We start from the raw sequence: 57671 nt of genomic DNA on the forward strand, positions 1-57671 counted from the left end.
TGCTCAGTAAGCGCGTTCAATCCCGCAACCAGATCAGCCCGGTTTCCGACCACCACCGCACGATGCTCAAACACCGAACGGGTCACAGCCAGCGAAAAGCCCACATCCACCGGACGACCCTCAACCGCCAACAGACGGGCAGCCTGCGCCTCCAACGCCTCCGCCGACTTGCCCGACACCACCCACGGCACCACACCCGACGGCTCATCATCCGGCGTGGTCGCGTCCGCGACCGGCTCGGGCTGCTCGATGATCACATGAGCGTTGGTGCCACTGATCCCGAACGACGACACACCGGCGCGACGCGGACGGCCCACCTCGGGCCAGTCAGCGGACTCCGTCAGCAGCCGGACATCACCGCTCTCCCAATCGACATGGGACGACGGCTCATCCACATGCAGCGTCTGCGGCAGCACACCGTTACGGAGCGCCATCACCATCTTGATCACACCGGCCACACCCGCAGCGGCCTGCGTATGACCGATGTTCGACTTGATCGACCCGAGCAGCAACGGCCGCTCCTCCGGCCGCTCCTGCCCATAGGTCGCCAGCAGCGCCTGCGCCTCGATCGGGTCACCCAACGTCGTACCCGTGCCATGCGCCTCCACCGCATCCACCTCAGCCGGAGCCAGACCGGCCGACGCCAACGCCTGCCGGATCACCCGCTGCTGCGACGGACCATTCGGCGCCGTCAGACCATTCGACGCACCATCCTGATTCACCGCCGTACCCCGCACCACCGCCAACACCTCATGACCCAACCGACGAGCCTCCGACAAACGCTCCACCACCAGCATCCCCACACCCTCGGACCAGCCCGTACCGTCCGCCGCCTCCGCGAACGACTTACACCGGCCATCCGCCGACAACCCACGCTGACGACTGAAATCCACAAACGTCGCCGGCGTCGACATCACCGTCACCCCACCCACCAACGCCACATCACACTCACCCGACCGCAACGCCTGCACCGCAAGATGCAAAGCCACCAACGACGACGAACACGCCGTATCCACCGTCACCGCCGGCCCCTCCAGCCCAAACGTATACGCCAGCCGACCCGACACCACACTCCCCGCATTACCCGTCCCCAGATAACCCTCCACATCCCCCGGAAAACGCACCAACGGCGACGACGCATAATCGTGATACATCACCCCCACAAAAACCCCACCCGCACGGCCCCTCACCGACACAGGATCAATCCCCGCCCCCTCAAACGCCTCCCACGACGCCTCCAACAACAAACGCTGCTGCGGATCCATCGCCAAAGCCTCACGCGGCGAAATACCAAAAAACCCCGGATCGAACTCCGCCGCCTCATGCAGGAACCCACCCTCCCGCGTATACGACGTCCCCGAATGATCCGGATCCGGGTCGTACAGGTTCTCCAGATCCCAGCCACGATCCACCGGAAAACCAGAAATACCATCCCCACCACCCGCCACCAAATCCCACAAATCATCCGGCGACGCCACACCCCCCGGATAACGACACGCCATCCCCACAATCACCACCGGATCATCCGACACCGAACCCGGCACCACCGAACGCACCGGCACCACACCACCCACACCCCCCACCAACTCCGACAACACAAACCCCGCCAACAACAACGGCGTCGGATAATCAAAAATCAACGTCGCCGGCAACCGCAGACCCGTCTCCGCACTCAACCGATTCCGCAACTCCACCGCCGTCAACGAATCAAAACCCACATCCCCAAAAGCCCGATCCACCTCCACACCCGACACATCAGCAAACCCCAACACCCCCGCCACCTGACCACGCACCAACTCCAACACCACCGACTCCCGCTCACCCTCCCCCAACCCCGCCAACCGGTCGGCCAGGACCACGGTCGTCCCGCTCACGGCGGTACGTCTGGCCGGCCCGCGCACCAGGCCGCGCAGCATCGGTGCGATCGCGTCACCGGCGCCGCGTATCCGCTCCGTCTCCAGCCGCACCGGCACCACGACGGCGTCGCGGAGCCCGGTGGCGGGCTCGTCGGAGGACGCGTCCAGCATCGCGCCGAAGAGCGTGAGGCCCTGTTCGGCGGAGAAGGGCGGCATCCCGACCCGTGTCATCCGCTCCACGTCGGACGCCTCAAGGTCCGCCGTCATACCGCGCCGGGCCGTGTCCTCCAGTACCCAGGGACCCCATGCCAGCGCGAGTCCCGGCAGCCCGAGTCCCCTCCGGTGCCCGGCCAGCGCGTCCAGGGCGCCGTTCGCGGCGGCGTAGTTGCCCTGCCCCGGGGTGCCGAGGATGCCGGCCACCGACGAGAACATCACAAAGGCCGTCAGGTCCAGGTCCCGCGTCAGCTCGTGCAGGTGCCACGCCGCGTCCGCCTTGGGCCGCAGCACGGTGTCCAGCCGCTCCGGCGTCAACGCGTCGATCACACCGTCGTCGACCACACCGGCGGCGTGGATCACCGCCCGAAGCGGGCGCTCCGTGGAGATCGACGCCAGCACCTCGGCCAGCGCGTCGCGGTCGGCCACGTCACACGCGGCCACCTGTACGTCGGCGCCGGACGCCGTCAGTTCGCCGACCAGTTCGGCCGCGCCCTCGGCGTCGGCTCCCCTCCGGCTCACCAGCAGCAGGTCACGCACTCCGCGCTCGGTGACGAGGTGGCGCGCCAGCAGTGCGCCGAGGCCACCCGTGCCACCGGTGATCAGGACCGTTCCGTCCGCTTCCCACGGCTTTCCGGCCTGCGGGACGGCAAGCCGCGCCAGCCGCGCGATGCGGACCTCACCAGCGCGTACCGACATCTGTGGCTCGCCGGAGCCGGTGACGTCGGCCAGCGCCGCCATGGACCGGGGATCGTCGTCCACATCGGCCAGGACGAACCGGCCCGGGTGTTCCGACTGGGCGGAGCGCACCAGACCCCATACGGCGCCCTGTGCCATGTCGGTCGCGGCGTCGCGGGTGACGACGACAAGACGTGAGTCCTCGAAGCGCGCGTCCGCGAGCCAGTCCCTGAGCACCGCCAGGATCCCGGCGGTCACCTCGCGTACGGAACCGGTCGTCGGCGTCCGCACCAGCACGGCCGGGGGAACGGAGTCCAGTTCCGTGAGTCCGCCGGCGCCGAGCGTCACCGGTTCGCTCGGGGCGCGGGTGCCGGAGAAGGGCACCCAGTCGACCCGGAACAGCGCGTCGCGCCGGGCCGTGGCGGCCGGGTCGAGGGCCAGTGCGGACACGGGGCGCAGCACCAGGGAGTCCGCCGTCGCCACGGCGCCGCCCCCGGCGTCGAAGAGTGTCACGGAGACGGCGTCCGTACCGGTGTTCACCAGCCGTACGCGTACGGCGGAGGCGCCTGAGGCGTGCAGGGACACACCGCGCCACGCGAACGGCACCCGGCCGGGCGTGGCGGTGCCCAGGAATGTGGTCGCGTGCAGCGCCGCGTCGAGCACCGCCGGGTGGAGGCCGTACGCCGTGGCGTCGTTCCCCTCGTCCAGCGTCACTTCGGCGAAGACCTCGTCGTCGCGCCGCCAGACGGCTCGCAGCGCGCGGAAGACCGGGCCGTAGGCGAACCCGGCCTCGGCCAGGCCCTCGTAGAGTCCGTCGAGAGCGACGGCCTCCGCTCCGGCCGGTGGCCACTGCGTAAGGCCGGTCTGCGCGGCCGGTGCCGCCGCGCTCAGTACTCCGCTCGCGTGCCGGGTCCAGGGGCCCTCCGACGTTCCTTCGAGGTGTGAGTACACCGAGACCGTACGGTGCCCCGTGCCGTCCGCCGCGCCGACCACCACCTGAAGCCTGACGGCGCCCCGGTCGGGGAGGACGAGCGGTGCCTCCAGGGTGAGTTCCTCGACCCGGCCGCAGCCCACCTCGTCCCCGGCGCGTACGGCGAGTTCGAGGAAGGCCGTGCCCGGCAGGAGGACCTCGCCCGCGATGGTGTGGTCGGCGAGCCAGGGGTGTGAGCCGCCCGACAGCCGGCTGGTGAACAAGTGACCGCCCGATTCGGGCAGTTCCACTCCGGCGCCGAGCAGCGGGTGCCCGGCGAGGCTCAGTCCGAGCGTCGCGGCGTCGCCCGCGCCCCAGGTGGTCCTGGGCCAGTAGTGCTCCCGCTGGAAGGCATAGGTCGGCAGCTCGACGCGGCGCCCGCCGCGCCCGTCGAAGACCTGGTCCCAGCCGACCGTCACGCCGTGCACATGGAGGCGGGCGAGCGCGGTCATCACCGAGGTGTCGTCGTCGCGGTCCGGTCGCAGGGCCGGGACGGTGAGTGTGGCGGCGTCCGGAGCGAGGCTGTCCTGCGCCATCGCCGACAGCACACCGTCGGGGCCGAGTTCGAGGTAGGCGGTGACGCCCGCGGCGCGCAGGGTGCCCACGGCGTCGGCGAACCGTACGGCCTCGCGGACCTGGCGTACCCAGTAGCCGGCGGAGGAGAGCCGGCCGGCGGTCACCGCCTCGCCGGTGAGGGTCGAGACCACGGGAATGGCGGCGGGCGCGAAGGACACCTCGGCGAGGACGCGTTCGAATTCGCCGAGCATGGGGTCCATCAGCGGCGAGTGGAAGGCATGGCTCACCCGCAGGCGCTGGGTCTTCGTCCCGGCGGCGGTGAGCCGCTCCTCGACGGCTCGTACGGCGTCCACGGCGCCGGAGACGACGACCGAGGCGGGGCCGTTGACGGCGGCGACGGAGACCTCGCCGGTGAGGTGCGGGGTGACCTCGGCCTCGGTGGCCCGCACGGCCAGCATGGCGCCTTCGGCGGTGAGGGTACGCATCAGCCGGCCGCGGGCGAGGACGACCCGGCACGCGTCGGCGAGGGAGAGGACTCCGGCGACATGGGCGGCCGCGAGCTCGCCGATCGAGTGTCCGGCGAGGTAGTCGGGCCGTACGCCCCAGGACTCGACGAGCCGGTACAGCGCGACTTCGAGCGCGAACAGCGCGGGCTGGGTGTAGTCGGTACGGTCGAGCAACGCCGCTTCCGGCGAGCCCGGTTCGGCGAACATGAGGTCGCGCAAGGAGTGGTCGAGGCCCAGTTCGAAATGGGCGAGCGTCGCGTCCAGCGCGTCGGCGAAAACGGGGTAACGGGCGTAGAGGTCCTGGCCGGCGCCGGGGCGCTGGGCGCCCTGGCCGGAGAAGAGGAAGGCCGTCACCGGCTCGGTGCGGACGACGCCCTCCACCGGGCTCTCGCCGCGCGCGACGGCGCGCAGGCCGTCGACGAGCTGGTCGCGTCCGGCGCCGAGCACCACGGCTCGGTGGTCCAGGGCCGCGCGGCTCAGCGCCAGGGAGCGGCCGATGTCGGCGGTGCCGGGCGCGGGGTGCTCCTGGACGTACGAGAGCAGCCGCTCCGCCTGCGCGCGCAGGGCCGCGCGGGTCTTGCCGGAGAGGAGCCACGGCAGGACGCCCGGCTCGTCCGTGCCGGTGGCGGGAGCGGGGTCCTGGGCCACCGGCGGGGCCTGCTCGATCAGGACGTGCGCGTTGGTGCCGCTGATGCCGAACGAGGAGACACCGGCCCGGCGCGGGCGGTCGCCGCGCGGCCAGGCGACGGATTCCGTCAGCAGCGAGACCGCGCCCCGCGACCAGTCGACCTGCGGTGAGGGCCGGTCGACATGCAGGGTCCTCGGCAGTTCCTCGTGCTCCAGGGCCTTGACCATCTTGATCACACCGGCGACTCCGGCGGCCGCCTGGGTGTGCCCGATGTTCGACTTGACGGAACCGAGCCAGAGCGGTTGCTCCCGGTCCTGGCCGTAGGTCGCGAGAAGCGCCTGCGCCTCGATCGGGTCACCGAGTGTGGTGCCGGTGCCGTGCGCCTCCACCACGTCGACATCGGCGGTGGTGAGTCCGGCCGCGAGCAGCGCCTGCCGGATCACCCGCTGCTGCGAGGGGCCATTGGGAGTGGTGAGGCTGCTGGAGGCACCGTCCTGATTGACGGCGGAGCCGCGTACGACGGCCAGCACCCGGTGGCCCAGCCGCTGTGCGTCGGACAGCCGCTCGACGACGAGCATGCCGACGCCCTCGGACCAGCCCGTGCCGTCGGCGGCCTCGGCGAACGACTTGCACCGGCCGTCGGCGGAGAGACCGCGCTGCCTGCTGAACTCCAGGAAGGTCACCGGGGTCGCCATGACCGAGACACCGCCGGCGAGGGCCAGGGAGCACTCCCCCAGGCGCAGCGCGTGCATCGCGAGGTGCAGCGCCACCAGCGACGAGGAGCACGCCGTGTCGATGGTGACCGCAGGGCCTTCGAGACCGTATGTGTAGGCGAGCCGGCCCGACATGACACTGGCGGAGTTGCCCGTCATGAGATGGCCCTGAAGGTCCTCGACGGCCCGGCCCATGCTCTCGGCGTAGCCCTGGTGGCCCGCGCCGACGAAGACACCACTGCGCGTGCCGGCCAGGGACAGCGGGTCCATGCCCGCGTGTTCCAGGGCCTCCCAGGAGGTCTCCAGCAGCAGCCGCTGCTGCGGGTCCATGGCGAGCGCCTCGCGCGGCGAGATCCCGAAGAGCCCCGGGTCGAACTCCGCCGCGTCGTGCAGGAATCCGCCCTGCCGGGTGTAGGTCGTATTGGCGTGCTCGGGGTCGGGGTCGTAGAGGGATTCGACGTCCCAGCCCCGGTCCTTCGGAAAGTCCGAGATGCCGTCCCCGCCCGAGGAGACCAGGTCCCACAGCTCGTCGGGGGACGAAACCCCGCCCGGGAAGCGGCAGGCCATGCCGACGATCGCGATCGGCTCCTGCCGGCCCTCTTCGAATTCCCGTAGTCGGCCGCGTGCCTGAAGAAGATCGTTCGTCGCCTTCTTCAGATAGCCGCGCAGCTTCGCTTCGTCCGCCATGAGTTCTCTGCCTTGCCGTTGGTTTCGAGAGGGGGTCAGGGGTGCGGGTGTGCCGCTGCCGGGGGGCTCACTCGTCGAGGATCGCGAAGAGTTCGTCGTCGGTGGCGTCCTCCAGCGGATCGTCGACGCTCTCGCCGGCCGTCGCGGTGGCCGTGCCGTCGACGTCGCCGAGGAGTTTGCGCAGCCGTACCGCGAGAGCCTGCCGCGCCTCGTCGTCGGGCGCGGCGGCCCGGAAGGCGTCTTCGAGGCGGGCCAGTTCGGCGAGTACGGGCACCGGGGCGGATTCTCCCGGGGTGTCCGGGAGCAGGCTCTCCAGAAGGTGCGCGGCGAGGCTCGCGGGGGTCGGGTAGTCGAAGATGGAGACCGCGGGAAGCCGGATCCCGGATTCCGCCGCCAGCCGGTTCCGCAGTTCCACGGCGGTCAGGGAATCGAAGCCCAGCTCACCGAAGGAACGCCTGGCGCCGATCTCGTCCACTCCGTCGTGCCCGAGTACGGCGGCCACTTCCGCGCGTACCAGATCGGTGATCACACGGCGGCGTTCGGACTCGGCCGAGTTCGCCAGCCGCTCCCGCAGAGCGGCCCCGGCCTCCTGGCCGACAGGGCGGTTGTCCTGTTCCGCCAGCGCCTGCCGTACCTCGTCGAGGTCGCCGAGGAGAGCGCTGGGCCGTCCCGAGGTGAAGAGCGGCGCGAACCGTGCCCAGTCGACATCGGCGACCGTGACAAGACCTTCGCCGTGATCGATGCTGCGCTTCAGGGCGCGTATCGCCAACTCCGGCGGCAGCGCGCCGAGTCCGCGGCGGGACAGTTGTTCGGCGGTGCCGTCCTTGACCGCCATTCCGGCGCCGGCCCAGGGACCCCACGCGACCGAGGTGCCCGGCAGGCCGCGTTCGCGGCGGCGCTGGACGATGGCGTCGACGATCGCGTTCGCCGCGGAGTAGCCCACCTGCCCGCCGCTGCCCCAGATTCCGGCGATGGAGGTGAATGTCACGAACATCCCGACCGGTGGCCGTTCCTCCAGCAGCGCTTCGAGGTTCAGCGCGCCGGTCACCTTGGCGGCCAGCAGATCCGCCAGCTCGGCCGGACCGGTCTGGTCCAGCGTGGCCGAACCGGTGACACCGGCGGCGTGTACGACACCGGTCAGGGGCAGGCCGTCGGGCAGCGTGTCGAGTACGGCGGCGAGGGCGGCGCGGTCGGCGACGTCGCAGGCGGCGATCGTGACCCGGGCGCCGCGTGCGACGAGTTCGTCGCGCAGTGCTCGCGCGCCGGGCGATCCGAGCCCACCGCGGCTGGTCAGCAGCAGGTGCGGCACCCCGGCGCCGGCGAGCCAGCGCGCCACCTCCGCGCCCAGTCCGCCGGTACCGCCGGTCACCAGGACGGTGCCGTCATCGGGCAGCGCGGACGTGGCGTCCGGCCCGGCGACGGCCGTGCTCGTCCTGCTCAGCCTGCGGCCGAACACCCCGGAGGCGCGCACGGCGACCTGGTCCTCGCCGCCGCCGCTCGCCAGGACCCCGGCGATCCGGGACACCGCGCGGGCGTCGACCGTCTCGGGCAGATCGATCAGACCTCCCCAGCGGCCGGGACGTTCCAGCGCGGCGGAGCGGCCGAAACCCCAGACACCCGCCTGCGCCGGGCTCGCGATCCGGTCCGCGCGGCCCACCGAGACGGCGCCCCGCGTGGCGCACCACAGCGGCGCCGGTATGTCGGCGTCGCCGAGGGCCTGCACCAGCGCGGTGGTCAGGGCCAGACCCATGGTGAGGTGCGGGTGTTCGGGGTGAGGCCCTTCGGCCAGGGCCGTGAAGGAGAGGATGCCGGCGACGCCGTCCGCGACGAGATCGCGGACCCGCGCGGCGAGCGTCTTCCGGTCGGCGTCGGTCACGCCGACGCTCAGCCGTACGGTCCCGGCTCCGAGCCCGTCGGTCCAGGGCTGCTCGTGTCCTTCCGGCACCACGATCAGCCAGCGGCCGGAGGGCACACCGGCGACGGAGTCGGTCAGCGGCTTCCAGGTGACCTGGTGCCGCCAGCCGTCCAGCACGGACTCGGTGCGGCTCTGCTTCCGCCAGGCGGACAGCAGGGGCACCACGGCGCCGAGCGAGGCGGTGTCGTCGCCGTCCCCGGATCCGAGGAGGGAGGTAAGCGATGTGGTGTCGCCTCGGTCCACCGCGGCCCAGAACTCCGCGTCGGCCGAACCCATGGGCTCGGCCGCGTCCTCGTGGTCGAGCCAGAAACGCCGGCGCTGGAAGGCGTAGGTGGGCAGCTCGGCCCGCTCCCCGTGGAACAGCGCGGTCCAGCCGGATGCCGCCCCTGAGATCCATGTGCGGGCCAGGGCGGTGCGGGCGGTGTCCTCCTCGTCCCGGTCCTTGCGGAGCAGGGGAATCGTGGTGGCGCCGTCGACGATGTCCTGGGTCATGGCGGACAGGGTGCCGTCCGGACCGATCTCCACAAAGGTGGTGACGTCCGCGTCGGCGAGCGCGCGGACAGCGTCGGCGAACCGTACGGTCTCCCGTGCGTGCCGCACCCAGTACTCCGGGTCGCTCCACTCGTCGGTCACGGGCGCCCCGGTCACGGTCGAGACCGCCGCGATCGACGGACGGCCGTAGGACAACCCCGCGACGACCTGCCGGAACTCGTCCAGCATCGGATCCATCAGTGACGAATGGAAGGCATGGCCGACGCGCAGCTTCCGCGTCTGCCAGGCGCTTCCCACCTGAGCGACCGCCTCCTCGGTCCCGGCGACCACCACCGACGCCGGACCGTTCACCGCCGCCAGCGAGACACCGTCCGGCAGCGGCAGCACATCCGCCTCCGCCGCCCGTATGGCCACCATCACGCCACCGGGCGGCAGCGCCTGCATCAGCCGTCCGCGCGCCGACACCAGGGCGCACGCGTCCTCAAGCGACAGCACACCCGCCACATGTGCGGCGGCGATCTCACCGATCGAATGACCCGCCACGAAGTCCGGCGCGGCTCCCCATGATTCGAGGAGCCGGAACAGCGCCACTTCCAGTGTGAACAGCGCCGGCTGGGTGTACTCGGTACGGTCCAGCGGACCGGACTCCGCGAACAGCACCTCGCGCAGCGGCCGCTCAAGGTCGAACCGCGCGCACACGGCGTCGACGGCGTCCGCGAAGACCGGGAAGCGGGCATACAGCCCAGCTCCCATGCCGGCCCGTTGACTGCCCTGCCCGGAGAACAGGTAGGCCGTGCCGCCCGCCGCCCGGCCCTGGACCAGGCCCGGTGCCTGCTCACCCGCGGCCAGGGCCGCGAGTCCGCTCAGCATTCCTTCGCGGTCGGCGGCCGGCACCACCGCGCGGTGCTCCATCGTCGCCCGGCCGGTGGCCAGCGCGTACGCGGGGTCGGCCGCCGGGTCCCGCTGGACGTGGGACCACAGGCGCGCGGCCTGGGCGCGCAGCGCCTCCGCCGTGCGGGCCGACAGCACCCAGGGCATTCCCTGCTCGAACACGCCCTGCGCGGGGGGCGCTTCGGAGATAGCGGCCGGCTGGTTCTCGGCCTGTTCGAGGATCGTGTGCGCGTTGGTACCACTCACACCGAACGCGGACACCGCCGCGCGCCGCGGCCTGCCGGCCTCGGGCCAGGGGGTCTGCTCGGCGAGCAGGCTGACGTTCCCGTTCGACCAGTCCACGTGCGGTGACGGTTCGTCGATGTGCAGCGTCCGGGGCAGCACACCGTTGCGGAGTGCCATCACCATCTTGATCACACCGGCCACCCCGGCGGCGGCCTGCGTGTGCCCGATGTTCGACTTCACCGAACCGAGCCACAACGGCTCCTCCCGGTCCTGACCGTAGGTCGCCAGCAGCGCCTGCGCCTCGATCGGGTCACCCAGTGTCGTCCCCGTACCGTGCGCCTCGACCGCGTCGACATCGGCGGCCGACAGACCGGCGCTCGCCAGCGCCTGCCGGATCACCCTCTGCTGCGACGGACCATTCGGCGCCGTCAGACCGTTCGACGCACCGTCGGAGTTCACCGCGCTGCCGCGCACCAGGGCGAGTACCGGATGACCGTTGCGGCGGGCGTCGGACAACCGCTCCACCAGCAGCATGCCCGCTCCCTCGGACCAGCCGGTGCCGTCGGCACCCGCGGCGAAGGACTTGCACCGGCCGTCCGGGGAGAGTCCGCGCTGCCTGCTGAACTCGACGAACGCCGCCGGACTGCCGATGACCGTGACTCCGCCGACCAGGGCGAGGGAGCACTCTCCCTGGCGCAGCGCCTGTGTCGCCAGATGCAGTGCCACCAGCGAGGACGAGCACGCCGTGTCGACCGTCATCGCCGGGCCTTCGAGTCCGAACCAGTAGGCCAGCCGTCCGGAGATCACACTGCCCGAGGCGCCGGTCAGCAGCAGGCCCTCCAGCTCCGCCGGGACGCTTCGCAGCCCCGCTCCGTAGCCGGATGATCCCGCGCCCACGAAGACACCGGCCCGGCTGCCCCGCACGGAGGCGGGATCGATACCGGCCCGCTCGAAGACCTCCCACGCCGTCTCCAGCAGCAGCCGCTGCTGGGGATCCATGGCGAGGGCCTCACGCGGGCTGATGTCGAAGAAGGAGGCGTCGAACTGGTCCGCGTCGTCCAGGAATCCGCCCTCGCGGGCGTAGCTCTTCCCGGCCCGGTCCGGATCCGGGTCGTACAGACCTTCGATGTCCCAGCCACGGTCGGTGGGAAACGGCGAGATCGCGTCGTCGCCGTCCATGACCAGCCGCCACAGGTCCTCGGGGGACCGTACGCCGCCCGGCAGGCGGCAGCCCATGGCGACGATCGCGATCGGGTCGTCGTCGGCGGGCGTCCGGCTCGCCCCGGGCGCTTCCGTTCCGTCCTCGGTCCTGTCCCCCAGGATCTCCGTGCGGAGGTGGGTGGCGAGTATCCGCGAGGTCGGGTGGTCGAAGACGGCCGTGACGGGCAGCCGGACACCCGTTTCGGCCATCAGGCCATTGCGGAACTCCACGGCGGTCAGCGAGTCGAAACCCAGCTCCCTGAAGGCGCGTTCCGGCTCGATGCCGTGCGCCGAGCCATGGCCCAGCGCCCTGGCAGCCTGGCCGCGTACGAGGTCCAGCAGCAGGCGGTCCTGTTCGGCCGCCGAGAGGCCGGCGAGCCGGCGCTCGAACGCGCCGTCGTCGGCAGCGCCGGTATCGGCCCGCGCCGGGCGCGCCTCGGCGATCTCGCTCAGCAGGGGACTGGGCCTGCCGAGCGTGAAGATCTCGGCGAATCGGTCCCAGGCCACATCGGCGACCGTCAGCAGCGTCTCGTCGGCGGCCAGTGCCTGGCGCAGCGCGGTGATGGCCGTGTCCGGCGGGAGCGCGGTGAGGCCCCGGCGGCGGAGCTGGTCCTGCGCGTCGTCGACGGTGGCCATACCGGAACCGGCCCAGGGCCCCCAGGAGACGGATGTGCCGGTCAGGCCGCGGGCGCGGCGCCGCTGGACGAGGGCGTCCAGATGCGCGTTGCCGGCCGCGTAGGCGGCCTGGCCGCCGCTGCCCCAGACGCCCGCGATCGAGGCGAACACGACGAACGCGTCGAGCGGATGGTCGGCGAGCAGGTCGTCCAGGTGCCCGGCGCCGTCCGCCTTGGCCGCGAGAACATGGGCCAGCTCGCCGGCGGTGGTGTCGGCGAGCGGGCCCGCGTCGGCCACTCCCGCCGCGTGGACCACGGCGGTCAGCGGCTGGATCTCGGCCAGCAGCGCGGCGAGCGCCTGACGGTCCGTCACATCGCAGGCGGCGACGGTGACCCGGACGCCGGAGGCGGCCAGTTCGTCCCGCAACTCGGCCGCGCCGGGCGCGTCGAGCCCTCGCCTGCTGGTCAGCACCAGATGTGCGGCGCCTTCCCGCGCCAGCCAGCGGGCGACCTCCGCGCCCAGGGCACCGGTGCCTCCGGTGATCAGGACCGTGCCCCGCGGTGTCCATGGTTCGGCCGGTGCGGCGCTCTCCGCCCGCACCAGGCGGCGGACGAAGACGCCGGAGGCGCGTACCGCCGCCTGGTCCTCACCGTCCTGGCCGGTGAGCAGCGCGGCGAGCCGTGCGACACCGCGATGGTCCAGCGTCTCGGGCAGGTCGACCAGACCTCCCCAGCTCCCGGGGAACTCCAGAGCGGCGACCCGGCCGAGACCCCATATCTGGGCCTGGTGTCCGCTGGGCGCCGGGTCGGCGCGGCCCACGGAGACGGCGCCCCGGGTCGCGACCCACAGGCGCGCGGTGAGCTTCAGCGTGTCCAGCGCCTGCAGCAGAGCGAGTGTGTCCGCGGTGGAGCCCGGAAGGGCCGGATGCGCGGGGTGCGGCGTCTCGTCCAGGGCCAGCAGGGAGAGGACGCCGGTGAGTTCGGTGTCGAGGCCCCCTATCAGTTCGGCGAGGGCGGCACGGTCGGTGCCGGGGGCGACGCGCAGTACGACGGTCCTCGCATCGAGCGAGGTGAGGCCGGTGAGGAGATCGTCGGTGAGGCCGGCGGTCTCCGCGTGGGCGGGGATCAGCACGAGCCAGGTCCCGGGCAGCGCGGCGCCGGAGGTGGCGCCGGTCATCGGCCGCCAGGTGATCCGGTACCGCAGGCCGTCCACGGCGGACAGCGCTCGGCTCTGACGGCGCCAGGAGGACAGCGCCGGAAGCACCTCGCCCAGCGAGGAGCGCGCGCTGTCGTCGACGACCAGGGTCCGCGCCAGGGATTCGAGGTCCTCGCGTTCCACGGCCGCCCAGAAGCGGGTGTCGACAACGCCGGCCGCGCTGTTGGCGCTGTTCGCGTCGGTCGTGGTGTTGGTGAAGACGGGCGTCGCCGGCCAGTACCGCTGGTGCTGGAAGGCATACAGCGGCAGCTCCACCCGGCGGGCACCGCTGCCGGCGAAGACCTCGGCCCAGTCGACCGGTACGCCGTGCACATGGAGCAGCGCGGCGGCCGTACCGGCGGCCTCCGCCTCGCCGCGGTCCCTGCGCAGCGCGGGTACGGCGTCGAGGCGCTCCTGGGCGAGTGTGGCGAGGACGGCGTCCGGGCCGCATTCCAGCGCGACGGTCACGCCCAGTCCGGCGAGTGTGTCCACGCCGTCACCGAAGCGGACGGCCTCGCGCACCTGGCGTACCCAGTAGTCCGGGGAGCACAGCTCCGCCGCGCTCGCCTGCCGGCCGGTGACCCCCGAGACGACGGGGATGGTGGGCTCCGTGTAGGAGAGCGAGGCCGCGACCTTCGCGAACTCCGCCAGCATCGGCTCCATCAGCGGCGAGTGGAAGGCATGGCTGACCCGGAGACGTCGGACGTCCCGGCCGGCCGCCTCGAAGTGCCGCGCGACGGCGAAGACGGCGTCGGCGTCGCCCGAGACGACCACGGAGGAGGGCCCGTTGACCGCGGCGACGGACACCCGCTCGTCCAGCAGCGCGGCGACCTCTTCCTCGGTGGCGGCCAGCGACACCATGGCGCCGCCGGGCGGCAACGCCTGCATGAGCCGGCCCCGGGCGGTCACCAGCGCGCAGGCGTCCCGGAGCGAGAGCACTCCGGCCACATGGGCCGCCGCCAGTTCGCCGACCGAGTGTCCGAGGAGGTGATCCGGTCGGATTCCCCAGGAGGTGAACAGCCGGAACAGGGCGACCTCGACGGCGAACAGCGCGGGCTGCGCGTAGCCCGTCGCGTTCAGCAGTGCGGCGTCGGCACTCGAATCGGCGGCGAACACCAGGTCGCGGAGTGGCCGGTCGAACGCGCCGTCCAGCGCGGCGAACACCTCGTCCAGGGCGTCGGCGAACACCGGGAACCTGTCGTACAGTTCGCGGCCCATTCCGGCGCGCTGGCTGCCCTGTCCGGAGAACAGGAACGCCACCGCGGGATCGGTGCGCGCGGTGCTCGTACCGCCCTGTCCCGCGGCCAGGGCGCGCAGTCCGGCCGTACGGGCCGCCAGGCCGGGTCCGGTCACGGCGGCGCGGTGCGGAAGAGCCGCGCGCGAGGTCGCCAGTGAGTAGCCGAGGTCCGCCGTGAGGTCCCGCGCCTGGTCCTGGTCGGGGGCGTCGAGGTGCGGCTGTATGTGGGAGAGAAGGCGCGCCGCCTGGTCACGCAGCGCCTGCGGGGTCTTGCCCGACAGCAGCCAGGGCGCCCAGGGTGCGCCGCCGGGCCGTGCCTTTTCCGTGTCGTTCCCGGTCGTCGCGGGCGCCTGTTCAAGGATGGTGTGCGCGTTGGTCCCGCTGATGCCGAACGAGGACACCCCGGCGCGGCGGGGCCGGTCGGTCTCCGGCCAGTCGGTGGCCTCCGTCAGCAGCGAAACCGCACCGCTGTCCCAGTCGACCCGTGAGGACGGGCCGTCCACATGCAGGGTCCTGGGCACGATTCCGTGGCGCATCGCCAGCACCATTTTGATGATGCCGGCGACCCCGGCGGCGGCCTGGGTGTGGCCGATGTTCGACTTCACCGAGCCGAGCAGCAGCGGCCGTTCGGCCGGGCGGTCCTGGCCGTAGGTCGCCAGCAGCGCCTGGGCCTCGATCGGGTCACCCAGTGTCGTCCCCGTACCGTGCGCCTCCACCGCGTCGACATCGGCGGCCGACAGACCGGCGCTCGCCAGCGCCTGCCGGATCACCCGCTGCTGCGACGGACCGTTCGGCGCCGTCAGACCGTTCGACGCACCGTCCTGATTGACCGCGCTGCCACGGACCACGGCGAGCACCTCATGGCCAAGACGGCGCGCCTCCGACAAGCGCTCCACCACCAGCATGCCGACACCCTCCGACCAGCCGGTGCCGTCGGCGCCGTCGGCGAAGGCCCTGCACCGGCCGTCGGCCGACAGCCCGCGCTGCCGGCTGAACTCCACGAAGATGCCCGGGGACGACAGCACCGTCACACCGCCGACCAGTGCGATGTCGCACTCGCCGGACTCCAGCGCCTGAGCGGCCAGATGCAGCGCCACCAGCGACGACGAACACGCCGTGTCGATGGTGATGGCGGGGCCTTCCAGACCGAAGGCGTAGGAGAGCCTGCCGGACATCACACTCGATGTGTTGCCGGTGCCGGCGTGCCCCTCCACATCCTCGCCCGACCGGACCAGCAGGTCGAGGTAGCCCTGGGAGATACCGCCGACGAACACACCACCGCGGCCGCCGCGAAGCGACCCGGGGTCGATGCCCGCCGACTCGCACGCCTCCCACGTGGTCTCCAGCAGCAGCCGCTGCTGGGGATCCATCGCCAGCGCCTCCCGGGGTGAGATCCCGAAGAAGTCGGAGTCGAACGCGGTGGCGCCGTCGAGGAATCCGCCGTAGCGGGTGTAGCTCTTGCCGGCACGGTCCGGGTCGGGGTCGTAGAAGGTGTCCACGGCCCAGCCGCGGTCCTCGGGGAATTCGGAGATGCCGTCGCGGCCCGCGACCAGCATCTCCCACAGCTCCGCCGGGGACGAGACACCACCGGGGAAGCGGCACGCCATCCCGACGATGACCACGGGATCGTCGCCGCTCCGGGCCGTCGCGCGCGTCAGTGCGGGCGTGGCGTGTCCGAGCGCCTCTTCTGCGCCGAACAGCTCGGCCAGCAGATGGCGGGCGAGGACGGCCGGGGTCGGATGGTCGAAGACCACGGTGGCGGGCAGGGTCAAGGCCGCGGCCTGCCCCAGCCGGTTACGGAACTCCACCGAGGTCAGCGAGTCGAAGCCGAAGTCCTGGAAGGGCCGGTCGGGTTCGATCAGCCCGGGATCCCCGTGTCCGAGAACGGCGGCGACCTGGGTACGGACAAGGTCGATCAGCGCACGCTCACGCTCGACATCGGTCAGCGGGGCGAGACGGTCCCGCAGCAGACCGGCGATCTGGGGCGCTGCGGCGTCCACCGCCCCGTGTCGCGCCTCGGGAAGCTCGCTGAGCAGCGCGTGCGGCCGGGCGCCGGAGAGCCCGGCGGCGAACTTCGCCCAGTCCACGTCCGCCACGGTCACCGCGCGGTCCCGCAGCTCCAGCACCCGTCGCAGGGTCCGCAGCGCCGGGCCGGGCGCCATCGGCGTCACACCGCCTCGTCGTACCCGCTCGGCGATCCGCTCGTCGGCGGCCATACCGGCATCGGCCCACGGTCCCCAGGCGACCGAGACACCGGGCAGCCCGCGCTCGCGGCGTCGCTGTGCCAAGGCGTCCAGCACCGCGTTGGCGGCGGCGTAGTTCGCCTGGCCGGGGCCGCTGACCGTACCGGCGAAGGAGGAGAACAGCACAAACGCCGCGAGGTCATGGTCCGTCGTCAGTTCGTCGAGCAGCAGCGCCGAGGTCGCCTTGGCCCGGAAGACACCGGCGAACCGGTCCGGGGTCAGCCCGTCGATCACCCCGTCGTCCAGGACGCCGGCGACATGGATGACGGCGGTCAGCGGGTGCGCCTCCGGAATGCCGGCCAGCAGTTCGGTGACCGCGTGGCGGTCGGCCATGTCGCAGGCCCTGATCGACACGTCGGCGCCGAGCGCCCGCAGCTCCGCCCCCAGTTCGTCCGCGCCGGGCGCCGCGGGGCCGCGCCTGCTCGTCAGGAGCAGGTGCTCGGCACCGTCGGCGGCCAGCCAGCGCGCCACCTCGGCGCCCAGGCCGCCGGTCCCCCCGGTGACCAGGACGGTGCCGCGCGGCTCCCAGGTGTCGGCCGTGGACAGGGAGGGGACGGGACGGACCAGCCGACGCCCGAAGGTGCCCGACGCGCGGATGGCCGTCTCGTCCTCATCGATCCCGGCCAGCACCCCCCGGAGCCGCGCCAGCACCCGGCTGTCGACGGTCGCGGGCAGATCGACCAGCCCGCCCCACCGGGTGGGCAGCTCCAGCGCCGCGACCCGGCCCAGGCCCCAGATGGCGGCCTGCGAGGGACTGCCGATCCTGTCCCAGGATCCGGCGGACACGGCGCCGCGCGTGACACACCACAGAGGCGCTTCGACACCGGCGTCCCCGAGCGCCTGTACCAGGGTGGTGGTCAGCGCCAGCCCCGTGGTCACCTCGGGGAACGCGGCGAGCGGTGTTTCGTCGAGACCCGTCAGAGACAGCACACCGGCCCAGGGCTCGGCGGCGTACTCGGCGAGCCGGGCCGCCAGCACCGCCCGGTCCGTGTCGGCCGCACCCACCTCCAGGCGCACGGCACGGTCCGTCAGCGGGTCGAGCCAGTCCTCTTGCGGCGCGCCCTCGGGAACGACCACCAGCCAGGTGCCGTCAAGCCGTTCGGCGCCCGCGCCACGGAGAGAGCGCCACTCGATCTCGTACCGCCAGCCGTCCATGACCGACTCGTCATGGCGGCGGCGCCGCCAGGACGACATGGCGGAAACAACGGCGCCCAGCCGCTCCTCGGTACCGATGCGCAGGGTCGCCGCCAGGGAGTCGACGTCTTCGTCCTCCACGGCGGCCCAGAAATCGGCGTCGGCGCCGGAGGCCCGGTGTTCCTGGATCTGCGCGGGTGTCGGCCAGTAGTGCTCGCGCTGGAAGGCGTACGTCGGCAGCTCCACGCGGCGCCCGCCCCCGAACACCGCCCGCCAGTCCGGAGCCACGCCATGGACGAACAGCTCTCCGAGCGCCGAGAAGACCGTCTGCTCCTCGGGGCGGTCCTTGCGCAGGACGGGCACGGCCACCGTGTCGACCGACTCCCGCGCCATGGCGGACAGGGTGCCGTCCGGACCCAGCTCAACAAACGCGGTCACACCGGAGTCCACCAGCACGCGCACACCATCAGCGAACCGCACGGTCTCCCGCACATGCCGCACCCAATACTCCGGATCACTCCACTCATCCGTCACAGCCGCGCCCGTCACCGTCGACACCGCGGCGATTGACGGACGACCGAACTGCAAACCGGCGACCACCTGCCGGAACTCCTCCAGCATCGGATCCATCAACGACGAATGGAACGCATGGCTCACCCGCAGCCTCCGCGACTTCCACTCCCCCCGCACCTGAGCGACCGCCTCCTCGCTCCCGGCGATCACCACCGACGCCGGACCATTCACCGCCGCCAACGACACACCCTCCGGCAACGGCACCACATCCGACTCACCCGCCCCAACCGCCACCATCACCCCACCCGACGGCAACCCCTGCATCAACCGACCACGCGCCGACACCAACACACACGCATCATCAAGCGACAACACACCCGCCACATGCGCAGCCGCGATCTCACCAACCGAATGACCCGCCACAAAATCAGGAACAACACCCCACGACTCCAACAACCGGAACAACGCCACCTCCAGCGCGAACAACGCCGGCTGCGTGAACTCCGTACGCCCCAACGCCTCCTCGTCATCGAGATCCGGCAGCGTCAACCGCGCACTCAGGGCGTCAAAAGCCTCCGCGAACACCGGAAAACGGGCATACAACTCCCGCCCCATACCCGCCCGCTGACTCCCCTGACCCGCGAACAGGAACGCCGTCCGGACCGCACCCCGGGCCACCCCCTGGATCACACCCCCGGGAGCCTCGCCCTCCGCCAACGCACGCAGGCCGTCCCGGACCTCGTCCTGGTCCCGGCCGACCACGACCGCCCGATGCTCGAAGGCCGAACGGGCGGTCGCCGCCGAGAACCCCAGATCGGCGAGTCCCGGCCTGTCAGCGGGACTTCCGGCGGCCAGTTGGTCGACGGCCGACAGCAGTCGTGCCGCCTGGGCGCGCAGCGCCCTGTCGCTGCGCGCGGAGACCAGCACCGGTACGGTCGTCACCGGAGACGCGGAGGTCTCGCTGCTGCGCTCAGGCGCCTGCTCGACGATGACATGGGCGTTGGTGCCGCTCACGCCGAAGGCCGAGACCCCCGCCCGGCGCGGCTTCCCGGTCTCCGGCCAGTCGACCTGATCGGTCAGGAGAGCCACCGCTCCCGAGGACCAGTTGACCCGTGATGACGGCTCGTCCACATGCAGGGTCCGGGGCACCACGCCATGGCGCATCGCCATGATCATCTTGATCACCCCGGCGACGCCCGCGGCGGCCTGCGAGTGACCGATGTTCGACTTGATCGAGCCGAGGAGCAAGGGCCGTCCCCCGGCCCGGTCCTGGCCGTAGGTGGCCAGCAGCGCTTCGGCCTCGATCGGGTCACCCAGTGTGGTGCCCGTGCCGTGCGCCTCGACCACATCGACATCGGACGTGGTCAGCCCCGCGTTGGTGAGCGCCTGGCGGATGACCCGCTGCTGGGCCCGCCCGTTGGGCGCGGTGAGACCGTTGCTCGCGCCGTCCTGGTTGACCGCCGTGCCCCGCAGGATCGCCAGCACGTCGTGGCCGTTGCGCCGCGCGTCCGAGAGACGTTCCAGTACGAGCACGCCGACGCCCTCGGACCAGCCCGTACCGTCGGCGGATTCGGCGAACGAGCGGCAGCGGCCGTCCGCGGCGAGGCCGCCCTGCCTGCTGAACTCCACGAAGACGCCCGGCGTGGCCATGACGGTGGCACCGCCCGCCAGCGCCAGTGCGGATTCGCCGGAGCGGAGCGACTGCACGGCGAGGTGCATCGCGACCAGGGAGGCCGAGCACGCCGTGTCCACGGTCATGGCCGGGCCCTGCAGACCGTAGGTGTAGGAGAGCCGTCCCGAGATGACAGCGGCCGCGGCGCCCAGGCCGACCCCCGAGTCGGCTTCGGTGCTGCGTACGAACAGGTCGCGGTAGTCCTGGCCGCTCGTGCCGACGAACACACCGACGGGCTCGCCCTTCAGGCTGCCGGGCTGTATCCCGGCCCGCTCCAGAGCCTCCCAGGAGGTCTCCAGCAGGAGCCGCTGCTGCGGGTCCATGGTCAGCGCCTCGCGCGGCGAGATCCCGAAGAACTCCGGGTCGAACTCCGCCGCGGTGTCGAGGAATCCCCCCTCGCGGGTGCGGCTCATCGCCAGGAGATCTTCCCCGTCGAAGAAACCGGGTGTGCCCCAGCCGCGGTCGGCGGGGAATTCCGAGACCGCGTCGGTGCCTTCGGCCACCAGCCGCCACAGGTCCTCGGGCGAGTTCACACCGCCGGGGTAGCGGCAGCTCATCGCCACGACGGCGATCGGCTCCTGTTCGGCGGACTCCAGCACACTCAGACGCTGGCGGGCCTTGTGCAGATCGGCCGCCGTGCGCTTCAGGTACTCAAGGAGTTCTTGTTCGGTCGCCATCAGGACCCCATCACGTTCTGCGGTTCAAAGGGAGGCATATGCGTCATCGAGATCAGCTCAGTTCCCTGTCGATGAAGCTGAGGACGTCGTCGGCGCTCGCGTCGTCGAGCATCTCAGTGACGGTTTCGTCCTCGGCGCCGAGGGTCTGGCGGACGGTCGACACCAGGGCCTGCAAGCGGGCCTGGAGCCGGGTCCGTTCGATCTCGGAGGCGGCCATGCCCGAAACGGCCGCTTCGAGCCGGTCGAGTTCGGCCAGTACGGAGTCGTCGGCCGGCCGGTCCGGCCGGTCCAGGCGGTCGTCGAGGTATTCGGCGAGCTGCCCCGGGGTCACATAGTCGAACAGCAGCGTGGCCGGCAGTTCGAGTCCGAGAACCGCGCTCAGCCGGTTGCGGAATTCGACCACGATGAGCGAGTCGAAGCCGAGGTCGGTGAAGGCGCGACCGGTGTCCACGGCGGAGGCGTCGTCATGGCCGAGGACGGCGGCCACCTGGCCGGCCACCAGGGTGACCAGAGCGCGCCGCCGGTCGGAGGCGCTGAGTCCGGCCAGTTCCGCCGTGAACGGCTCGCCGTCGGAGCCGGCCGCGCCGGGCGTGGTCCTGACGCTCGCCAGCTCCGGGATCTCGCCGAGCAGCGTGGCACGTCGGCCCGACGCGGCCAGGGCCGGCGCGAGCCGTTCCCAGGCCACATCGGCGACGACGACATACGTCTCGTCGCGGTCCATGGAAAGCCGCAGCGCCTCGGTGGCCGGCTCCGGGTCCATCGGGACGATGCCCCGGCCTCCTTCCGATGTCGTCGGCGTCCCGCCCGCCATGCCACCGCCGGCCCAGGCGCCCCAGGCGATCGCCGTCGCCCGCAGTCCCAGGGCCCGGCGATGGTGGGCGAGCCCGTCGAGGAAGGCGTTGGCGGCGGCGTAGTTGCCCTGGCCCGCGCCACCGAGCACCCCGGCGAGCGAGGAGAAGAGCACAAAGGCCGAGAGATCCAGCTCGCGGGTCAGCTCGTGCAGGTTCCAGGCCGCTTCCGCCTTCGGGCGCAGTACGGAGGCGAGCCGCTCGGGAGTCAAAGCGTCGAGTACGCCGTCGTCGAGCACCCCGGCCGCGTGGATCACCGCGGACAGCGGGGCGTCGTCGCCGATGGAGGCCAGGAGCCGCGCGAGCGCGTCCCGGTCGGTCAGATCGCAGGCGGCGAGCGTCACCCGGCTGCCGGCGGCGGTCAGTTCCGCGGCCAGCTCCTCCGCGCCGGGAGCGGCGGCGCCGCGGCGGCCGACCAGCAGCAGGTGTTCGGCGCCCCGGGCCGCGAGCAGCCGGGCGACACGCGCTCCGAGCGCTCCGGTCCCACCTGTCACCAGCACGGTGCCGGCCCGCGCCGCTGTCCCGGCCGGGGGCGACGAGGGTGACACGGTGGCCGGAGCGGGCGCGTGCACCAGACGCCTCGCCAGAATTCCGGCGGGGCGCAGCGCGACCTGGTCCTCCCCGGAGACCCCTGACAGGACGCCGAGCAGCCGGGCCAGAGCACGTTCGCCCGGCTCGACGGCCAGGTCGATCAAACCGCCCCAGCGGCGCGGGTGCTCCAGGCCGACGGCGGAGCCGAGGCCCCACACCTGAGCCTGGACGGGGTGGGATACCTCTCCGGTGGCGCCGCGTGTCACGCACCAGAGAGGCGCGTCGAGACCGATGTCCCCGAGCGCCTGGACGAGTGCGAGTGTCCCGGCGAGCCCTGCGGGCACTCCGTCCGCCACGGTCTCATCGAACGCGAGGAAGGACAGCACTCCGGCGACAGTCTCGTCGGCGGTCGCGGCGCGCAGCCGGTCCGCCAGCGCCTGGCGGGCCGCCGTCGGGCCGGCCGTGACGAGCCGGGCGTCGAGCGCGGTGGCCGCCGCCGTCACCCAGGCGTCCTCCTGGTACGAGTCGGGCACAACCAGCAGCCAGGTACCGGGGGCGGTGCCCGGGGCGTCCGCGACGGGCACCCACTTCACCTGGTAGCGCCAGCCGTCCACGGTGGTCCTGCGCCGGTGGCTGCGGTGCCAGGAGGACAGCATCGGCAGCGCGGCGTTGAGGGAGTCACGGCCGTTCTCGTCGCCGGCCGCGAACTCCTCGGCCAGTGCGGACAGATCGCCCCGCTCGACGGCCTCCCAGAACGCGGCCTCCGACGTACCGGCGCCGACGGCGGCGGCCGGTGGTACGTCGAGCCAGTACCGCTGCCGTTCGAAGGCGTAGGTCGGCAGGTCCACTCGGGGGCCGCGGTGACCTGCGAAGAGCACCGGCCAATTGACCGTGGCGCCGCCCGCGTACATCTGGGCGAGGCCGGCGAGGAAGGTCCGGCGCTCGTCGCGGTCGCGGCGGAGCAGTTGGGTCACCACCCGCTCACCGGCGTCCGCTTCGGCGCCGAGGCATTCCTGGACCATGGCGCTCAGCACTCCGTCCGGGCCCAGTTCGACGAACCGGGACACCCTCCGGCCGCGCAGCACGTCCACGCCGTCGGCGAACCGGACCGCTTCGCGTACCTGGCGCACCCAGTAGTCGGGTGAGCGCAGCTCCTCTTCACCGGCGAGTTCGCCGGTGACATTGGAGATCACGGGGATACGCGGGGCCGAGAAGGTCAGGCTCTCGGCGACCTGCCGGAAGGCGGCGAGCATCGGCTCCATACGTGCGGAATGGAAGGCGTGCGAGACCCGCAGGCGCCGTGTGCCGCGTCCTCGCGCGGCGAACAGCCCGGCCAGTTCGAGGACGGCCTTCTCGTCTCCGGAGACGACCAGTGACGTGGGGCTGTTGACCGCGGCGAGACTCACTCCCTCGGTCAGCTCCGGGGTGATCTCCTCCTCGGTCGCCTGGATGGCGGCCATGGCGCCGCCCTCGGGGAGTGCCTGCATCAGCCGGCCGCGCGCGGCGACCAGGGCGCAGGCGTCGTCGAGCGAGAGCACACCGGCGACATGCGCGGCGCTGATCTCTCCGATCGAGTGGCCGAGGAGGAAATCGGGCCGCAGGCCGAACGACTCGACCAGCCGGAACAGAGCTACTTCGAGCGCGAACAGCGCGGGCTGGGTGAGTTCCGTACGGTCCAGGGCGCCGGATCCGTCCGGGGCCACCGTGTCCTCGGTCAGGATCAGCTCGGTCAGCGACCGGTCGAACCGGCCGCTGAAGCCGTCCGACACGGCGTCCAGGGCCTGCGCGAAGACAGGGAAGGCGTCGTACAGCTCCCGGCCGGTGCCGGCGCGCTGCGAGCCCTGGCCGGAGAACAGGAACGCCGTCCGGCCGCCTGTCCTGGCGATGCCTCTGGCGATGCCTGCCGCCGGGCCGTGGTCCGGTTCACCGGCCGCGAGCGACCTCAGTCCGCGCAGGAGTTCGTCCCGGTCACCGCCGAGCAGTACGGCGCGGTGCGGCAATGCCGCGCGCGTGGCGACCAGCGCCGTACCGACACCGGCGAGGGGCAGGGCCGGTTCGGCCTCGATCCGAGTCAGCAGCCGGGCCGCCTGGGCGCGCAGCGCCGTTTCGGTCTGCGCCGACACCACCCATGGCACGAGCGTGTCCCCGCTGCCGGCCGGTTCCGCCGACGCGTCCCGTACCGGCTCGGCCTGCTCGATGATCACATGCGCGTTGGTGCCGCTGATCCCGAAGGACGACACCCCGGCCCGGCGCGGACGGCCCGCGTCCGGCCACGCCGCCTCTTCCGTGAGGAGCCGTACGGCGCCGCTCTCCCAGTCGACGTGCGACGACGGCTCGTCGACATGCAGCGTCCTGGGAGCCACACCCCGCTGCACGGCCATGACCATCTTGATGACACCGGCGATGCCCGCCGCGGCCTGGGCGTGGCCGATGTTGGACTTGATCGAGCCCAGCAGCAGCGGCCGGTCCTCGGGCCGGTCCTGCCCGTAGGTCGCCAGGAGCGCCTGGGCCTCGATCGGGTCGCCCAGCGAGGTGCCGGTGCCATGGGCCTCGACCACGTCGACGTCCGAGGTGGACAGGCCGGAGACGGCGAGGGCCTGGCGGATCACCCGTTGCTGGGACGGGCCGTTCGGGGCGGTCAGGCCGTTGCTGGCGCCGTCCTGGTTGACCGCGGTGCCCCGGACGACGGCGAGCACGTCATGACCGAGCCTGCGGGCCTCGGACAGCCGCTCGACCACGACCATGCCGACGCCCTCGGACCAGCCGGTGCCGTCGGCGGAGTCGGAGAACGCCTTGCAGCGGCCGTCGGCGGCGAGACCCCGCTGGCGGCTGAATTCGACGAAGACACCGGGCGTGGCCATCACCGTCACACCGCCGACCAGCGCGAACGAGCATTCGCCCGCGCGCAGCGCCTGACCGGCGAGGTGCAGCGCCACCAGCGACGACGAGCAGGCCGTGTCGACGGTGACCGCTGGGCCTTCAAGGCCGAAGGTGTAGGAGAGACGGCCCGACATGACACTCGATGTGTTGCCGGTGCCGATGTGGCCCTCCAGGTCCTCGGCGGCGCTTCCGGCACGCTCGGCGTAGCCCTGGTAGTAGGCGCCGACGAACACACCGCCGTTGCTGCCCTTGACCGAGGCCGGGTTGATACCGGCCCGTTCGAACGCCTCCCACGAGGTCTGAAGCAGGAGCCGCTGCTGCGGGTCCATCGCCAGTGCCTCGCGGGGTGAGATCCCGAAGAAGCCGGCATCGAACTCGGCCGCGTCATGGAGGAAGCCGCCCTGGCGGACATAGCTGGTGCCCGCGCGCTCCGGGTCGGGGTCGTAGAGGCCGTCGAGGTCCCAGCCTCGGTCGGCGGGGAACTCCGTGACGCCGTCGGCCCCCGTCGCGACGAGGCGCCAGAGGTCCTCGGGCGACGCGACGTCCCCGGGGAAGCGGCAGGCCATGCCGACGATCACGATCGGGTCGTCGATGGCCGGCGGCGGTGTGGTGAGCGCGGATGTCCGCGCGGGGACGGTGAGTTCGGCGCTGTGGCCGCCGGCGGTTTCGTCTCCGAGCTCGCCGAGTTCGGAGAGGAGATGGCCGGCGAGCGCGGGCGGGGTCGGGTAGTCGAAGACCAGCGTGGCGGGCAGCCTCAGCCCGGTCTCGGTGGTGAGCCGGTTGCGCAGTTCGACGGCGGTCAGCGAGTCGAAGCCCAAGTCGCTGAAGGCGCGTTCGATGTCGACCGATCCCGCGCCGCTGTGGCCGAGGACAACCGCGACCTGTTCCCGTACGAGGTCGATCATCGCCGTGCCCCGGTCGGACGGGTCCAGCGCGGCCAGCCGGTCGCGCAGTGTGATGGATCCGGCCGTCCGCGCGGTGGCGACCGCGCGCCGGGCCGGTGCCCGTACCAGGCCACGCAGGACCGGCGGGATCTCGGCCTGGTCCTGCATGACCCGTATGTCCAGCGGCGTGGCGACCACAAGCGGGTCGGCCAGCCTGGTGGCCGCGTCGAACAGGGCGAGCCCCTGTCCCTTTGTGAGGGGCGGCATTCCGGAGCGGGCCATCCGGCCCACCTCGATCTCGCCCAGGTGGGCGGTCATGCCGCTGCGCTCCTCCCAGAAACCCCAGGCCAGCGAGGTGGCGGGCAGCCCGAGTGCCTGCCGGTGTCCGGCCAGGGCGTCCAGGAAGGTGTTCGCCGCCGCGTAGTTGCCCTGTCCGACACTGCCGAACACACCGGCGACGGACGAGAACAGGATGAACGCGGAGAGGTCCAGGTGGCGGGTGAGTTCGTGCAGATGCCAGGCGGCATCGGCCTTGGACCGGAGGACGGTGTCCAGCCGCTCCGGGGTGAGCGCGCCCACCACACCGTCGTCGAGTACCCCCGCGGTGTGCACGACCGCTGTCAGTGGGTGGTCGGCCGGGATGGACGCCAGGACGCCGGCGAGTGCCTCGCGGTCACTCACATCGCACGCGGCGACCCGCACATCGGCACCGTACCCCGACAGCTCCGCGACCAGCTCCACCACACCCTCGGCGGCACCACCACGACGGCTCAGAAGCACCAGATTCCTGACCCCGTGCTCAGCCACCAGATGCCTGGCGAGCAACCTGCCCAGACCACCCGTACCACCCGTGACCAGCACCGTCCCACCGGAATCCAACGACCTCGGCACCGTCAGCACAATCTTGCCGACATGCCGCGCCTGACTCATAAAACGGAACGCGTCCACCGCCCGCCGGACATCCCAACTCCGTACCGGCAACGCACACACCGCACCCGAACCAAAGAGCTCCAGCAACGCGGCGAGCATCTCCCGAATCCGGTCGGGACCGGCGTCGAACAGGTCGAAGGGCTGGTAACTGACCGACTCCCACTCACGGATGTCGGTCTTGCCCATCTCCATAAAACGGCCGCCAGGCGCCATCAGCCGCAACGACGCGTCGATGAACTCACCGGCCAGGGAGTTCAGTACGACATCGACCCCACGGCCACCCGTGACCTGCCGGAACTGCTCCTCGAAGTCCAGCGTACGCGACGACGCGATGTGATCGTCCGGAACGCCCAACGCACGCAGGGCGTCCCACTTGCCCGGGCTGGCGGTAGCGAACACCTCGACACCCCAGTGCCGGGCCAACTGAATCGCCGCCATACCGACACCGCCGGCACCGGAGTGGATCAGGATCGACTCGCCGGACCGCAGCCCGGCCAGATCCCGCAGACCGTAGTAAGCGGTCAGAAACACCACGGGCACCGACGCCGCGTCCTCGAACGACCAGTCCTCCGGCATGTTGGCGAGGACGCGCTCGTCGGAGACCGCCACTGAGCCGACACCACCGACCAGCATGCCGAACACCCGGTCCCCGGGGCTCAGTCCGGTGACATCCGGACCCGTCTCCAGCACCACACCGGCGCCTTCGATACCCACGGTCCTGTTGTCACCCGGATACATCCCGAGCACGGTCAGCACATCACGGAAGTTCATGGCGGCGGCCCGCACACCGACGCGGACCTCTCCGGACTCCAGCGGTCCGGCCAGCTCGGGCGCCGGCAGCAGCGTCAGATTCTCCAGCGTCCCCTTGGCGCCGATGTCCAGCCGCCAGGGAGCGTCCCCGGCCGGAGGCACCAGCGCACTACCCGCGGACATCCGGGACAGCCTTCCGGCCCGGATCTCACCGTCGCGGACGATCACCTGCGGTTCACCGGACGCCAGAGCGGCCGGTATCGCGTCGAGCGAGTCGTCGTCGGTGTCGACCAGCAGGAACCGGCCCGGGTTCTCCGACTGCGCGGAGCGCACCAGCCCCCACACCGACGCGGAGACCACATCGACGGCGACGCCCTCGCCGATGGCACCCCGCGTCAGGAAGACCAGACGGGAGTCGGCGAACCTGGCATCCGCCAGCCACGCCCGCACCAGAGCGAGTACGCGGCCGGTCATCTCACGCACACCGCCCGGCACATCCATACCGGGGGCGGGTTCGATCCGCACCAGCACCGTCTCCGGTACGGCGTCCAGCTCCGCCAGAGCGGCCACGGCGTCGGCGCCGGGCAGGGCGGGATCGCCCAGTACGGCGAACGAACCGCCGGCCCGGCCCTCCTCGGCCCGCGACGGCACCCAGTCCAGCCGGAACAGCGCGTCCCGGTTCGCGGCCGACAGCGACTCCGGCTCGACCGGCCGCAGCGTCAGTGAGTCCACCGACAGCACCGGCGCTCCCGCCTGGTCGGACACTTCGAGCGACACCGCGTCCACGCCCACCGTGGTGAGGCGTACCCGGACGGCGGAGGCACCGGTGGCGTGCAGCGACACACCACGCCACGAGAAGGGCAGCCGTCCGCCTTCGGTCCCCGCCAGGCCGGCGAAGACCGCCGACTGGACGACCGCGTCCAGCAGCGCCGGATGCAGACCGAACTCGCGGGCCTTGGCCTCGTCGTCCAGCGCGACCTCAGCGAAGATCTCTTCACCGCGCTGCCAGACCGTGCCCAGTCCCTGGAAGAGCGGTCCGTAGACAAAGCCCGCCTCGGCGAACCGCTCGTAGAAGCCGTCGAGATCGACCGGCCGCGCCTCCGCCGGCGGCCACGGGGCCGTGTCGGCCGTGGTCACCGGGGCACCGACGTCTCCCGGCGTCACCGTACCCACCGCATGGGAGGTCCAGAGGATGTCCTCGCCCCGCGAGTAGACACCCACGGTGCGGCTGCCCGTCGCGTCCCGGCCGCCGAAGACGACCTGGAGCTGGACACCGCCGCGCTCGGGGAGCACGAGTGGCGCTTCGAGGGTCAGCTCCTCGATCCGGCCGCAGCCGACCTCGTCGCCGGCCCGGACGACCAGTTCCAGGAAAGCCGTGGCGGGCAGCAGCACCACACCGCCGATCGCGTGACCGGCCAGCCACGGGTGCGACAGCAGGGACAGCCTGCTGGTGAAGACATAACCGTCCGACTCCGGCAGTTCAATGCCCGCGCCGAGCAGCGGATGGTCCATCGCGCCGAGGCCGAGCGCGGCCGCGTTCCCCTCGCCCGCCCCCGCTGTCGGCCAGTAGTGCTCGCGCTGGAAGGCATACGTCGGCAGCTCGACGCGGCGGCCCGCACCGATCACCGCCTTCCAGTCCGGCGACAAACCGCGGGCGAACAGCTCAGCGGACGCGCTGATGATCGCGGTGTCCTCGGGACGGTCCTTGCGCAGCACGGGGACGGCCACCACCTCGGCGGTCTCCTGTGCCATCGCGGACAGTGTGCCGTCAGGACCGAGTTCGACCAGGGTGGTGACGCCGGAGTCCACCAGCGCGCGCACACCATCCGCGAACCGTACGGTCTCCCGCACATGCCGCACCCAGTACTCCGGATCACTCCACTCGTCGACGACCGCGGCCCCGGTCACCGTCGACACGGCCGCGATCAGCGGCCGGTCGTACGACAACCCGGCGACGACCTGCCGGAACTCCTCCAGCATCGGATCCATCAGGGACGAATGGAACGCATGGCTGACCCGCAGCTTCCGCGACTTCCACTCCCCCCGCACCTGAGCAACGGCCTCTTCGGTGCCCGCGATCACCACCGACGCCGGACCATTCACCGCCGCCAACGACACACCCTCCGGCAACGGCAGCACCTCCGACTCACCCGCCTGAACCGCCACCATCACCCCACCCGACGGCAGCGCCTGCATCAAACGGCCACGCGCCGACACCAGCACACAGGCGTCCTCAAGCGACAGCACACCCGCCACATGCGCGGCGGCGATCTCACCGATCGAGTGTCCCGCCACCACATCCGGAGCAATGCCCCAGGACTCCAGCAGCCGGAACAACGCCACCTCCAGCGCGAACAACGCCGGCTGCGTGAACTCCGTACGTCCCAACGCCTCCTCGTCGTCGAGATCCGGCAGCGTCAACCGCGCACTCAGGGCGTCAAAAGCCTCCGCGAACACCGGGAAGCGGGCATACAGCTCCTGGCCCATACCCGCTCGCTGACTGCCCTGACCGGCGAACAGGAACGCCAGCCGGCCGGTGTCCCGGGCCACTCCCTGGATCGCGGCGGTGGAGCGGCCGTCCCGGGCCAGCTCCGACAGCGCGCCGAAGAGGTCGTCCCGGCTGTCTCCGACCACGACCGCACGATGCTCGAATGTCGCACGTCCCGCGGCCAGGGACATCGCGATATCGGCGGGCTGCGCGGCCGGCATCGCCTGGAGGTGTGTCATCAGGCGTTCCGCCTGCTCCCGCACCGCCTCGGCGGTCTTCCCCGACACCACCCAGGGCAGCACACCCGGCCGGGGTGCGGCCTCCTCCACGACCTCTGCCGGCGGGGCCTGCTCAAGAATGGTGTGCGCGTTGGTACCGCTGATCCCGAAGGAGGAGACGCCGCCTCGGCGGGGCCGACCGGTCTGCGGCCAGGCCGCGGGCTCGGTCATCAGCCGGACATTGCCGCTCTCCCAGTCCACATAGGACGAGGGCTTGTCGACGTGCAGCGTTTGGGGCAGCACACCATTGCGGAGCGCCATCACCATCTTGATCACACCGGCCACCCCGGCGGCGGCCTGCGTGTGACCGATGTTCGACTTCACCGAACCGAGCCACAACGGCTCCTCCCGGTCCTGACCGTAGGTGGCCAACAACGCCTGGGCCTCGATCGGGTCACCCAGCGTCGTCCCCGTACCGTGCGCCTCCACCGCGTCCACCTCGGCGGCCGACAGACCGGCGCTCGCCAGCGCCTGCCGGATCACCCGCTGCTGCGACGGACCGTTCGGCGCCGTCAGACCATTCGACGCACCGTCCTGATTGACCGCGCTGCCACGGACCACGGCGAGCACCTCATGGCCAAGACGGCGCGCCTCCGACAAGCGCTCCACCACCAGCATGCCGACACCCTCGGACCAGCCCATGCCGTCCGCGGCGTCCGCGAACGGCTTGCTCCGGCCGTCCGGCGCGAGCCCGCGCTGCCGGCTGAATTCGACGAAGACAGCCGGCGTCGCCATCACGGTCACACCGCCGACAAGGGCCAGATCGCATTCGCCGGCGCGCAGCGCCTGCACCGCGAGGTGCAGGGCCACCAGCGACGACGAACAGGCCGTGTCCACCGTTACGGCCGGGCCCTCAAGCCCGAATGTGTAGGCGAGCCGGCCCGACATGACACTCGCCGTGTTCCCGGTGCCGATGTGTCCTTCGAGTTCGGTGGCCGCCCGTACGTGCCTCAGGGTCTCGGCGTAGCCGGTGTGGGAGGCGCCGATGAACACTCCACCGGAGCTGCCCTTGACCGACGCCACATCGATACCGGCACGTTCGAACGCCTGCCACGCCGTCTCCAGCAGCAACCGCTGCTGCGGGTCCATCGCCATCGCCTCGCGTGGCGAGATACCGAAGAATCCGGCGTCGAACTCACCGGCGTCGTAAAGGAATCCGCCCTGCCGTGCATAGCTCGTGCCCACATGATCCGGGTCCGGGTGGTAGAGGCCGTCGATGTCCCAGCCCCGGTCCAGCGGGAAGTCCCCCAGACCCTCGTCCCCGGTGAGAAGCATCCGCCACAGGTCCTCGGGCGAGGACACCCCGCCGGGGAACCGGCAGGCCATCCCGACGATCGCGATCGGATCGTCGGAAACCGGTGTCGTCGTCCGGGCCGGCGCGGCCGGTCCGGAGTCGGTGTCGGTGTCACCCAGGAGTTCGGCGAGCAGGAAATCGGCCAGCAGCAGTGGAGTGGGATAGTCGAAGATCAGTGTGGCGGGAAGAGTCAGGCCCGTCTCCGCGTTGAGCCGGTTCCGTAGCTCCACCGCCGTCAGTGAGTCGAAGCCCAGGTCCTTGAAGGCCCGTTCGGCTTCGACCGTGGTCCGGGCCTGGTAGCCCAGCACCGTGGCCACCTGGCCACGCACCACATCGGCCAGAGCGAGCCGGCGGTCGCCCGGGCTGAGCCTGGCGAGCCGGTCCCGCAGGGTCGCCGACCGTACAGAACCAGCCGCCACCGAGCGGCGCATCGGCGCCCGCACCAGGGTACGGAGGACCTGGGGAATCAGTGGCCTGGCCCGTACCACCCCCCGGTCCAGGCGCATCGCCACGACGAGGCCGTCCGTGCTGTCCACGGCCCGGTCGAACATCGCCACACCCTGGTCGTTGGAGAGCGGCGGGAAACCGGAGCGTTCCATGCGCCGGATATCGGCGTCGCTCAGTCTCGCCGTCATGCCGGCGGACTGCTCCCAGGCTCCCCAGGCCAGCGAGAGACCCGGCAGGCCGAGGCTCTGCCGGTGCAGCACCAGGGCGTCCAGGAAGGCATTCGCGGCGGCGTAGTTGCCCTGCCCCGGCGTTCCCAGGATCCCCGCCACCGAGGAGAAGGTCACAAAGGCCGACAGACCGAGATCACGGGTCAGCTCGTGCAGATGCCAGGCCGCGTCGGCCTTCGGCCGCAGCACGGTGTCCAGCCGCTCCGGCGTCAACGCGTCGATCACACCGTCGTCCAGCACACCCGCCGCATGGATCACCGCCGTCAGCGGATGCTCGGCCGGAACGGAGGCGAGCACCTCGGCCAGCGCCTCCCGGTCGGCCACATCACACGCGGCCACCTGTACGTCCGCGCCGTGCCCGGTCAGCTCTGCGACCAGGTCGGCGGCGCCTTCGGCCGCCGCACCCCGGCGGCTGACCAACAGCAGACGCCGTACGCCACGCCCGACCACCGCGTGACGCGCCACCAGGCTCCCCAGACCACCCGTACCGCCGGTGATCAGGACCGTGCCTTCGGCGTCCCACGGCTGTACGTCCGCGTCCGGCGACACCGGCGCGAGCCGCCCGATCCGGACCTCCCCGTTCCGCACGACCACCTGCGGTTCCCCGGACGCCACCGCGGCCGGCAGCGCGTCCGGCGAGGCCGGATCGTCGTCGAGGTCGGCCAGGACGAACCGGCCCGGGTGCTCCGACTGGGCCGACCGCACCAGCCCCCAGAGAGAGGCGGCGGCGGAGTCGACCAGATCGCCGGTGGGTACGGCACCTCGGGTCACCAACACCGCGCGGGAGTCACCGAATCGCGGATCCCCGAGCCAGTTCTGTACGAAGGCCAGCACACGGGCGGTCAGGTCACGCACCGCGTCCGGCATGCTCAGGTCCGGATCGGGACCGAAGGGGACGAACACCGTCTCCGGTACGGCCAGGCCCGCGTCGACCGCCGCGCCCAGCTCCGCCAACCCGGCGAAGGAGTCCGCGCCCGGCACTGCCGGTCCGCCCAGCGAGGCGGTCGCTCCCGCGAGTTTCGCCGTGCCCGCCGGTGCGGGCTGCCACTCCAGCCGCAGCAGCGAGTCCTGGCCGGCCGGGAGCGTGGATTCCACACCGTCGACCGCCCGTAGCGTCAGGGACTCCACCGAGGCGACCGGGGCTCCGGCCGGGTCCATGACCGCGAGCGACACCGCTTCCGCGGCCAGCTTGCTGATCTTCACCCGGGCGGCTGTCGCTCCGGTCGCGTGGAGGGCCACACCGCGCCAGACGGAGGCCAAGGGCGCCCCCAGATCCGCGGCGAAGACCGACTGCACCACGGCGTCCAGCAGTGCGGGATGCAGACCGAATCCGTGGGGATCGGTCTCCTCGCTCAGCGCGACCTCGGCGAATATGTCGTCGCCGTTCCGCCACAGTGCCTGAAGGCCCTGGAAGACCGGCCCATGGACGACTCCGGCGTCGGCGAAGCGCTGATACACACCGTCCAGGTCCACCGGCTCCGCGCCGGTGGGCGGCCACAGCTCGGTCCCGAGGGTGAGCCCATGGCCGCTGCCGCTGCCGGAGGCGAGTGTGCCGACCGCGTGCCGGACCCACTCGGTTTCCACGGCGTCGTCCGTGTGCGAGTAGAACGTGACGGCGCGGCGGCCTGACTCATCGGCACGCTCGATGACCACCTGCACCTGCACGCCGCCGGACTCGGGCAGTCTGAGCGGGACTTCGAGCGTCAGCTCGTCGACCCGGTCACAGCCGAAGCGGTCGCCGGCCTGAATGGCCAGCTCGACAAAGGCGGTGGCGGGGAGCAGCACGGAGCCCGCGACGGCGTAGTCCATGAGCCAGGGGTGAGTACGCTGCGACAGCCTGCTGGTGAACAAGTAGGCGTCCGAACCCGGCAGTTCGACGCCCGCGCCCAGCAGCGGGTGATCGACCGCACCGAGGCCGGCAGCCGTCACATCACCGGCACCGCCGGGGACACCCTTGGGCCAGTAACGCTCACGCTGGAACGCATACGTCGGCAACTCGATCCGACGACCGCCGGTCAGTGCCGGGGACCAGTCGACCTGGACACCCTGGACATACAGCTCGGCGGCAGATCGGAGGAAGCGGTCGAGGCCGCCTTCGTCGCGGCGCAGCGAACCCACCACGAGGGCGCGGTCCTCTGAGGTCTCGCCGAGGGGAACGGTCAGGACGGGATGGGCGCTGGCCTCGACGAATACGCCGTGGCCGTGTTCCAGCAGGCTTTCCACGGCCTGCCGGAACTCCACCGTGCCACGCAGGTTTCGATACCAGTACTCGGCGTCCATGCCGGCCGTGTCGAATTCCGTGCCCGTCACCGTCGAATACAACGGAACGCTGGAAGCCTTCGCCTCGACGGGCGCAAGGTCTCGCAGGATCTCGTCGCGGATCAGCTCCACCTGTGCCGAATGCGACGCGTAGTCCACCGGAATACGCCGCACCCGCACACCCGCCGACTCCAACTCCCCAAAGAAGCCATCGAGAGCCTCTACAGCGCCGGAGACCACGACTGATGAGGGACCATTCACGGCCGCCACGGAGACGCCGTGCCGCTCCACCTGCTCCGCTATATCGGCCACCGGGAGCGGCACCGACACCATCCCACCCGTGCCGGCCAGTGCCGTGATCGCCCGGCTGCGCAAGGCCACCACCCGCGCCGCATCCCGCAGACTCAACGCACCCGCCACAAACGCCGCAGCGATCTCACCCTGAGAATGCCCCACCACCGCAGCCGGCACCACACCATACGAACGCCACAACGCAGCCAACGACACCATCACCGCCCACAACACCGGCTGCACCACATCAACCCGCCCCAACACCACCTCATCCGCCAACACGTCGAACAACGACCAGTCGACAAACTCCGACAACGCCGCCGCACACTCACGCATCGACTCCGCGAACACCGGCGACGCATCCATCAACTCCCGCGCCATGCCGATCCACTGCGACCCCTGCCCCGGGAAGACAAACACCACCTTCCCCCGAGCACCAGCAATCCCCCGCACCACCTGCGGTACGGGATTCTGCTCAGTAAGCGCGTTCAATCCCGCAACCAGATCAGCCCGGTTTCCGACCACCACCGCACGATGCTCAAACACCGAACGGGTCACAGCCAGGGAAAAGCCCACATCCACCGGACGACCCTCAACCGCCAACAGACGGGCAGCCTGCGCCTCCAACGCCTCCGCAGACTTGCCCGACACCACCCACGGCACCACACCGTCGACTTCCTCAACCGGCGCGGACTCGATCGCGGGCACCGGCTCGGCCTGCTCCACGATCACATGGGCGTTTGTGCCACTGACGCCGAACGACGACACACCGGCCCTGCGCGGCCGACCCACCTCGGGCCACTCCACCTGCTCGGTCAGCAACTCGACGGAACCGCTGTCCCAGTCCACATGTGAGGACGGCTCGTCCACGTGCAGGGTCTGCGGGAGCACACCGTGCCGCATCGCCATGACCATCTTCATGATCCCGGCCACACCGGCAGCCGCCTGCGTATGACCGATATTCGACTTGATCGACCCGAGCAGCAACGGCTCGTCACGGTCCTGACCGTACGTCGCAAGCAGCGCCTGCGCCTCGATCGGGTCGCCGAGTGTCGTCCCTGTACCGTGCGCCTCGACCGCATCGACATCAGCCGGGGACAGGCCGGCGCTCGCCAGCGCCTGCCGGATCACCCGCTGCTGCGACGGACCGTTCGGCGCCGTCAGACCGTTCGACGCACCGTCCTGATTGACCGCGCTGCCACGGACCACCGCCAGCACCTCATGGCCAAGCCGACGCGCCTCCGACAGCCGCTCCACCACCAGCACGCCCACACCCTCAGACCAGCCCGTACCGTCCGCCGCCTCCGCGAACGACTTGCAGCGACCGTCGACCGACAGCCCTCGCTGCCGGCTGAAGTCGATGAACACCCCGGGAGTGGACATCACGGTCACACCGCCGACCAGCGCGAAGGAGCACTCGCCCGACCGCAGCGCCTGCGTCGCCCAGTGCAGCGCGACCAGCGACGACGAGCATGCCGTATCGACGGTGACAGCCGGTCCCTCCAGACCGAAGGTGTAGGCGAGCCGCCCCGACATCACACTTGAGGTGTTGCCGGTGCCCAGGTATCCGTCGAATTCGTCGCCGCCGCGCCCCGCGCTCTCCGCGTAGCCCTGGTAGTACGCGCCGACGAATACGCCGCCGTTCCTGCCCTTGACCGATGCCGGGTCAATGCCCGCACGCTCGAATGCCTCCCAGGACGTCTCCAGCAGCAGACGCTGCTGCGGGTCCATCGCCAGAGCCTCTCGCGGCGAGATTCCGAAGAACGCCGGGTCGAAGTCCGGGGCCTCGTAGAGGAAGCCGCCGTGCCGCGTGTAGCTCTTGCCCGACCGGTCGGGGTCGTCGTCGAAGAGCGAGTCGACGTCCCAGCCACGGTCCTCCGGGAACTCCCCGATGCCTTCGCCGCCCGTGGCCACGAGCCGCCACAGGTCCTCGGGCGAGGCCACGCCACCGGGGAAGCGGCACGCCATACCGACGATCACGATCGGGTCGTCCGTCGTGGACCGAGATACGACGGCCGTGGGCTCGGCGGCCCGGGGCTGGTCACCGACGAGTTCGGCGAGGAGGTGGTCGGCGAGTGCGACCGGAGACGGATAGTCGAAGATCAGCGTCGCCGGGAGGCGCAGCCCGGTCTCCGTGGTGAGCCGGTTCCGCAGCTCCACCGCCGTCAGCGAGTCGAAGCCCAGATCCCTGAAGGCCCGCTCCGCGTCGATCATGGCGCCGCTGGGATGTCCGAGTACCACAGCGGCCTGGCCGCACACCAGGTCGAGCATGGCGGCATGACGATCGGGAAGGCCCAGAGCTGCCAGGCGATCGCGCAGTCCGGCGGAGCCACCGGCGGTGCCGGAGCCGGACGCCGCTGTCGCACGCCGCAGCGGCGCACGTACCAGGCCGCGCAGGATCGGAGGAATCTCGGTCTGCTTCTGCAGCGCGCGGGTGTCCAGTGGCATGGCCACCAGCATCGCGTCGGGCAGCGCGACGGCGGTGTCGAAGAGGGCCAGTCCGTGGTCGTTCGCCAGCGACGGCATGCCCATCCGTGCCATCCGGCGAATGTCGGCCTCGTCCAGTGCGGCCGTCATCCCGCCGGACTGCTCCCATGCGCCCCATGCGAGCGACTGCCCCGGCAGACCGAGTCGCTGCCGGTGTCCGGCCAGGGCGTCGAGGAAGGTGTTCGCCGCCGCGTAATTGGCCTGGCCCGCGCCGCCGAGCACACCGGCGGCGGAGGAGAAGAGGACAAACGCGGAGAGGTCCAGGTGGCGGGTGAGTTCGTGCAGATGCCAGGCCGCATCGGCCTTCGGCCGGAGGACGGTGGCCAGCCGCTCAGGCGTCAGTGAGCCGATCACTCCGTCGTCGAGTACGCCTGCGGTGTGCACGACCGCTGTCAGTGGGTGTTCCGCCGGGATGGACGCCAGGACGCCGGCGAGCGCCTCGCGGTCGCTCACATCGCAGGCCACCACGTCCACGGCCGTGCCGTGCGCGGTCAGTTCGGCGACCAGCTCCACCACGCCGTCGGCGGCACCACCACGACGGCTCAGAAGCACCAGATGTCTGACCCCGTGCTCAGCCACCAGATGCCTCGCGAGCAACCTGCCCAGACCACCCGTACCACCCGTGACCAGCACCGTACCGCCGGAATCCAAGGACCTCGGCACCGTCAGCACAATCTTGCCGACATGCCGCGCCTGACTCATAAAACGGAACGCGTCCACCGCCCGCCGGACATCCCAACTCCGTACCGGCAACGCACGCACCGCACCCGAACCAAAGAGCTCCAGCAACGCGACGAGCATCTCGCCCATGCGGTCGGGACCGGCGTCGAACAGGTCGAAGGGCTGGTAACTGACCGACTCCCACTCACGGATATCGGTCTTGCCCATCTCCATAAAACGGCCACCCGGCGCCATCAGCCGCAACGACGCGTCGATGAACTCACCGGCCAGGGAGTTGAGTACAACATCGACCCCACGGCCACCCGTGACCTGCCGGAACTGCTCCTCGAAGTCCAGCGTACGAGACGACGCGATGTGATCGTCCGGAACACCCAACGCACGGAGTGTGTCCCACTTGCCCGGACTCGCCGTCGCGAACACCTCCACACCCCAGTGCCGCGCCAACTGAATCGCCGCCATACCGACACCACCGGCACCCGCGTGAACCAGAAGCGACTCCCCGGACCGAAGACCGGCCAGATCCCGCAGACCGTAGTACGCGGTCAGAAACACCACGGGCACCGACGCCGCGTCCTCGAACGACCAGTCCTCCGGCACCTTGGCCAGCAGTCGCCGGTCCGAGATCACCAGTGATCCCAGACCGCCCTCAAGCATGCCGAACACCCGGTCGCCGGGGCTCAGTCCGGTGACATCCGGACCCGTCTCCAGTACCACACCGGCGCCTTCGATACCGACGAGCCGGTTGTCGCCCGGATACATGCCCAGCACCGTCAGCACATCACGGAAGTTGACGCCGGCGGCCCGCACAGCGACCCGCACCTGGCGGGCGGACAGCGGCGCGACCCGTTCGGGCGCCGACGCCAAAGTCAGATTCTCCAGGGTCCCCTTGGCGCTGATCTCCAGCCGCCACGGCGTGTCCCCGGCAGGCAGCGGCAGCCCGCCGCCCGGCGACGAGGTACGTGCCAGCCGTCCGACCCGGATCTCTCCCGCCCGCACAACGGTCTGCGGCTCGCCCAGTGCGACCGCCCCGGGAAGCGCCTCCAGCGACGCGGGGTCCCCATCGAGGTCCACGAGTGCGAAACGGCCCGGATTCTCCGTCTGCGCCGACCGGACCAGACCCCACACCGACGCCGAAACGACATCAACGGCATCCCCGTCGGCGACGGCGCCGTGTGTCACGAACACCGCGCGGGACCCGGCGAACCGCTCGTCGGCCAACCATGCCTGCGTCAAGGCCAGTACATGGGCGGCCGTCGCGCGTACGGCGGCGGGGACGTCCTGCGACCTGGCGCCGGACGAGGCGGGCTCGACCGCGATCAGTACGGTCCCCGGCATCGTCGCGCCCGCGTCGACCGCCGCGCCGAGTGCGGCCAGATCGGCATAGGAGTCGGTACCCGGGGCCCCGAGGCCGCCCCCGCCCAGCACAGCGGTGGAGCCAAGGGGTTCGGCGGCGGGCACAGTGGTCCAGTCCAAGCGGAACAGCGCGTCCTGTGCCGGAGACGACGAGCCCGGGGTGAGCGCGGCCATGTCGACCGGCCGCATGGTCAGTGACTCGACGGACGCGACCGGCCGGCCCGACTGATCGGTCAGTTCCAGCGAGACGGTGTCGGGCCCGGACCGGGTCAGCCGTACGCGCAAGGCGGCGGCGCCCGTGGCGTACAGCGACACTCCGCTCCACAGGAACGGGAGCCGCCCGCCGCCCGCCTCTCCGAGATCGACGAACGCGGCGGACTGGACCACCGCGTCGAGCAGCGCCGGATGCAGGCCAAAACCGTGGACGTCGAGCACGTCCACACCGACCTCGGCGAAGACCTCGTCGCCGCGCCGCCAGACGGACCGCACGCCCTGGAACACCGGACCATAGGCGAAGCCGGCGTCGGAAAAACGCTCGTAGAAACCTTCCGTGGCTACGGAGGTGGCCCCCTCGGGCGGCCATACGGCGGTCTCGAACTCCGGCGCTTTCCCGTTGTCGGGAGCCAGAACGCCGGTCGCGTGCAGCGTCCACTCGTCCTCGGCGCTGGAGTAGACACTCACTCCGCGGCGCGCCGACTGATCGGGAGCGTCGACCACGACCTGTACGGCGAGGGACCCGTGCTCCGGCAGCACCAACGGTGCCTCCAGGGTCAGCTCCTCGACCCGCCCGCACCCGGCCTCGTCACCGGCCCGGACCACCAGCTCCAGGAAGCCCGTGCCAGGGAACAGCACGGTGCCGCCCACGGCATGGTCCGCGAGCCACGGGTAGGCGGCGAGGGAGAGCCTGCTGGTGAGCAGGAACCCGTCGGAGCCGGGCAGTTCGACGGCAGCGCCGAGCAAGGAGTGCTCGGCGGAGCGCAGGCCGAGCGCGGCGGCGTTCCCTGCGGAGGGCATCACCTTCGGCCAGTAACGCTCACGCTGGAAGGCATATGTCGGCAGCTCGACACGGTGGCCGCCCGCGAACACCGCCTTCCAGTCCGGGGTCAGGCCCTGGATGAACAGCTCGCCAAGGGCCGAGAAGACCGTGTGCTCCTCGGGGCGGTCCTTGCGCAGCACGGGCACGGCCACCGTGTCGACCGACTCCTGTGCCATGGCGGACAGCGTGCCGTCAGGACCCAGCTCAACAAACGCGGTCACACCCGCCTCGGCGAGTGCGCGCACACCATCCGCGAACCGTACGGTCTCCCGCACATGCCGCACCCAATACTCCGGATCACTCCACTCATCCGTCACAGAGGCGCCCGTCACCGTCGACACGGCCGCAAGCAGCGGCCGGTGGTAGGAGAGCCCCGCGACGACCTGCCGGAATTCGTCCAGCATCGGATCCATCAACGACGAATGGAACGCATGGCTCACCCGCAGCCTCCGCGACTTCCACTCCCCCCGCACCTGAGCAACGGCCTCTTCGCTCCCGGCGATCACCACCGAGGCCGGACCATTCACGGCCGCGAGCGACACACCCTCCGGCAACGGCACCACCTCAGACTCACCCGCCCCAACCGCCACCATCACCCCACCCGGCGGCAGCGCCTGCATCAAACGGCCACGCGCCGACACCAGCACACACGCATCATCAAGCGACAACACACCCGCCACATGCGCAGCCGCGATCTCACCGATCGAATGACCCGCCACCACATCCGGAGCAATGCCCCAGGACTCCAGCAGCCGGAACAACGCCACCTCCAGCGCGAACAACGCCGGCTGCGTGAACTCCGTACGCCCCAACGCCTCCTCGTCGTCGAGATCCGGCAGCGTCAACCGCGCACTCACCGCGTCAAAAGCCTCCGCGAACACCGGAAAACGGGCATACAACTCCCGCCCCATACCCGCCCGCTGACTCCCCTGACCCGCGAACAAAAACGCCGTCAGCCCCGCAGCACGGGGCACTTCCCTGATCACTCCCGCCGAAGCGGCCAGCTCCGACAGGCCCGCCCGCAACTCGTCCCTGTCGCCCACCACCACCGTGCGATGCTCGAACGCCGCCCGTGTCGTGGCCAGCGAGAAGCCCACGTCGACGGGGCGCGGCTCGGAGCCGGTATCCAGATGCGCCAGAAGCCTCTTCGCCTGCTCACGGACGGCTTCAGGGGTCTTCCCTGACAGCACCCAGGGCAGCGGAAGCGGCAGCTCGGCGGTCTCCTCATGGAATACGGGAGCCGCCTGCTCGATGATCACGTGTGCGTTGGTGCCGCTGATCCCGAACGACGACACACCCGCGCGACGCGGACGGCCCACCTCGGGCCAGTCAGCGGACTCCGTCAGCAGCCGGACATCACCGCTCTCCCAGTCCACATGCGACGACGGCTCATCCACATGCAACGTCCGCGGCAACACACCATGCCGCATCGCCATCACCATCTTGATGATTCCCGCAGCACCAGCCGCCGCCTGCGTGTGCCCGATATTCGACTTCACCGAACCAAGCCACAGTGGCGCCTCACGGTCCTGACCGTAGGTCGCCAGCAGCGCCTGCGCCTCGATCGGGTCACCCAGTGTGGTGCCCGTGCCATGCGCCTCCACCGCGTCCACCTCAGCCGGGGACAACCCGGCCGTGGCGAGCGCCTGCCGGATCACCCGCTGCTGCGACGGACCATTCGGCGCCGTCAGACCATTCGACGCACCGTCCTGATTGACCGCGCTGCCACGGATCACGGCCAGCACCTCATGACCGAGGCGGCGCGCCTCCGACAGCCGCTCCACCACCAGCATGCCGACACCCTCGGACCAGCCCGTACCGTCCGCACCGTCCGCGAACGACTTGCACCGGCCGTCGACCGCGAGGCCCCGCTGGCGGCTGAAGTCCACAAACGTGCCCGGGGTGGTCATCACGGTCACACCACCGACCAGTGCCACATCACACTCGCCCGACCGCAACGCCTGCGAGGCGAGGTGCAGGGCGACGAGCGAGGAGGAGCACGCCGTGTCCACCGTCACCGCCGGGCCCTCAAGACCGTAGGTGTAGGCCAGCCGTCCCGACACCACACTGCCCGCGCTGCCCGTACCAAGATACCCCTCGACCTCGCGCGGGAACTGCGCCAGCGGCGACGACGAGTAGTCCCCGTACATCACGCCCACAAAGACGCCGCCCGCTCGGCCCTTCACCGAGGCCGGATCGATACCGGCCCGCTCGAATGCCTCCCAGGACGTCTCCAGCAGGAGTCGCTGCTGCGGGTCCATGGCCAGGGCCTCACGCGGCGAGATGCCGAAGAACCCGGGATCGAACTCCGCCGCGTCATGGAGGAAACCGCCCTCCCGCGTGTACGACGTCCCGGAGTTGTCCGGGTCCGGGTCGTACAGGTTCTCCAGGTCCCAGCCACGATCGGTCGGGAAGCCCGTGATGCCGTCCCTGCCGCCCGCCACGAGGTCCCACAGGTCCTCCGGTGAGGCCACACCGCCGGGGAAGCGGCATGCCATACCGACGATCACAATGGGGTCGTCCCCGACCGGTGCAGCCGTCCGTACGGGCGACTGGTCGGCGACCTCTCCGACCAGTTCCGAGAGGACGAAGTCCGCCAGAGCCGCCGGTGTCGGGTAGTCGAAGACAAGGGTGGCGGGCAGGGTGAGACCGGTCTCGGCGTTGAGCCGGTTGCGCAGTTCGACCGCCGTCAGTGAGTCGAAACCCAGCTCGCCGAAGGCCCTCTCTTCCTCGATCGCCGTCGCGCTCGCGTGTCCGAGGACGGCGGCGATCTGGCCGCGTACCAGCTCCCTTACGGTCGCGGCGCGACTGTCGGCGACTTCGAGAGCGGCGAACCTGTCCCGCAGAGTCACCGACCGGACCGTTCCTGCGGCCGAGGATCGCCTGAGCTGGGGCCGCACCAAGCCACGCAGCACCGGCGGGATCACCGGCTGACGGCGCACGACCGCGCTGTCCAGCCGCATCGCGATGACCAGCCCGGACGCGGAGCTGTCGACGGCGAGATCGAACAGCGCCATCCCCCGGTCGTTCGACAGCGGCGGGAAGCCCGAGCGCTCCATGCGCCGGATGTCCGCGTCGGCCAGGGTGGCGGTCATACCGCCGGACTGCTCCCAGCCGCCCCATGCCACCGACAGGCCGGGCAGCCGCAGGCCACGCCGGTACAGCGCCAGCCCGTCCAGGAAGGTGTTCGCGGCGGCGTAGTTGCCCTGTCCGGCGCCGCCGAGCACTCCGGCGACGGACGAGAAGAGAATGAACGCCGACAGGTCCAGGTCGCGGGTGAGTTCATGCAGATTCCAGGCGGCGTCGGCCTTCGGCCGCAGTACCGTGTCCAGCCGCTCCGGTGTCAGCGCGTCGATCACACCGTCGTCGAGCACACCTGCCGCATGGATCACGGCGGTCAGCGGATGTCCGGCCGGAATGGACGACAGCACCTCGGCGAGCGCGTCACGGTCGGCCGCGTCACAGGCGACGATCCGTACGGCGGCGCCCAACGCCGCCAGTTCCGCGGCCAGTTCGCCCGCGCCCTCCGCGGTGTCTCCCCGGCGGCTGAGCAGCAGCAGATTCCGTACACCGCGTTCGGCCACAAGATGCCGGGCCAGCACACCGCCCAGGCCGCCGGTACCGCCGGTGATCAGTACGGTGCCGTCTTCGCCCCAGGTCCGCCTCGGCGCCTCGGGGGTCGCCGCCCGTACGAGCCGGCCGATCTGGACCTCGCCCTCGCGCAGCAGGGCCTGTGGCTCCCGCGACGCGACCGCCGTCGGCAGTACGTCGAGCGAAGCGGTCTCACCGTCGAAGTCGAGCAGCATGAACCGGTCCGGGTGTTCGGACTGCGCCGAGCGCACCAGCCCCCACACCGACGCGGCCACGACGTCGACCAGATCGCCGACCGGGACGGCGCCCTGGGTCACGAACACAGCGCGCGAACCGGCGAACCTGTCGTCCGCCAGCCATGCCTGTATCAGACCGAGCACCTCGGCGGTCGCCTCACGCACCGCGCTCGGGGCGTCGGCGCCGAGTCCGGCGTACACCGGGACGAGTACGGATTCCGGTATGAGCATGCCGCCGTCGACCGCGGCACCGAGGTCCGCCAGGCCGTCGAAGGCGACGGCTCCGGGGACGCCCTGGGCGTTTCCGATCACAACCAGCGGCTCGGTGGGCGTCCTGACATCGGCGCCCAGGGGGCTCCACTCAAGCTGATACAGCGCGTCCAGTCCGGCGGACGACGGGCCGGTCAGAGCCTCCGTGTCGACCTGGCGCAGCGTCAGCGACGCGACCGAGAGCACCGGTTGGCCGAGTTGGTCGGACACCTCCAGCGAGATCTGGTCCGCACCGAGACCGCGCAGCCGGACCCGGACGGCGGGTGCGCCGGCCGCGTGCAACGTCACGCCGTTCCAGGAGAACGGAAGACGCCCTGCCGTGCTCCCCTCGGGGCCGGTGAAGCCCGAGGCGTGCAGGGCCGCGTCCAGCAGCGCCGGGTGCAGTCCGAACGTGGCGGCTTCCGCGCGCTCGCTGTCGTCCAGCGCCACCTCCGCGATGATGTCTTCGCCGCTTCGCCATGCGGCTTTCAGGCCGCGGAACGGCGGAGCGTAGTCGAAGCCGCCTTCGGCGGCCCGCTCGTAGAAACCGTCGAGGGGGAGAGGCTCAGCGCCGGCAGACGGCCCGCTGATGGGTTCGGCGGCCGGTCCCTCGGTCACGGAGAGGACTCCGCCGGCGTGCCTGGTCCACGGCTGTTCAAGTGCGTCGGAGGCGCGGGAGAAGATGCTGACCGCGCGTCGGCCTGACTCGTCCGGGGCGTCGACGACGACCTGGAGCGCGACAGAGGTGTCGCCCGAGAGAGGAAGCGGCGCTTCGAGCGTGAGCTCGTCGACCCGGGGATGTCCGACCTCTTCACCGGCCCGGACGGCGAGTTCGAGGAAGGCCGTGCCGGGCAGGAGGACAGTGCCCCCCACCGCGTGGCCGGCGAGCCACGGATGCGTCCGCAGGGACAGCCTGCTGGTGAACACCTGCCCGTCCGAGCCCGGCAGCTCCACGGCCGCACCGAGCATCGGATGGTCGATGGCGCCGAGTCCGAGAGCTGTCGCGTCGCCCGCGCGCACCACGGTCCTGGGCCAGAAGCGTTCGCGCTGGAATGCGTAGGTCGGCAGCTCTACCGGTTCGGGAGAAACCTCGGCGAACACCCCGGACCAGTCCGGGGTGACCCCGACAGTCCAGAGCTGGGACAGCGCGGTGACGACGGTGTTTTCCTCGTCGCGGTCCTTGCGGAGCAGCGGTACGGTCGCCACCGTGGCCGTGGCGGCGTCCAGGTTCTCCTGTGCCATGGCGGACAGCGTGCCGTCCGGACCCAGCTCGACAAACGCGGTCACACCGGAGTCCACCAGCACGCGCACACCATCAGCGAACCGCACGGTCTCCCGCACATGCCGCACCCAATACTCCGGATCACTCCACTCGTCCACGACCACGGCACCGGTCACCGTCGACACCGCATCAATCGACGGACGACCGAACTGCAAACCGGCGACCACCTGCCGGAACTCCTCCAGCATCGGATCCATCAACGACGAATGGAACGCATGGCTCACCCGCAGCTTCCGCGACTTCCACTCCCCCCACACCTGAGCGACCGCCTCCTCGCTCCCGGCGATCACCACCGACGCCGGACCATTCACCGCCGCCAACGACACACCCTCCGGCAACGGCAGCACCTCAGACTCACCCGCCCCAACCGCCACCATCACCCCACCCGACGGCAGCGCCTGCATCAAACGGCCACGCGCCGACACCAGCACACACGCATCATCAAGCGACAACACACCCGCCACATGCGCGGCCGCGATCTCACCGATCGAATGACCCGCCACCACATCCGGAGCAATGCCCCATGACTCCAGCAGCCGGAACAACGCCACCTCCAGCGCGAACAACGCCGGCTGCGTGAACTCCGTACGCCCCAACACCTCCTCATCATCACCATCCGGCAACGACAACCGCGCACTCACCGCATCAAAAGCCCCCGCGAACACCGGAAAACGGGCATACAACTCCCGCCCCATACCCGCCCGCTGACTCCCCTGACCCGCGAACAGGAACGCCGTCTTCGTACCGCCAGGGGCGGTCCCCGTGACCAGATGTCCGGCGCTTTGCGCGCCGGACAGTGCGGTCAGACCCGCCAGGAAGGCCGTCCTGTCCGCGCCGACGACAGCGGCGCGGTGCTCGAAGGCCGACCGTGAGGTGGCCAGGGCATGGCCGACCGGTCCGACGCGCAGACCGGGGTGCGCGTCGAGGTGGAGCAGGAGGCTCTCCGCCTGGGCCCGGAGCGCTTCCGGCGACTTGGCCGAGAGGATCCACGGCCTGACGGTGTCGTTGTCGGCGACCGGCGCGACCGCCTCCGGCATCGGGGGCGCCTGCTCCAGGATCACATGCGCGTTGGTGCCGCTGATCCCGAAGGACGAGACGCCCGCGTGGCGAAGCCGGTCCGCCTCGGGCCACGGGGCGTTCTCGTTGACGAGAGCCACCGCGCCGCCGGCCCAGTCCACCTTGGTGGACGGTACCTCCGCGTGGAGACTGCGCGGTACGACTCCATGGCGCATGGCCATGACCATCTTGATGATGCCCGCGACACCGGCGGCGGCCTGCGTGTGCCCGATGTTCGACTTCACCGACCCCAGCAGCAGCGGCCGGTCCTCCGGCCGGCCCTGCCCGTAGGTGGCCAGCAGCGCCTGCGCCTCGATCGGGTCACCCAGCGTCGTCCCCGTACCGTGCGCCTCGACGACATCGACATCGACTCCGGCGAGCCCGGCAGCGGTGAGCGCCTGGCGGATCACGCGCTGCTGCGACGGACCGTTCGGCGCCGTCAGACCGTTCGACGCACCGTCCTGATTGACCGCCGTACCGCGTACGACGGCCAGGATGTTGTGTCCCTTCCGCCGGGCGTCGGAGAGCCGCTCCACCACCAGGATGCCGACTCCCTCGGACCAGCCGGTGCCGTCGGCGGAGTCGGCGAAGGACTTGCAGCGCCCGTCGGCCGCGAGGCCGCGCTGCCGGCTGAAGTCGACAAAGGTGCCCGGGGTGGCCATGACGGTGACGCCACCGGCCAGCGCGAGATCGCATTCTCCGGAGCGCAGCGCCTGGCCGGCCAGGTGGAGTGCGACCAGCGAGGACGAGCAGGCCGTGTCGATGGTGACGGCGGGGCCTTCGAGACCGTATGTGTAGGCCAGCCGGCCCGACATCACACCACCGGAGTTGCCGGTGCCGAGATACCCCTCGACGTCCTCCGGGAACTCGACGTTCTTCGACGCCGAGTAGTCGTGGTACATCACACCGACGAAGACGCCGCTCTCGCTGCCGCGCAGCGAGGCCGGGTCGATACCGGCGCGCTCGATCGCTTCCCAGGAGGTCTGGAGCAGCAGGCGCTGCTGCGGGTCCATCGCCAGCGCCTCACGCGGCGAGATCCCGAAGAATCCCGCGTCGAAGTCGGCCGCATCGTGCAGGAATCCGCCTTCGCGGGCGTAGGTCGTGCCGCGTTTGTCGGGGTCGTCGTCGAAGAGCGTGTCGAGGTCCCAGCCCCGGTTGTCGGGGAACGCGGAAATGCCGTCCCCGCCCGAGGAGACCAGGTCCCAGAGAGCTTCCGGCGAGGTGACGCCACCCGGATAGCGGCAGGCCATGCCGACGATGGCGAGCGGTTCCTGCTCCCCGGACTCGAGCTCCTTCAGCCGGGCGCGAGCGGTCAGAAGATCGTTGGTCGCCTTCTTGAGGTAGCCGCGAAGCTTCTCTTCGTTCGTCATCAGTGCCCTGCCTGGTTGTTCGGCGTCGTGTGCGAGGAGTGGGGGCGCGTCCGTGTCGTTCGTCGTCCGAAAACGATCACGAGGAGGGTCGCGGGAGCTGCCGCGAGGGCGGCGGTCATTCGTCGTCCAGGAGTGCGAAGAGTTCGTCGTCGGTGGCGGACTCGATGGAACTGCGGACCTCGGTCACCTCTGCTGCTCCTTCGACCTTCGCGAGCAGTGTCTGAAGACGTTTCGCGATCTGCTTGCGGTCCGCTTCCCTGGGGCCGGACAGGGAGAACGCGTTCTCCAGCCTGTCCAGCTCGGACACCACGTCGAGCGCGGTGTCCGTCATGACCAGGCCGAGCAGGTGGTTCCCCAGCAGGACCGGCCTCGGGTAATCGAAGATCAGTGTCGCAGGCAGGCTCAGTCCGAGGGCGTCGTTCAAGCCATTGCGCAGTTCCAGTGCGGTGAGGGAGTCCAGTCCGAGTTCGCCGAATTCACGGTCGACGTCCACGGCCGTGGCCCGGTCGTAGCCCAGTACGGCGGCGACTTGCGTGGCGACCACGCCAGTCATGGCTTTCTCCCGCTCGTCCTGTTCCAGTGCGCCGATCCGGCGGATGAGGTCCTGGGGTGTCTCCTCCGTGGTGGCGGCGGACCGCCTCGCCGGGGCTCCGACCACACCGCGCAGCAGGTGCGGGACCTCGGCCCGCGCGCGCAGCTCGCGCAGATTCAGTGGCAGTGGCAGAAGAAGCGGACGTTCGCTGCCGAGTGCGGCGTCGAACAGGGCGAGCCCGTGCTCGGCCGACAGCGGTGGCATTCCGGAGCGTGCCATTCGCCGCAGATCGGTCTCGGCCAGGGTCGATGTCATACCGCCGTCCCTGTCCCAGGCGCCCCAGGCCAGCGAGGTGCCCGGCAGGCCCAGGGTGTGCCGGTGCGCGGCGAGGGCGTCGAGGCCGGCGTTGGCCGCGGCGTAGTTGGCCTGTCCGGGGCTGCCCAGCACACCGGCGACCGAGGAGAACAGTACAAACGCGGCAAGATCGCTGTCGCGGGTCAGCTCGTGCAGGTTCCACGCGGCGGCCACCTTGGGACGCAGCACGGTGTCGAGCCGGTCCGGAGTGAGCGCGGAGAGCACACCGTCGTCCAGTACGCCCGCGGCGTGGATCACTGCTGTCAGCGGGTGTTCCGCGGGGATCGCGGCCAGCAGTCCGGCGGCGACGGTACGGTCCGCGAGGTCGCCTGCCACGACCCGGACCCGGGCGCCGTGCGAGGTCAGTTCGTCGACGAGGTCGGTCACGCCGGGGGCCCGGTCACCGCGGCGGCTCGCGAGCAGCAGATGCCGTATGCCGTGTTCCGTCACCAGATGCCTGGCGAAGCGGGCGCCGAGACCACCGGTGCCTCCGGTGATCAGTACGGTGCCTTCGCTGTTCCACCCGTGACGGCGGCCTGTGGCGTTGGGAACGGCCTTGACGAGACGTGCGGCCTGTATGTCACCTTCGCGGATCCGCGCCTGCGGCTCGCCCGAGGCCAGGATCTTCGCCACAGCGTCCCGCGTGGGCCGCTGGGTGTCGGTGTCCAGCAGGACAAACCTGCCCGGGTTCTCCGACTGTGCTGAGCGCACCAGACCCCGTATCGCGCCTTGGGCGAGGTCCGTATCGGCGTCCCGGGTCACCAGCACAAGGCGTGAGCCGGCGAATCGTTCGTCGGACAGCCACCGCTGTGCGAGGGCCAGGGTCCGTGCGGCCGCGGTGCGGACCGCGTCCGGCGTGGCGGTGCCGGACGTACCGGGGGTGACGGACGCCATGGAGACCAGCACCGCTTCCGGTACGGGCCCTTCCAGGGCGGCGACGGCCGCCAGGTCGGCGAAGACCGGTACGCCGTCGAGGCCGAGGCGGTTGTCGTGGCCGCCTTCGACGACGGCCCAGCGGCCGGCTTCCTCGGGCCGGTGGGTGCCGGTGAGCGGTGTCCAGTCCAGGCCGTACAGCGCGTCCCGCACGGAGCCGGCGGCCGGCGCGAGCTGTGCCGCGTCGAAGGGCCGCAGGGCGAGGGAGTCGACGGAGGCGACAAGCCGCCCCGTGCCGTCGGCGACCGTCATCGAGACGGAGTCGGGTCCGGCGACGGTGAGCCGTACGCGCAGCGCGGAGGCGCCGTTGGCGTACAGGGACACACCGGCCCAGGAGAAGGGCAGCCGGCCGCCGTCCGTCTTGTCGAGCGGCGCGAAGACCGAGGTCTGCAGGGCGGCGTCCAGCAGCGCCGGGTGGAGACCGAACGTCGCCGCCTCGTCCCGCGCGTCCTCGGGCAGCTCGACTTCGGCGTAGACGCTGTCGCCGTCCCGCCAGGCCGAGTTGAGGCCCTGGAAGAGCGGGCCGTACGCGAATCCGGCGTCCGCGGCGGTGCTGTCGTAGAACCCGGCGAGCTCCACCGGCTCGGCGTGCGCGGGGGGCCAGACAGTGGTGTCGAAGATCGTGCCGTCGGGCCGTGCCGGTGTCAGGGTGCCGGTCGCGTGCCGGGTCCAGGGCTGATCGGCGGCCGTCTCGGCGCGTGAGAAGACACCCGCGCGGCGTTCGCCCGACTCGTCGGGTCCGCCGACGGAGACCTGCACCAGCACGGCGCCGTTCTCCGGCAGTACCAGCGGTGCCTCCAGGGTGAGTTCGCCGATCCGCCCGCACCCGACCTCGTCGCCCGCCCGTACGGCCAGCTCGACAAAGCCGGTGCCGGGGAAGATCACCGAACCGCCCACGGCATGGTCGGCCAGCCACGGGTGGGTGCGCAGCGACAGCCTGCTGGTGAACACCACACCGCCGGAATCGGGGGTCTGGAGCGCCATGCCCAGGAGCGGGTGTCGCGTCGCGTCGAGTCCCGGTGAGGCGGCGCCGCCACGTGGCGTGGTCTCGTCGGGCCAGAAGCGCCGGCGCTGGAACGCGTAAGTGGGCAGCTCGACGCGGCGCGCGCCGCGGTCGGCGAACACCGCGGGCCAGTCGATGTCCACACCGTGGACATGCAGCCGGGAGAGCGCGGCGATGACGGCCGTGTCCTCGTCACGGTCCTTCCGCAGCGCCGGCACGGTCACCGACTCGGCTGTTTCCAGGCTCTCCTGGGCCATGGCGGAGGTCACTCCGTCGGGTCCGAGCTCAAGGAAGGCCGTGACACCGAGGCCGGCGAGTCGGCCGACACTGTCCCCGAACCGCACCGCCTCATGCACATGCCGCACCCAGTATTCCGCCGAACCCAGCGCGTTGTCCTCGTGGTCACCGGCCACGGTCGGCACGACGGGAATCGACGGCTCGTGGTAGGTCAGTGTCCCGGCCACCTGCCGGAAGTCCGCCAGCATCGGTGCCATCAGCGGTGAGTGGAAGGCGTGGCTGACGCGCAGCCGCCTGGTGCTTCGGCCTTGGGCCGCCAGGCCGGCGGCGATCTCCTCGACCGCCTTCTCCTCTCCCGCGACCACCACCGACGAAGGACCGTTGACCGCGGCGATGGACACCCGGTCGGCGACCCGGGCGACGAGCGGTGCCACTTCGGCCTCGGTCGCCCTCACCGACACCATGGCGCCGCCGTCCGGAAGCGCCTGCATCAGCCGGCCGCGCGCGGCGACCAGCACACACGCGTCGTCGAGCGAGAGCACACCCGCGACATGCGCGGCCGCGATCTCACCGATGGAGTGGCCGGTCAGGAAGTCGGGGCGGATCCCCCATGACTCCATCAGCCGGTACAGCGCGACTTCCAGGGCGAACAGCGCGGGCTGGGTGAACTCCGTCCGCTCCAGCAGTGCCGCCGCCGGCGAGCCGGCCTCCGCGAACATGATGTCGCGCAGCGCGTGTCCGGCTCCGTCGCCCGGCTCGGCCGCGGGGCCGCCGCGCAGTTCGGTGTCCAGCCGTCCGAGGACGGTGTCGAGGGCCTCGGCGAAGGCCGGGAACCTGCCGTACAGCTCCCGCCCCATGCCGGCGCGCTGGCTGCCCTGCCCGGCGAAGAGGAAGGCGACACGGCCCGCGTCGCGGGGCGCTCCCTCGATGGCCCTGCCGCCCGTCGTGGTGTGTGCCAGCTCGCGCAGTTCGCCGAGCAGTGTCTCGCGGTCGGAGCCGGTCACCACGGCGCGGTACTCCAGTGCGGCCCGGGTCACGGCCAGCGAGTGAGCGACGTCGAACCGATTGAGCCCCGGTGTGTTCTCCAGGTACGACAGCAGGACCGCCGCCTGGGCGCGCACGGCCTCCGGTGTACGGGCCGACAGGACCAAGGGGACCACACCGGACCGCGCCTCGTCGGACTCCACGGGCAGGCCGCCGGCTGCACCGCCGGTGGCGGGCGGGGCCTGCTCCAGGATGGTGTGCGCGTTGGTCCCGCTGATGCCGAACGAGGACACCCCGGCCCGGCGGGGCCGGTCGGTCTCCGGCCAGTCGGTGGCCTCCGTCAGCAGCGCCACCGCACCGCTGTCCCAGTCGACGTGCGACGACGGCTCGTCGGCGTGCAGCGTCGGCGGCAGCACACCGTGCCGCATGGCCAGCACCATTTTGATGACACCGGCGACCCCCGCGGCGGCCTGGGTGTGGCCGATGTTCGACTTCACCGACCCGAGCAGCAGCGGCCGTTCGCGGTCCTGGCCGTACGTCGCCAGCAGCGCCTGGGCCTCGATCGGGTCGCCCAGCGTCGTCCCCGTACCGTGTCCCTCGACCGCGTCGACATCGGCGGCCGACAGCCCGGAGGCGGCCAGCGCCTGCCGGATCACCCGCTGCTGCGACGGACCGTTCGGCGCCGTCAGACCATTCGACGCACCATCCTGATTCACCGCCGTACCCCGCACCACCGCCAGCACCTCATGACCCAGCCGACGAGCCTCCGACAAGCGCTCCACCACCAGCATGCCGACACCCTCGGCGAAGCCGGTGCCGTCCGCCTCGTCGCCGAACGCCTTGCACCGGCCGTCGGCAGACAGCCCGCGCTGCCGGCTGAACTGGACGAAGATGTCCGGCACCGACATCACGGTCACACCGCCGACCAGCGCGAACGAGCACTCTCCGGACCGCAGCGCCTGGGCCGCCCAGTGCAGCGCCACGAGCGAGGACGAGCAGGCCGTGTCGACGGTGACCGCCGGGCCCTCCATGCCGAAGGTGTAGGCCAGCCGGCCCGACATGACACTGGAGGTGCTGCCGGTGCCGACATGGCCTTCCAGGTCTCCCGCGGTCTGTCCCATCCGCTCGGCGTACCCCTGGTAGTACGCGCCGACGAACACTCCGCCCGTACTGCCCTTCACCGAGGTCGGATCGATGCCCGCGCGTTCGAATGCCTCCCAGGACGTCTCCAGCAGCAGCCGCTGCTGGGGGTCCATGGCCAGCGCCTCACGCGGCGAGATCCCGAAGAAGGTGGGGTCGAACTCGGTGGCCGCGTCGAGGAACCCTCCGGTGCGCGCGTAACTGGTGCCGGGCCGGGACGGATCGGGGTCGTACAGCGCGTCGAGATCCCACCCGCGGTCGTCAGGGAAGTCTCCGATGCCCTCCTCACCTGCGAGGACCATCCGCCACAGATCCTCCGGCGAGGACACGGCGCCGGGGAAGCGGCAGGCCATGCCGACGATCACGATCGGATCGTCCGAGACCGCCTGAGGGCCGGCCACCACGGGCAGTTGTGGCTGCTCAGCACCATCGGCGTCGCCGAACAGCTCGTCGAGGAGATGACCGGCGAGAGCCGCCGGGCTCGGGTAATCGAAGATCAGCGTCGCCGGGAGGCGCAGCCCGGTCTCCGTGGTGAGCCGGTTGCGCAGTTCGACCGCCGTGAGCGAGTCGAAGCCCAGCTCGGTGAAGGCACGGCCGGTGTCCACGCCCCCGGCGTTGGAGTGTCCCAGGACGACGGCGACCTGCCCGCGTACCAGGTCGGTGAGGGCGAGCCGGCGGGCGGCGCCGTCCAGTCCGGCCAGGCGTGTCCGGAGCGAAGCCACTCCGGCGGCTCCGGCGCCTGCTGCGGCGCGCCGGATCGGAGCGCGCACCAGACCGCGTAGGAGGGGCGGTATGTCCGCCTGACGCTGGAGGGAGGCCATCGCGAGCGGGGTGGCCACCACGGACGCGTCATGGAGTCGCACCGCGGCGTCGAACAGCGCGAGCCCCTGCTCGTTCGACATGGGCGGGACCCCGGAGCGGGCCATGCGCTGGATTTCCGCCTCACCGAGGTGGGCGGTCATGCCGCTGCGCTCCTCCCAGAAGCCCCAGGCCAGCGACTGTCCCGGCAGGCCGAGCGCCTGGCGGTGACCGGCCAGGGCGTCCAGGAAGGAGTTCGCCGCCGCGTAATTGCCCTGCCCCGCGCCACCGAACACTCCGGCGACGGAGGAGAACATGATGAACGCGGACAGATCCAGATCGCGGGTCAGCTCGTGCAGATGCCAGGCCGCGTCGGCCTTCGGCCGCAGGACGGTGTCCAGCCGTTCGGGGGTCAACAGCTCGATCATGACGTCGTCGAGTACGCCTGCGGCATGGACGACCCCTGTCAGCGGGTGGTCGGCCGGGATGGACGCCAGGACGCCGGCGAGCGCCTCGCGGTCACTCACATCGCACGCGGCGACCCGCACATCGGCACCGTACCCCGACAGCTCCGCGACCAGCTCCACCACACCCTCGGCGGCACCACCACGACGGCTCAGAAGCACCAGATGCCTGACCCCGTGCTCAGCCACCAGATGCCTCGCGAGCACCCTGCCCAGACCCCCCGTACCACCTGTGACCAGCACCGTACCGCCGGAATCCAACGACCTCGGCACCGTCAGCACAATCTTGCCGACATGCCGCGCCTGACTCATAAAACGGAACGCGTCCACCGCCCGCCGGACATCCCAACTCCGCACCGGCAACGCACACACCGCACCCGAACCAAAAAGCTCCAGCAACGCGGCAAGCATCTCCCGAATCCGGTCGGGTGCCGCATGGACGAGGTCGAAGGGACGGTAACTGACTCCCGGATACTGGCCCGCCACCTCGTCCGTGTCACGGATGTCGGTCTTGCCCATCTCCATAAAACGGCCGCCAGGCGTCAGGAGTCGCAGGGACGCGTCGACGAATTCACCGGCCAGGGAGTTCAGTACGACATCGACCCCACGGCCACCCGTGACCTGCCGGAACTGCTCCTCGAAGTCCAGCGTACGCGACGACGCGATGTGATCGTCCGCCACACCCAACGCACGCACCGCGTCCCACTTGCCCGGACTCGCCGTCGCGAACACCTCGACACCCCAGTGCCGCGCCAACTGAATCGCCGCCATACCGACACCACCGGCACCCGCATGAACCAGCACCGACTCCCCGGACCGCAGCCCGGCCAGATCCCGCAGACCGAAATACGCCGTCAGGAACACGGTGGGCACCGAGGCCGCCGCCTCGAACGACCAGCCGTCGGGGATGCGAGCGAGGCACCGCTCGTCCGCGATCGCCATCGGGCCGAAACCACCGAGGAACACGCCGAGCACCCGGTCCCCCGGGCTGAGACCGGTGACACCGGGGCCGGTCTCCAGCACCACACCAGCGCCTTCGCCACCGAGCAGTCGCGCCACTCCGGACACCAGACCGAGCGCGTCGACCACATCACGGAAGTTCACTCCGGCGGCCCTGACGCAGACCCGGACTTCGCCGGGCTCCAGTGGCCTCACCAGATCGGGAGCGGGTGCCAGCACAAGATTCTCCAGCGTGCCGCGCTCGCCGATATCGAGACGCCAGGGGGCATCACCGGCCGGAGGCACCAACGCACCACCGGCCGCCGACGCCCAGGTCAGCCGTCCGCCCCGGATCTCACCGGACCGGATGATCACCTGCGGCTCGTCCAGGGCGGCCAGGCCGGACAGGGCCGCTGCCGAGGCGGCCTCGCCATCGAGGTCGGCGAGGACGAACCTGTCCGGGTGCTCCGACTGCGCGGAGCGCACCAGCCCCCACACCGACGCCGATACGACATCGGTGGCGACGGCGCCGGAGGCACCGGCCGCGCCGTGCGTCACGAACACCAGCCGGGAAGCGGCGAACCGGGTGTTGGCGGTCCATGCCTGGATGAGGGCCAGCACACGGGCCGTCGCACCGCGCACCGCGTTCGGGACGTCCACCGCGTCATCGGCAGGGCCCTCAAGCCCGATCGGGACCACAACGGTCGGAGGTACCTCAGCCAGTGCCGCCAATGCGTCAAGGCTCGCCACGGAGGTCATGTCCGGCGTGCCGACGCCCCCCATGCCGTCCAGGCCGCCGAGCACAACGACCGCGCGTCCCGCCTCGGGGGGATCGAAGGCCGCGGCGGTGGCCACCGGGACCCAGTCCAGCCGGAACAGCGTGTCCCGGCGCACGGCCGACAACGCCTCGGTCGCAACAGGCCGAAGCGTCAGCGACTCCACCGATGCCACCGGCTGGCCCAGTTCGTCGGACACATCGAGCGTCAGCGCACCCGACTCCGACCGGCTCACCCGGACGCGAGCGACGGAAGCGCCCGTCGCGAAGAGGGAGACACCGCTCCACAGGAACGGCAGCCGACCGCTCTCATTGCCTTCGACAAACGCCGAGGACTGGACGGCCGCATCGAGAAGTGCCGGATGCAGGCCAAACCGGTCGGCGGCGGCGTCCTCGCCGAGCGCGATCTCGGCGAAAACCTCGCCGCCTCGGCGCCACGCGGCCTTGAGGCCCTGGAAAGACGGACCATAGACAAATCCCGCGTTCGCGAACTGCTCGTAGACTCCGCCGACATCGACCGGTTCCGCTCCGGCCGGCGGCCACACCTCGGCGGCGGACTGCGGCCTGCCGACGGCTGCCCCCGCGTCGGTAAGGATTCCGGTCGCGTGCCGGACCCAGGTGGCGTCGCTCACGTCGCGGTGCGAGTAGAAACTGATCGTCCGGCGCCCGGATTCGTCCGGTCCCTCGACAGTGACCTGCACCTGGACACCGCCGGTTTCCGGCAGCACAAGAGGTGTTTCGAGCGTCAGCTCGTCGATCCGGCCGCAGCCGACCCGGTCACCGGCCTGGATCGCCAGCTCCACAAACGCCGTGCCCGGGAACAGCACGGTATCCGCGACGGCATGATCGGCGAGCCAGGGGTGGGACTGGAGAGACAGCCTGCTGGTGAACAAATAGCCGTCCGAGCCCGGCAGTTCGACGCCCGCGCCCAGCAGCGGGTGATCGACCGTGCCAAGACCGGCAGCCGTCACATCACCGGCACCGCCCGGGGCGCCCTTGGGCCAGTAACGCTCACGCTGGAACGCATACGTCGGCAACGCGACCCGACGACCGCCGGTCAGTGCCGGGGACCAGTCGACCTGCACACCCTGCACATACAACTCGGCGGCAGAGCGAAGGAAGCGGTCGAGACCGCCCTCGTCGCGGCGCAGCGAACCGACGACGAGGGCGCGGTCGTCCGCCGTGTCCGCGATCGGCACCGTGAGTACGGGATGGGCGCTGGCCTCGACAAACACGCCATGGCCGTGCTCCAGCAGACTCTCCACCGCCTGCCGGAACTCCACCGTGCC

General features: G+C 71.2%; 4 protein-coding genes (1 of these 4 running past the window's edge). All 4 read right to left on the reverse strand.

Translation table 11 applies throughout. The annotated features are described in order from the left end of the window. On the reverse strand, nt 1–6767 hold a 6767-nt coding region (locus tag ABZ707_RS30820), incomplete at its 3' end, for an SDR family NAD(P)-dependent oxidoreductase (RefSeq protein ID WP_360181275.1). A gap of 67 nt (nt 6768–6834) precedes the next feature. Then, on the reverse strand, nt 6835–20775 hold the full coding sequence (locus ABZ707_RS30825) for a type I polyketide synthase (RefSeq protein WP_360181278.1): 13941 nt from the start codon (nt 20773–20775) through the stop codon (nt 6835–6837). A 52-nt stretch (nt 20776–20827) separates the two neighbouring features. Further along, on the reverse strand, nt 20828–48223 hold the full coding sequence (locus tag ABZ707_RS30830; RefSeq protein ID WP_360181281.1) for a type I polyketide synthase: 27396 nt from the start codon (nt 48221–48223) through the stop codon (nt 20828–20830). Between the two features lie 115 nt (nt 48224–48338). Next, nucleotides 48339–57671, reverse strand: partial view of an SDR family NAD(P)-dependent oxidoreductase gene (locus tag ABZ707_RS30835; protein WP_360181284.1) — the 3' portion only. The gene runs 5460 nt beyond the window's last position; only the last 9333 of its 14793 coding nucleotides appear in the window; its start codon lies beyond the right edge, outside the window; it ends in the stop codon at nt 48339–48341.

It is taken from the genome of Streptomyces sp. NPDC006923 (assembly GCF_040635655.1).
In the GTDB taxonomy this organism is placed as follows: Bacteria; Actinomycetota; Actinomycetes; order Streptomycetales; family Streptomycetaceae; genus Streptomyces.

Coding starts and splice junctions, on each gene's coding strand:
- ABZ707_RS30825 (WP_360181278.1), bottom strand. CDS start 20,775: ATGGCGACCGAACAAGAACTCCTTGAGTACCTGAAGCGCACGGCGGCC.
- ABZ707_RS30830 (WP_360181281.1), bottom strand. CDS start 48,223: ATGACGAACGAAGAGAAGCTTCGCGGCTACCTCAAGAAGGCGACCAAC.